Origin of the sequence: Stenotrophomonas rhizophila (genome assembly GCF_020857975.1) — a bacterium.
GTDB classification, from domain to species: Bacteria; Pseudomonadota; Gammaproteobacteria; order Xanthomonadales; family Xanthomonadaceae; genus Stenotrophomonas; species Stenotrophomonas rhizophila_C.
This window is the reverse complement of record NZ_JACWUO010000020.1, coordinates 1-56,680: the sequence shown is the minus strand read 5'-3', so window position 1 is coordinate 56,680 and position 56,680 is coordinate 1. Positions and strand designations below refer to the sequence as shown.

53 protein-coding genes (1 of these 53 cut by a window edge) are annotated in these 56,680 nt (G+C 67.5%); 31 read left to right on the top strand and 22 right to left on the bottom strand.

The window, feature by feature from the left end:
* The 4 genes in view from ctaD to IC535_RS16025 are tightly spaced (at most 21 nt apart) and all read left to right on the top strand, a layout consistent with a single transcriptional unit that may run on beyond the window.
* On the top strand, positions 1-786 hold the 3' portion of the coding sequence (gene ctaD, locus IC535_RS16040; RefSeq protein WP_228887338.1) for a cytochrome c oxidase subunit I. It extends 825 nt beyond the left edge of the window; only the last 786 of its 1,611 coding nucleotides appear in the window; its start codon lies off the left edge, out of view; its stop codon occupies positions 784-786.
* Positions 787-793: 7 nt separating this feature from the next.
* The gene (locus IC535_RS16035) at positions 794-928 is read left to right on the top strand and encodes a DUF485 domain-containing protein (RefSeq protein ID WP_228887339.1); all 135 of its coding nucleotides are present in this window, start codon (positions 794-796) and stop codon (positions 926-928) included.
* Positions 925-1,518 (top strand): cytochrome c oxidase assembly protein, encoded by a 594-nt coding sequence (locus IC535_RS16030; RefSeq protein ID WP_228887340.1) that lies wholly within the window; start codon positions 925-927, stop codon positions 1,516-1,518. The genes IC535_RS16035 and IC535_RS16030 overlap by 4 nt, the downstream gene beginning before the upstream one ends.
* Positions 1,519-1,539: 21 nt before the next feature.
* Complete coding sequence (locus IC535_RS16025; protein ID WP_228887341.1) at positions 1,540-2,415, top strand: cytochrome c oxidase subunit 3; 876 nt, start codon at positions 1,540-1,542, stop codon at positions 2,413-2,415.
* 50 nt (positions 2,416-2,465) lie between these two features.
* Here the strand turns inward: IC535_RS16025 and IC535_RS16020 are convergent, their stop codons facing one another.
* Positions 2,466-2,684, bottom strand: a complete 219-nt coding sequence (locus IC535_RS16020; RefSeq protein WP_228887342.1) for a twin transmembrane helix small protein — start codon at positions 2,682-2,684, stop codon at positions 2,466-2,468.
* Positions 2,685-2,741: 57 nt separating this feature from the next.
* Here IC535_RS16020 and IC535_RS16015 point away from each other — a divergent pair, with 57 nt between their 5' ends.
* Genes IC535_RS16015 through cyoE form a run of 4 tightly spaced genes read left to right on the top strand, consistent with a single transcriptional unit; the run spans position 2,742 to position 6,194 of the window.
* Positions 2,742-3,476: an SURF1 family protein gene (locus IC535_RS16015; protein ID WP_228887343.1), complete on the top strand. Its 735-nt coding sequence runs from the start codon at positions 2,742-2,744 to the stop codon at positions 3,474-3,476.
* Between the two features lie 27 nt (positions 3,477-3,503).
* Positions 3,504-4,079: a hypothetical protein gene (locus IC535_RS16010; RefSeq protein WP_228887344.1), complete on the top strand. Its 576-nt coding sequence runs from the start codon at positions 3,504-3,506 to the stop codon at positions 4,077-4,079.
* Between the two features lie 11 nt (positions 4,080-4,090).
* The gene (locus tag IC535_RS16005) at positions 4,091-5,296 is read left to right on the top strand and encodes a COX15/CtaA family protein (RefSeq protein WP_228887345.1); all 1,206 of its coding nucleotides are present in this window, start codon (positions 4,091-4,093) and stop codon (positions 5,294-5,296) included.
* A gap of 4 nt (positions 5,297-5,300) precedes the next feature.
* Positions 5,301-6,194: a heme o synthase gene (cyoE, locus tag IC535_RS16000; RefSeq protein WP_228887346.1), complete on the top strand. Its 894-nt coding sequence runs from the start codon at positions 5,301-5,303 to the stop codon at positions 6,192-6,194.
* Between the two features lie 521 nt (positions 6,195-6,715).
* Here cyoE and IC535_RS15995 read toward each other — a convergent pair.
* From IC535_RS15995 to rpsU, 6 genes are all read right to left on the bottom strand, one after another.
* Positions 6,716-7,723 carry a bile acid:sodium symporter family protein gene (locus IC535_RS15995; protein WP_228887347.1) on the bottom strand — a complete coding sequence of 336 codons (1,008 nt, stop codon included), beginning with the start codon at positions 7,721-7,723 and terminating at the stop codon, positions 6,716-6,718.
* A gap of 8 nt (positions 7,724-7,731) precedes the next feature.
* Positions 7,732-8,253, bottom strand: coding sequence for a beta-lactamase hydrolase domain-containing protein (locus tag IC535_RS15990; RefSeq protein ID WP_228887348.1), 522 nt, complete (start codon positions 8,251-8,253; stop codon positions 7,732-7,734).
* A 20-nt stretch (positions 8,254-8,273) separates the two neighbouring features.
* Positions 8,274-10,016 carry a DNA primase gene (gene dnaG / locus IC535_RS15985; RefSeq protein WP_228887349.1) on the bottom strand — a complete coding sequence of 581 codons (1,743 nt, stop codon included), beginning with the start codon at positions 10,014-10,016 and terminating at the stop codon, positions 8,274-8,276.
* 64 nt (positions 10,017-10,080) lie between these two features.
* Positions 10,081-11,019, bottom strand: a complete 939-nt coding sequence (locus IC535_RS15980; protein WP_228887350.1) for a YihY/virulence factor BrkB family protein — start codon at positions 11,017-11,019, stop codon at positions 10,081-10,083.
* Positions 11,020-11,155: 136 nt separating this feature from the next.
* Positions 11,156-11,602 carry a GatB/YqeY domain-containing protein gene (locus IC535_RS15975; protein WP_228887351.1) on the bottom strand — a complete coding sequence of 149 codons (447 nt, stop codon included), beginning with the start codon at positions 11,600-11,602 and terminating at the stop codon, positions 11,156-11,158.
* 139 nt (positions 11,603-11,741) lie between these two features.
* Positions 11,742-11,957, bottom strand: coding sequence for a 30S ribosomal protein S21 (gene rpsU / locus IC535_RS15970; RefSeq protein WP_002808376.1), 216 nt, complete (start codon positions 11,955-11,957; stop codon positions 11,742-11,744).
* 166 nt (positions 11,958-12,123) lie between these two features.
* Between rpsU and tsaD the strand changes: the two genes are divergently transcribed.
* The 5 genes from tsaD to IC535_RS15945 all read left to right on the top strand — a co-directional run bounded on the left by tsaD (position 12,124) and on the right by IC535_RS15945 (position 18,172).
* Positions 12,124-13,149, top strand: a complete 1,026-nt coding sequence (tsaD, locus tag IC535_RS15965; RefSeq protein WP_228887352.1) for a tRNA (adenosine(37)-N6)-threonylcarbamoyltransferase complex transferase subunit TsaD — start codon at positions 12,124-12,126, stop codon at positions 13,147-13,149.
* A gap of 299 nt (positions 13,150-13,448) precedes the next feature.
* Entirely contained in the window at positions 13,449-13,823 is a 375-nt protein-coding gene (folB, locus tag IC535_RS15960) for a dihydroneopterin aldolase (RefSeq protein WP_228887353.1), read from the top strand.
* Positions 13,824-13,840: 17 nt separating this feature from the next.
* A complete protein-coding gene (locus IC535_RS15955; RefSeq protein WP_228887354.1) occupies positions 13,841-15,118 on the top strand; it encodes a mechanosensitive ion channel family protein in 1,278 nt (425 codons plus the stop codon).
* Between the two features lie 138 nt (positions 15,119-15,256).
* A complete protein-coding gene (gene bglX, locus IC535_RS15950) occupies positions 15,257-17,431 on the top strand; it encodes a beta-glucosidase BglX (RefSeq protein WP_228887355.1) in 2,175 nt (724 codons plus the stop codon).
* A gap of 105 nt (positions 17,432-17,536) precedes the next feature.
* Positions 17,537-18,172 (top strand): hypothetical protein, encoded by a 636-nt coding sequence (locus tag IC535_RS15945; protein WP_228887356.1) that lies wholly within the window; start codon positions 17,537-17,539, stop codon positions 18,170-18,172.
* 123 nt (positions 18,173-18,295) lie between these two features.
* Here the strand turns inward: IC535_RS15945 and IC535_RS15940 are convergent, their stop codons facing one another.
* Entirely contained in the window at positions 18,296-19,444 is a 1,149-nt protein-coding gene (locus IC535_RS15940; protein ID WP_228887357.1) for a PQQ-dependent sugar dehydrogenase, read from the bottom strand.
* A gap of 175 nt (positions 19,445-19,619) precedes the next feature.
* On the opposite strand from IC535_RS15940, the gene yiaA reads away from it, so the two are divergent.
* Positions 19,620-20,057 carry an inner membrane protein YiaA gene (gene yiaA, locus IC535_RS15935; RefSeq protein WP_228887358.1) on the top strand — a complete coding sequence of 146 codons (438 nt, stop codon included), beginning with the start codon at positions 19,620-19,622 and terminating at the stop codon, positions 20,055-20,057.
* Positions 20,058-20,081: 24 nt separating this feature from the next.
* Here the strand turns inward: yiaA and IC535_RS15930 are convergent, their stop codons facing one another.
* The 6 genes from IC535_RS15930 to IC535_RS15905 form a co-directional block, all read right to left on the bottom strand.
* On the bottom strand, positions 20,082-20,429 hold the full coding sequence (locus IC535_RS15930; RefSeq protein WP_228887359.1) for a hypothetical protein: 348 nt from the start codon (positions 20,427-20,429) through the stop codon (positions 20,082-20,084).
* Between the two features lie 104 nt (positions 20,430-20,533).
* A complete protein-coding gene (locus IC535_RS15925; protein WP_228887360.1) occupies positions 20,534-21,832 on the bottom strand; it encodes an APC family permease in 1,299 nt (432 codons plus the stop codon).
* A complete protein-coding gene (locus tag IC535_RS15920; protein WP_228887361.1) occupies positions 21,829-22,605 on the bottom strand; it encodes a L,D-transpeptidase family protein in 777 nt (258 codons plus the stop codon). Before IC535_RS15920 ends, IC535_RS15925 begins: the two co-directional genes overlap by 4 nt.
* Before the next feature lie 15 nt (positions 22,606-22,620).
* A complete protein-coding gene (locus IC535_RS15915; protein ID WP_228887362.1) occupies positions 22,621-23,469 on the bottom strand; it encodes a MurR/RpiR family transcriptional regulator in 849 nt (282 codons plus the stop codon).
* A 121-nt stretch (positions 23,470-23,590) separates the two neighbouring features.
* The gene (locus IC535_RS15910; protein WP_228887363.1) at positions 23,591-24,697 is read right to left on the bottom strand and encodes a dipeptide epimerase; all 1,107 of its coding nucleotides are present in this window, start codon (positions 24,695-24,697) and stop codon (positions 23,591-23,593) included.
* Positions 24,694-26,142 carry an SH3 domain-containing protein gene (locus tag IC535_RS15905; RefSeq protein WP_228887364.1) on the bottom strand — a complete coding sequence of 483 codons (1,449 nt, stop codon included), beginning with the start codon at positions 26,140-26,142 and terminating at the stop codon, positions 24,694-24,696. The genes IC535_RS15910 and IC535_RS15905 overlap by 4 nt, the downstream gene beginning before the upstream one ends.
* A 202-nt stretch (positions 26,143-26,344) precedes the next feature.
* Between IC535_RS15905 and IC535_RS15900 the strand changes: the two genes are divergently transcribed.
* From IC535_RS15900 to hglS, 10 genes are all read left to right on the top strand, one after another.
* Complete coding sequence (locus IC535_RS15900) at positions 26,345-27,763, top strand: transglutaminase-like domain-containing protein (RefSeq protein WP_429000404.1); 1,419 nt, start codon at positions 26,345-26,347, stop codon at positions 27,761-27,763.
* Between the two features lie 43 nt (positions 27,764-27,806).
* Positions 27,807-30,833 (top strand): TonB-dependent receptor, encoded by a 3,027-nt coding sequence (locus IC535_RS15895; RefSeq protein ID WP_228887366.1) that lies wholly within the window; start codon positions 27,807-27,809, stop codon positions 30,831-30,833.
* A gap of 88 nt (positions 30,834-30,921) precedes the next feature.
* Entirely contained in the window at positions 30,922-32,511 is a 1,590-nt protein-coding gene (locus IC535_RS15890) for a serine hydrolase (protein ID WP_228887367.1), read from the top strand.
* Complete coding sequence (locus tag IC535_RS15885; RefSeq protein WP_228887368.1) at positions 32,465-33,193, top strand: M15 family metallopeptidase; 729 nt, start codon at positions 32,465-32,467, stop codon at positions 33,191-33,193. Before IC535_RS15890 ends, IC535_RS15885 begins: the two co-directional genes overlap by 47 nt.
* 62 nt (positions 33,194-33,255) lie before the next feature.
* Positions 33,256-33,636 carry a hypothetical protein gene (locus IC535_RS15880; protein ID WP_228887369.1) on the top strand — a complete coding sequence of 127 codons (381 nt, stop codon included), beginning with the start codon at positions 33,256-33,258 and terminating at the stop codon, positions 33,634-33,636.
* Between the two features lie 217 nt (positions 33,637-33,853).
* Positions 33,854-34,276: an EF-hand domain-containing protein gene (locus IC535_RS15875; RefSeq protein ID WP_228887370.1), complete on the top strand. Its 423-nt coding sequence runs from the start codon at positions 33,854-33,856 to the stop codon at positions 34,274-34,276.
* A 159-nt stretch (positions 34,277-34,435) separates the two neighbouring features.
* Entirely contained in the window at positions 34,436-34,849 is a 414-nt protein-coding gene (locus IC535_RS15870) for a hypothetical protein (RefSeq protein ID WP_228887371.1), read from the top strand.
* A gap of 48 nt (positions 34,850-34,897) precedes the next feature.
* On the top strand, positions 34,898-35,647 hold the full coding sequence (locus IC535_RS15865) for an HAD family hydrolase (protein ID WP_228887372.1): 750 nt from the start codon (positions 34,898-34,900) through the stop codon (positions 35,645-35,647).
* 6 nt (positions 35,648-35,653) lie between these two features.
* A complete protein-coding gene (locus IC535_RS15860) occupies positions 35,654-36,196 on the top strand; it encodes a hypothetical protein (RefSeq protein ID WP_429000405.1) in 543 nt (180 codons plus the stop codon).
* Positions 36,197-36,465: 269 nt separating this feature from the next.
* Positions 36,466-37,839 carry a 2-oxoadipate dioxygenase/decarboxylase HglS gene (gene hglS, locus IC535_RS15855; protein ID WP_228887374.1) on the top strand — a complete coding sequence of 458 codons (1,374 nt, stop codon included), beginning with the start codon at positions 36,466-36,468 and terminating at the stop codon, positions 37,837-37,839.
* Between the two features lie 251 nt (positions 37,840-38,090).
* On the opposite strand, the gene IC535_RS15850 is transcribed toward hglS, so the two are convergent.
* Positions 38,091-39,605, bottom strand: coding sequence for an acetyl-CoA hydrolase/transferase family protein (locus IC535_RS15850; protein ID WP_228887375.1), 1,515 nt, complete (start codon positions 39,603-39,605; stop codon positions 38,091-38,093).
* Positions 39,606-39,977: 372 nt separating this feature from the next.
* Here IC535_RS15850 and glnE point away from each other — a divergent pair, with 372 nt between their 5' ends.
* Complete coding sequence (gene glnE, locus IC535_RS15845; RefSeq protein ID WP_228887376.1) at positions 39,978-42,803, top strand: bifunctional [glutamate--ammonia ligase]-adenylyl-L-tyrosine phosphorylase/[glutamate--ammonia-ligase] adenylyltransferase; 2,826 nt, start codon at positions 39,978-39,980, stop codon at positions 42,801-42,803.
* Positions 42,804-43,010: 207 nt separating this feature from the next.
* Here glnE and IC535_RS15840 read toward each other — a convergent pair whose 3' ends face one another.
* The 4 genes from IC535_RS15840 to IC535_RS15825 form a co-directional block, all read right to left on the bottom strand.
* Entirely contained in the window at positions 43,011-43,565 is a 555-nt protein-coding gene (locus tag IC535_RS15840; protein WP_228887377.1) for a queuosine precursor transporter, read from the bottom strand.
* Between the two features lie 74 nt (positions 43,566-43,639).
* Positions 43,640-44,155 (bottom strand): hypothetical protein, encoded by a 516-nt coding sequence (locus tag IC535_RS15835; protein ID WP_228887378.1) that lies wholly within the window; start codon positions 44,153-44,155, stop codon positions 43,640-43,642.
* 139 nt (positions 44,156-44,294) lie between these two features.
* On the bottom strand, positions 44,295-45,161 hold the full coding sequence (locus IC535_RS15830) for a DUF2145 domain-containing protein (protein WP_228887379.1): 867 nt from the start codon (positions 45,159-45,161) through the stop codon (positions 44,295-44,297).
* Between the two features lie 36 nt (positions 45,162-45,197).
* On the bottom strand, positions 45,198-46,166 hold the full coding sequence (locus IC535_RS15825) for a mitochondrial fission ELM1 family protein (RefSeq protein ID WP_228887380.1): 969 nt from the start codon (positions 46,164-46,166) through the stop codon (positions 45,198-45,200).
* Between the two features lie 130 nt (positions 46,167-46,296).
* Between IC535_RS15825 and IC535_RS15820 the strand changes: the two genes are divergently transcribed.
* The 3 genes from IC535_RS15820 to IC535_RS15810 all read left to right on the top strand — a co-directional run bounded on the left by IC535_RS15820 (position 46,297) and on the right by IC535_RS15810 (position 48,755).
* Complete coding sequence (locus IC535_RS15820) at positions 46,297-46,887, top strand: malonic semialdehyde reductase (RefSeq protein WP_228887381.1); 591 nt, start codon at positions 46,297-46,299, stop codon at positions 46,885-46,887.
* Between the two features lie 132 nt (positions 46,888-47,019).
* Entirely contained in the window at positions 47,020-47,724 is a 705-nt protein-coding gene (locus IC535_RS15815) for a YceI family protein (RefSeq protein WP_228887382.1), read from the top strand.
* Between the two features lie 221 nt (positions 47,725-47,945).
* Positions 47,946-48,755: a hypothetical protein gene (locus IC535_RS15810; protein ID WP_228887383.1), complete on the top strand. Its 810-nt coding sequence runs from the start codon at positions 47,946-47,948 to the stop codon at positions 48,753-48,755.
* A gap of 234 nt (positions 48,756-48,989) precedes the next feature.
* Here the strand turns inward: IC535_RS15810 and IC535_RS15805 are convergent, their stop codons facing one another.
* From IC535_RS15805 to IC535_RS15795, 3 genes are all read right to left on the bottom strand, one after another.
* Positions 48,990-49,427: a hypothetical protein gene (locus tag IC535_RS15805; protein WP_228887384.1), complete on the bottom strand. Its 438-nt coding sequence runs from the start codon at positions 49,425-49,427 to the stop codon at positions 48,990-48,992.
* Positions 49,428-49,599: 172 nt separating this feature from the next.
* Positions 49,600-50,397: a siderophore-interacting protein gene (locus tag IC535_RS15800; RefSeq protein ID WP_228887385.1), complete on the bottom strand. Its 798-nt coding sequence runs from the start codon at positions 50,395-50,397 to the stop codon at positions 49,600-49,602.
* Between the two features lie 105 nt (positions 50,398-50,502).
* The gene (locus IC535_RS15795; protein ID WP_228887386.1) at positions 50,503-51,006 is read right to left on the bottom strand and encodes a PadR family transcriptional regulator; all 504 of its coding nucleotides are present in this window, start codon (positions 51,004-51,006) and stop codon (positions 50,503-50,505) included.
* Positions 51,007-51,466: 460 nt separating this feature from the next.
* Here IC535_RS15795 and aceE point away from each other — a divergent pair, with 460 nt between their 5' ends.
* The 3 genes from aceE (at position 51,467) to IC535_RS15780 (ending at position 56,511) form a co-directional block, all read left to right on the top strand.
* On the top strand, positions 51,467-54,154 hold the full coding sequence (gene aceE / locus IC535_RS15790; RefSeq protein ID WP_228887387.1) for a pyruvate dehydrogenase (acetyl-transferring), homodimeric type: 2,688 nt from the start codon (positions 51,467-51,469) through the stop codon (positions 54,152-54,154).
* A gap of 287 nt (positions 54,155-54,441) precedes the next feature.
* A complete protein-coding gene (locus IC535_RS15785; RefSeq protein WP_228887388.1) occupies positions 54,442-55,635 on the top strand; it encodes a DNA cytosine methyltransferase in 1,194 nt (397 codons plus the stop codon).
* 9 nt (positions 55,636-55,644) lie between these two features.
* Positions 55,645-56,511 (top strand): Bpu10I family restriction endonuclease, encoded by an 867-nt coding sequence (locus IC535_RS15780; protein WP_228887389.1) that lies wholly within the window; start codon positions 55,645-55,647, stop codon positions 56,509-56,511.
* Positions 56,512-56,680 lie beyond the last annotated feature (169 nt).

Below are 56,680 nucleotides of genomic sequence, written 5' to 3'. Positions count from 1 at the left end.
CGCAAGCCGCTGTTCGGCTACCAGGCGATGGTGTACGCGGTGGCGGCGATCGCCTTCCTGTCGTTCATCGTCTGGGCCCACCACATGTTCACCGTGGGCATGCCGCTGGGCGGGGAAATCTACTTCATGTTCGCCACCATGCTGATCTCCATCCCGACCGGGGTGAAGGTGTTCAACTGGGTCAGCACCATGTGGCGCGGCTCGCTCACTTTCGAAGCGCCGATGCTGTGGGCGGTGGCCTTCGTGATCCTGTTCACCATCGGCGGTTTCTCCGGGCTGATGCTGGCCATCGTGGTCGCCGACTTCCAGTACCACGACACCTACTTCGTGGTCGCCCACTTCCACTACGTGCTGGTTACCGGTGCGGTGTTCGGGCTGATCGCCGCGGTGTACTACTGGTGGCCCAAATGGACCGGGCGCATGTACAGCGAAACCTGGGCCAAGGTGCACTTCTGGTGGTCGATCGTATTCGTCAACCTGCTGTTCTTCCCGCAGCACTTCCTCGGCCTGGCCGGCATGCCGCGGCGCATCCCCGATTACAGCGTGGCGTTCGCCGACTGGAACCTGATCAGTTCGATCGGCGCGTTCGGCATGTTCGTCACCCCGTTCATGATGGCCGCGATCCTGTGGTCCTCGCTGCGCAATGGCGAGAAGGCCACCGACCGGGTATGGGAGGGCGCGCGCGGGCTGGAGTGGACGATTCCGTCGCCGGCACCGGCGCATACCTTCACCACGCCGCCGACGATCCGCCCGGGCGACCTGGCCCACGACGATGTCACTCATTGAGGCCGGCATGAATTCTCCCGCGCACACGCCCGACACCCAGGCCCTGCAGCGCCGCCGCGCCCACCGCACCGCGTGGAAGGTGGGGCTGGTGGCGCTGGCCGTCTATGCCGGTTTCATCCTCAGCGGGGTGATCGGGCGATGAGCCAGGCACGTCCCACCGGTGCCGCCCGCAACGCGGGCCTGCCGCGCCTGATCGGGGTGGCGGTGGCGGTGTTCGTGCTGACCTTCTCGCTGGTGCCGCTGTACCGGATCGCCTGCGAGAAGGTGTTCGGCGTGCGCCTGGAGCGCGGCCCGGGCGCGGCCGCAACCGGCGCGGTCGGCAACGGCAAGCGCACCGTGCGGGTGGAGTTCGATGGCGGGGTCAATTCCAAGCTGCCATGGGCCTTCCACCCCGAGCAGCTGACCATGGACGTGGTGCCCGGCGAGCTCAACGAGGCGCTGTACTACGCGCGCAACGACAGCGACCGTGCCCTGGTCGGCAGCGCGGTGCCGTCGGTGGCCCCGGCCAAGGCATCGGGATACTTCAGCAAGACCGAGTGCTTCTGCTTCACCGCCCAGACCCTGCAGGCCGGCGAGAAGCGCGACATGCCGGTGCGCTTCATCGTCGACCCGGACCTGCCGGCCAACATCAAGACCATCACCCTGTCCTACACCTTCTACAAGAACGACGCGCTGTCGGCGCAGTTGCCTGCCGCCGCGGCGGTACCGGCCGGCGCACACGCCGCCCCCTGATACGCACCGGATCCCAAGACCATGGCCCAGCAAAGCCCCGATGCCAATGTGTACTTCGTGCCCACGCACAGCAAATGGCCGTTCATCGGTTCCATTGCGATGATGGTGACCATGGTCGGCGTGGCCAGTTGGCTCAACGATTCCGGTTGGGGCAAGTGGACCTTCTATGCCGGCATCGCGATGCTGGTGCTGACCCTGTTCTGGTGGTTCAGCGACGTGGTGCGCGAATCGCAGGCCGGCCATTACAACCACCAGGTCGACGGTTCGTTCCGGATGGGCATGGTGTGGTTCATCTTCTCCGAGGTGATGTTCTTCGGTGCGTTCTTCGGCGCGCTGTTCTACACCCGCAACCTGGGCCTGCCGTGGCTGGGCGGCGAGGGCGACCGGGTGATGACCAATGAACTGCTGTGGAGCGGCTATTCGGCGGCGTGGCCGACCAACGGCCCGGGCGCGATCGGTGGGCACTTCCAGACCATCCCGGCCTGGGGCCTGCCGCTGATCAACACCCTGATCCTGCTGACCTCGGGGGTGACCCTGACCATCGCCCACCATGCGCTCAAGGCCGGCCACCGCCGCCAGCTGCTGGTGTGGCTGGGCCTGACCGTGCTGCTGGGCATCGGCTTCCTGATCCTGCAGGCCGAGGAGTACATCCACGCCTACAAGGAACTCAACCTCACCATGGGCTCGGGCATCTACGGCTCGACGTTCTTCATGCTCACCGGCTTCCACGGCGCGCACGTGCTGCTGGGCACGATCATGCTGCTGGTGATGTGGCTGCGCTCGGCCAAGGGCCACTTCACCCGCGACAACCACTTCGGCTTCGAAGCGGCCGCGTGGTACTGGCACTTCGTCGATGTGGTGTGGCTGATGCTGTTCCTGTTCGTCTACGTGCTGTAGCGTCGGGACCGGGCCGCACCGTCGATGGTGCGGCTCCTGGCCACGCTGCTTCAGCCGCCGATGCCGTGCGGTTTGATCCAGCCGCTGTAGATGCCGACCACGACCAGCACGATCAGCGCCACCGACACCGCGATGCGGCGGGTGAGCGCATTGACGGTGCGCTTGGTCTGCCCGCGGTCAACCAGCAGGTAGTACAGCCCGGCGCCCAGATTCCAGACGATGACGATCAGAAACGCGATTACCAGCAGGGTCTTCAACGAATCATTCATGCGCGGCTCGATGGCGGGGCGGGTATGCCTATCTGACCGCGTTTTGCCGGCGTTGTCATGATGCGCAAGCACACGCGCCTGATCGGCTGGGTGGCCGCGCTGCTGGTGATCGCCGGGTTCTGCCAGCTGGGCCGCTGGCAGCTGCAGCGCATGCATGAGAAACAGGCGCTGCTGGCGCAGCAGGCGCCGGCGCGCGCGCAATCGCTGCGCCTGGACCAGGCCCTGGCCGTGCCGCCGCGCCTGCGCTGGGTCGACGACCACGGCCGGTTCCTGCCCGGCACCATCGCGCTGGACAACCAGACCCGCGGCGGCCGTGCCGGAATCAAGCTCTACCAGCCGTTCCGCAGCGACGCCGGCGCGCTGGTGCTGGTCGACCTGGGCTGGCTGCCGATGCCGGCCGACCGCACCTTGCCTGCGCTGCACGCGCGCACCGGCGCGGCCCGCATCGCCGGCCTGCTGGCGCCGCCGCCGGCGGCCGGCCTGGCACTGGGGCCGGCGTTGTCGGCCACCACCCAGCCGGGGCTCTGGCTGGCCAGCCGGATGGACCCCGAACAGCTCGCCGGCACGCTGTCGCTGCCGCCGCGCAGCCTGCCCGGCCGCGTGCTGCGGCTGGATCCGGCCCTGCCCGGTGGCTATGCGCGCGATCTGGACCTGCTGCCCAACACCCTGCCGCCCAGCCGCCACCTGGGCTATGCGGTGCAATGGTTCGGGCTGGCGTTGACCGTGCTGGTGGTCGCGCTGGTGCTGGAACTGCGTTCACGCCGCCGCCCTGTGGTTACTTCCCGGCGCTGACCGGCCCAACATGAGAAAATACCGCCCATGAATGCCACCTCTTCGGATCGGCTGCCGTCGCGTTCACGCGGCCGCTGGACCCTGATCGCCCTGTTCGGCGTGTTCTTCGGCGCCATGGCGCTGGCTGGCGTGCTGCGTTTTTCCGGCTGGCAGCCGGCCGCGCACCGCAACAGCGGGCAGTTGCTGCAACCACCGCTGGATCTGCGCACGCAGCCGCCAACCCTGGCCGATGGCCAAGTGTATGCATGGAACCCCAAGGCGCGCACGTGGCGCATCCTGGTGGCCCCGGCACCGGGTTGTACGCGCGAGTGCGTCACTTTGTCGCAGGGATTGGGCAAGGTGTGGCAGCTGTTCGGGCATAACGCCGATAATGTCGAGATCCTGTGGCTGGGCACGCCGCCGGCCGAGGTCCAGGGCATGCCCGCACTGCGCGCGCTGCGCGCCCAACCGGACCTGCGTGCCGCTTTGCCCGCTGTGGATGACGCCGCCGGAACGCCGGTGTATGTGATCGATCCCAACGGTTTCGTGATCATGCGCTATGCGCCGGGATTCGATATGGCCGGTCTGCGCAAAGACCTGGCAACGCTGCTGAAACTGAAGTGAGTTCCGTTTAGATGAGCCCCTCCGCACGCCCGGCGCTGCACCGCAATTTCCACCGTCTGGCGTGGTTTGCGCTGATCATGACCGCCAGTACGATCATGTTCGGTTCGTTCGTGCGCCTGTCCGATGCCGGCCTGAGCTGCCCGGACTGGCCGACCTGCTATGGCCGGGTTACCTGGCCGCAGCACGCTGCCGAGGTGGTCGGCCATGAGGCGACCGCGATTCGCCCACTGGAAACCCACAAGGCGTGGCGCGAGCAGGTGCACCGTTTCCTGGCCGGCGCGCTCGGCATCGAAATCCTGACCCTGGCCCTGCTGGCCACCCGCCGCCGCCGCTGGGGCAGCACCGCAGTGGTCGCCGCCTGTGTGCTGGTGGCCACCGGCATCCCGTTGTACATGATGGGCATGCACGTGCCGGCCAGCGTCCTGGCGATCATCGGCGAGGTGATCCTGCTGGTCGCCGCGCTGCGCTGGAACAACATCGACCTGGCGCGCGCTGCCCTGCTGACCCTGGCGGTGGTGATCTTCCAGGCCTTGCTGGGCATGTGGACGGTGACCTTGCTGCTCAAGCCGATCGTGGTGATGGGCCATCTGCTCGGCGGCATGCTGATGTTCGGCCTGCTGGTATGGATGGCGTGGCGCGCCACGCACATGCCGATCACCCTGGCCGAAGCGCCGAAGCTGGCCTGGCTGATCCGCGCCGGCGTGGCGGTGCTGGTGCTGCAGATCGCCCTGGGCGGCTGGGTCAGCGCCAACTATGCCGCGCTGGCCTGCGGCGGCGGCAGCGCCTCGCTGGACAACTTCCCGCGCTGCGTCAGCCAGTGGTGGCCGCCGCACGACTTCAGGGAAGGCTTCACCCTGTGGCGCGGTATCGGCGTGGATTACGAAGGCGGCGTGCTCGATGGCGCCTCGCGCATTGCCATCCAGATGGCGCACCGCATGATGGCGATCGTGGTCGCCGTGTACCTGCTGTGGCTGTCGGTGCGCCTGTTCAAGCTGCCCAGCATGCGCGGCTGGGCCAGTGCGCTGGGCCTGCTGGTGGTGGCGCAGATCACCCTGGGCATCCTCAACGTGAAGCTGGCGGTGCCGCTGGAAGTGGCCGTGGCCCACAGCGGTGGGGCAGTGGCGCTGTTGTTCGTGCTGGTCACGCTGCTGGCGCGCCTGCGCGCGCCGGATGCCGATCTGCGGCCAGTGGCCGACGGCACCGGCGTGGTGGGCTGAGGACATGTTCAACAACTATCGTCAGTACTGGGACCTGACCAAGCCCAAGGTCGTGGCCCTGATCGTGTTCACCGCATTGGTGGGCATGTTCCTGGCCATCCCGGGCATGCCTACCGCGCAGCAGGCCATCGACGGCGCGCTCGGTTTCTTTGGCATCTGGCTGGCCGCCTCGGCGGCGGCGGCGATCAACCAGCTGCTGGACGCGCGCATCGATGCGCAGATGGCGCGCACCTCGTGGCGCCCGCTGGTGGTAGGCAAGGTCAAGCCGTGGCAGGTGCTGGTGTTTGCCGGGATCCTGATCGCGTTGTCGATGACCATCCTGATCGTCTGGGTCAACACTATCACCGCGGTGCTGACCTTCGCCTCGCTGATCGGCTATGCGGTGATCTACACCGTGTACCTCAAGCGCGCGACCTCGCAGAACATCGTGATCGGCGGCCTGGCCGGCGCCACCCCGCCGATGCTGGGCTGGGCGGCGATCACCGGTATGCAGGGCCCATCGGACTGGGCGTACGCCTCGCTGCTGGTGCTGATCATCTTCATCTGGACCCCGCCGCATTTCTGGGCGCTGGCGATCTTCCGCCGCGAGGATTACGCCAAGGCCGACATCCCGATGCTGCCGGTCACCCACGGCGTGGTGTACACCCGCAAGTCGATCCTGGTCTATTCGATCGTGCTGGCGATCGTGAGCCTCCTGCCGGTGCTGGTGGGCATGAGCGGGATGTTCTACCTGGGCGGGGCGGTGGTGCTCAACGCGGTGTTCCTCTGGTACGCCTGGCGCATGTTGAACCCACCCGATGAGCTGTTCTCGATGAAGATGTTCGGCTGGTCCATCGTCTACCTGATGGCGCTGTTCGCCTTCCTGATGGTGGACCACTGGATGCTGCCCTGGTTGTAGGCCACAGGCGGATTCGGGGCCGGTGCCTGCCAGGCCGGTGGATCACGATGGTTGATCGTGGTGCCGCACATCGTGCCTGGCGTGCTGGTAGGGTCGCTCGCCAGACGACTGCCGATGGTGTGTCAGCGGCCGGTGGTGGCATGACCTTCGGCGGCGGACTGCTTCGCCATGACATCTGCACGGCCTTCCGCGTTACGGGTCATGCCGACATCGCGCCGATCACTGTTATCGGCAGTCGTTTGGGAAACGACCCTACCGGGATCGCCCGCCGATGGTGTGTCTGCGGTCGGTGGTGGCATGACCTTCGGCGGACTGCTTTTGCCATGACATCTGCACGGCCTTCCGCGTTGCGGGTCACGCCGACATCGCGCCGATCATCGTTATCGGCAGTCGTTTGGGAAACGACCCTACCAGAGCGGTGGGCACGCGCTGCCGGGGGCGCATCATGCCGGGACCGCCTTCCGATGCCGTGTCCGCGGCCGGTGGTGGGCATGACCGTGCTGGCGCAATGCTTCTGCCGTTCAGTCCTGCCGGATGACCGGCGCAGGCTCCACCGGATCGCGCGCATACCGCTGGGCGATCATCGCGCAGACGATCAGCTGGATCTGGTGGTAGATCATGATCGGCAGCACGATCGCGCCCAGGCTGCCGCCGGCGAACAGCACCTTGGCGATCGGTACGCCGGTGGCCAGGCTCTTCTTGGAGCCGCAGAACAGGATGGTGATGCGGTCCGCGCGGTTGAAGCCCAACCGCCGCGCGATGAAGCCGATGGTCGGCATGGCGATGCCCAGCAGCACCGCCGCCACCACCGCCACGGTCAGCAGCGACAGCACCGGCGTCTTGCTCCACAGCCCCTCACTGACCGCCTCGCCGAACGCCGAATACACCACCAGCAGGATCGTGCCCTGGTCGGTGTAGCGCAGCAGCGCGCGTTGTTTCTCCACCCAGCCGGCGATCCACGGGCGCAGCAGGTGGCCGGCCATGAACGGCACCAGCAGCTGCAGCATGATGCTGGCGATGGCCTGCAGCGGGTTGTGCATGCCGCCGGCGGTACCGGCCAGCAGGGCCAGCAGCAGGGGAGTCAGGAACACGCCCAGGATGCTCGACAGCGAGGCGCTGCACACCGCCGCCGGTACGTTGCCGCGCGCCATCGAAGTGAACGCGATCGAGGACTGCACGGTGGACGGCAGCGCGCATAGGAACAGCACGCCGATATACAGCTCCGGGGTGAGCAGCCCGCCGTCCAGCGGCTTGAACAACAGCCCCAGCAGCGGGAACAGCACGAAGGTGCAGGCCAGGATGGTCAGGTGCAGGCGCCAGTGCAGCACGCCGGCCACGATCGATTCGCGCGGCAGGCGCGCGCCATGCAGGAAGAACAGCGCGGCGATGGCCACGTCGGTGACATCGTCGAGCACCATTGCCGCCGCGCCATGCATCGGCAGCACGGAGGCCAGCAGCACGGTGCACAGCAGGGCGAGGGTGAAGTTGTCCGGCCGCAGCCGCGACCACCAGGGGGTGACCGGCGGCATGCCCGTGCTCACCGCTCGTCCTGCTGTTCGAGCAGGGCGCGGGTGGGCGCTTCCAGCGAGCTCATGCCGGCGTCGCGGCCGAACTGCAGGGCCTGGTCGATCGAGGCACCGTCGCGCGCCTGCAGCAGGGCCAGCAGCGCGCCGGCACGGTTGCCCGAGGCGCAGTGCACCAGCACCGGGCCCTGGCTCTGCGCCAGCGCGGCGTGAAGGGCGCGCGCATTGGCATCGGTCAGCCCGGCGGCGCCGGCCACCGGAATGCGCACATAGCGCAGGCCCAGGCGCTCGGCGGCACGGGTTTCATCGAAGCCACGGTCTTCATCGGGCTGGCGCAGGTCGATCACGGTGGTGATGCCGGCGGCGGCGGCCTGCTGCAGCTGGGCGGCGCTGGGCTGGCCGGCGCTGTACAGCTGCGGGCGCGGCTGTGCGAACGGAAGCTCCCCGGCGCTGGCGGCCAGCGGCAGCAGCGACAGCGCCGCCAGGAGCAGGCCGACCAACAGGGGAGCGCTAGGCTGGAGGGTGGCGGTGGTCATGTCAGCGGGCTCCTCGGGGCTCAGCGCAGGGTGGCGCGGGCCTTGAGCAGCTCGCGCAGTTCGTACTTGTCAGTATCGTCCAGGCCCTGCTGCCGATGCTTTGCCTGAAGCTCGTCCAGACGTTGCATCAGCAGCTGTTTTTCCAGCTGGGCCACCGCATCGTGCAGTTCCTGGGTCCACATCGCCTGCTCGCCGGGCAGGGTCTGCGCGGCCAGCTTGTGCAGCGACTCCTGTTCCTCGCGGCCTTCGAAATGCTCCAGCAGTGCGCCGGTGCTGATGTCCGGGCGCTGTTCGACCAGGCTCAGCAGTTCCAGCAGCAAGTCGATGCCGGGCAGGCGCAGGCCGTTGAAGTGATGGCCTTCCAGGGTCATCGCCAGCGACGGCTGCTGCAGCAGGATGGCGATCGCCGCGCGCACCAGGCTGCGCCGCTGGGTGGGCGCCACCGCACGCGAGGGCGCGCGCGTGGGCTGCGCAGACGCGGCAGGCTTGGCACCCAGCCCGGTCAACGTGGCCAGCTGCTGCTTCATCAGGTCGCCGAAGGCGCCGTCGGGAATCTGCGCCAGCATCGGCCTGGCCCGTTCGGCCAGGCGCGCCTTGCCGTCCAGCGTGGCCATGTTGACCTCGCGGGTGAGCTCGTCGAAGAAGAACTGCGACAGCGGCGTGGCCTGTTTCAGGCGGGTATCGAAGCCCTCGCGGCCTTCCTTGCGCACGATGGTGTCGGGGTCTTCGCCGTCGGGCAGGAACAGGAAGAACGCCTGGCGCCCGTCCTTCATGCGCGGCAGCACCGATTCCAGCGCGCGCCAGCCGGCACGGCGGCCGGCGGCGTCGCCGTCGAAGCAGAAGAACACGTCCGGCGCGTTGCGGAACAGCAGCTCGGCATGGTCCGGGGTGGTCGCCGTGCCCAGCGTGGCCACTGCCTGGGTGACCCCGAACTGGAACAGCGAGACCACGTCCATGTAGCCCTCCACCACGATCAACCGTTCGATCTTCTGGTTGGCCTGGCGCACCTGCCACAGGCCGTACAGCTCGCGGCCCTTGTGGAACAGCGCGGTTTCGGGCGAGTTCAAGTATTTCGGCCCGGCGTCGCGGCCGTCGTCGGGAGGGCCCATGATCCGGCCGCCGTACGCGATCACCCGGCCACGGCGGTCGAAGATCGGGAACATCACCCGGTCGCGGAACTTGTCGTAGACGTGGCCGCGGTCGTTCTTGGAGAACAGCCCGGCGCGGTCGAGCAGCTTCATCCGCCGCTCGTCCTTGCCCAGGGCATCCTTCAGCGCGCTGTAGCCGTCCGGTGCATAGCCGATCGCAAAGCGCGCGCGGTTTTCCTCGTCCACGCCGCGCTGGTCCAGGTAGGCGCGGGCCTTGTCGCTGTCCTCCAGCGATTTCTGGAAGAAGCGCGTGGCCGCATCCAGCGCCGAGTACAGTTCGCGGCTGTCGTCCTGCTGCTGGGCGCTGCGCGGCTGGGTGTCGCGCGGCACTTCCATGCCCACCCGCTTGGCCAGTTCATCGACCGCGTCGAGGAACTCCAGGCGGTCGTAGTTCATCAGGAAGCTGATCGCCGTACCGTGCGCGCCGCAGCCAAAGCAGTGGTAGAACTGCTTGGTCGGCGACACCGTGAACGAGGCCGAGCGTTCGTCATGGAACGGGCAGCGTGCGGCGTACTCCTTGCCCTGGCGCTTGAGCGGCACGCGGCTGCCCACCACCTCGACGATGTCGGAGCGGGCCAGCAGGTCGTCGATGAATGCGTCGGGGATACGGGCCATGGCAGCGGGCGCGCGCGCGTGGTGCGTGCGCGGCCAAGGATTCTCGGGAACGGTGCTGAGTGTACTAGAGCGTGCCCGCCGGGGCGGAGTCGGGGGCCAGCCCGGCCCGGGCCAGCTGCAGCCGGGCACGCTGGCGCTCATCGATCACCGCGGTCATCAGCGCGCCCACGAAGAAGGTCACCGTGGCGTAGTAGATCCAGACCAGCAGGATCACCAGCGCGCCCATCGACCCATATGCGCTGCCCGGGGCCACCGTGGCGATATACAGCCCGATCGCATAGCGGCCCAGCGCGAACAGCGCCGAGGTGATGGCCCCGCCGATGAAGGCCTGGCGCCAGGCCACGCGGCGGTCGGGCAGGTAGTGGTAGAGGAAGGCGAAGGCCACCGCGTACAGCAGCAGGGTGGTCAGGTAGCCGATCGCCGGCAGCACCGAGGGCAGCCGCGCGAAGGCGACCTGCAGCGCGGTGGTGGCGGTCATCGACAGCAGCAGCACAAAGCCCAGCGCCAGCACCACCCCGAACGAGAACACCCGCTTGCGCAGCCAGGCGGCCAGGCCGTCCAGGCGCTGGGCGTCGGTGTGGAAGATGCGGTTCAGCGCATTCTGCAGCTGGGCGAACACCGCCGTGGCGCCGATGAACAGCAGCAGCGTGCTCCATACCCCGGCCAGCGAACCGATGTCGGGCTGGGTGTTGGCATTGCTGAGTACGGTCTGCGCCACGCTGGCCGCGCTGGCGCCGGCCACATCGCCGATCTGCCCGATCAGCGCTTGTTGCGCCGGCGGGTACAGCGAGGCGGTCAGCCACAGCAGCAGCACCAGCAATGGCGCCATCGACAGCAGGGCATAGAAGGATACCGACGCGGCCTGGGTGAGCACGTCGATGTCGATGAAACGCTTGCCCACCGCCGCCGGCAGGCTGCGCTGCAGGCGCCGCGCGTATTTGCGCAGGGGAGCGGGGACGCCGTCGAGGCGGTCGTCGGCGGGGGAGGCGGTGGGTTCGACCATGGGCCTTTTCTAGCAGGCGGTGGACGAAGAAACGGTGAAGCGTGTGCGCGCCGGTGCATGCCGGAACATCGGCGTCACCGGCACGTCGGGCATCCGGCCGGGCAGGTAGCGACCAACGGTCGCTACCTGGGCCCGATCAGCCGGCCAGCTGCTGCTTGACCAGCTTGGACACCAGGCCCATGTCGGCCTGGCCGGCGAGCTTGGGCTTGAGCGCGCCCATCAGCTTGCCGATGTCGGCCGGGCTGGTGGCGCCGGTTTCGGCGATGGCGGCCTGGATGGCGGCCACGATCTCCGCTTCGCCCAGCTTGGCCGGCAGGTACTGGTCGATCACCAGGATTTCCTCGCGCTCGATCACCGCCAGGTCTTCGCGGTTGGCCGCTTCGAACTGGCTGACCGAATCCTTGCGCTGCTTGACCATCTTTTCCAGCACGGCCAGCACTGCGGCGTCGTCCAGCTCGATGCGCTCGTCCACTTCGCGCTGCTTGATGGCGGCCAGCATCAAGCGGATCACGCCCAGGCGGTGCTTTTCGCCGCTCTTCATGGCGGTCTTCATGTCATCGGTGAGCTGCAGCTTCAGGCTCATGGAACACCTCGTATTCGGTCGGAAAGGGCGGGTTGGGACGCCAGTCGGCTGGAACGCAAAAAGCCGGCAACGCTCGCGCGTTCCGGCTTCGGCTCCGCCACGACAGGCCGAAGCCTGTCGCATCGAAGTTGCGTCCGACTCAGTACAGGCGCTGACGCTTGGTAACGTCGCGCGACGAGCGGCGCAGCTGACGCTTCACAGCAGCGGCAGCTTTGCGCTTGCGCTCCTGGGTCGGCTTTTCGTAGAACTCGCGCTTGCGGGTTTCGGCCAGCACGCCGGCCTTTTCGCAGGTGCGCTTGAAGCGACGGAGCGCAAACTCGAAGGGCTCGTTCTCGCGGACTTTAACGCTGGGCATGGAATCTCCGGGACACAGTAGAACCGGGTCACGCCCGGTGAGAGCCGCACATTATAGCGGCGACAAAAGAAGTTGCAACCCACCCCGGCGAACTTCTTGGCCACGGGTGGTGTCGGATGGGCTGGCGGTACCTCTGCCGGGCCTCAAGCGGTCCATAATACGCGTTATGCGAGTCCTTGGTATCGAATCTTCCTGCGATGAGACCGGCGTGGCGGTGTACGACACCGCCCTGTCCGGCGTTGCCGCGCTGCGCGCCCATGCGGTCTATAGCCAGATCGCCCTTCACGCCGAGTACGGTGGGGTGGTGCCTGAACTGGCCAGCCGCGATCACGTGCGCAAGCTGCTGCCGCTGATCCGGCAGACCCTGGCCGAGGCCGGCATGACCGTGGCCGACATCGACGGGGTGGCCTATACCGCCGGCCCGGGCCTGGTCGGGGCGCTGCTGGTGGGCGCCGGCGTGGCCCGTTCGCTGGCCTGGGCGCTGGAGGTGCCGGCGGTGGGGGTCCACCATATGGAAGGCCACCTGCTGGCCCCGCTGATGGAGGACGACCCGCCGCAGGCGCCGTTCGTGGCCCTGCTGGTATCCGGCGGGCATACCCAGCTGGTGGCGGTGGACCGGATCGGCCAGTACCGCCTGCTCGGGCAGACCCTGGACGATGCGGCTGGCGAGGCCTTCGACAAGACCGCCAAGCTGATGGGCCTGCCTTATCCGGGCGGCCCGCAGCTGGCCGCGCTGGCCGAGCGCGGCACCCCGGGCAAGTACCGGTTCACCCGCCCGATGACCGACCGTCCGGGGCTGGACTTCAGCTTCTCCGGGCTGAAGACCCAGGTGCTGCTGGCCTGGCGCGACAGCGACCAGAGCGAGCAGACCCGCGCCGACATCGCCCGTGGCTTTGAAGATGCGGTGGTCGACACCCTGGCCATCAAGTGCGAGCGCGCGCTGGATGCGGCCGGCACCGAGGTGATCGTGGTGGCCGGCGGGGTGGGCGCCAACAAGCGCCTGCGCGCCAAGCTGCAGCAGATGGCCGCCCGCCGCGGCGGCCGCGCCTGCTTCCCGCGCCCGGCGCTGTGCACCGACAACGGCGCGATGATCGCCTTCGCCGGCGCACTGCGGCTGCAGGCCGGCCAGCACAACCCGCCGCAGGTGCAGGTCACCCCGCGCTGGGACATGGCTACGCTGCCGGCGGTGTAATGCTGGCCGGGCCCGGATCGGGCAATCGCGCAGCAGCGGAGTGACCGCTTCATGGCCGGACATCCAGCCGGCGGTGAGCGTGCAGCGCAACCGTACGACGCGGTGGATGGCGGCGAAGCGACGCCCAGGGCGCGGGCGCAGCGACGGCAAAGAACGAAGCATGCCGAGGGCTGCGCGGCGACACAGGGGCGCGTGGCGACGCGCTGGAACAAACGGCGCCCGCTGGTCCGGGGGCGCGGTTCCCGGCACGTTCCGGAGCGTCCCGTTACCATGGTCGCCATCTTCCACGTGGCATTCCTATGGACAAGGTATTCATCGAAGGGCTGGAGATCGATGCCCTGATCGGGATCTACGACTGGGAACGGCGGATCCGCCAGACCCTGCGCTTCGACCTGGAAATGGGCTTCGACAACCGCCGGCCTGCGGCCAGCGACGACATCGCCGATACCCTCAACTACAAGGCGGTGAGCAAGCGCATCGAGCAGTTCGTGCGCGACTCGGACTTCGGCCTGGTCGAAACCCTGGCCGAACGCATTGCCGAGATCGTGCTGGCCGAGTTCAACGTGCAATGGCTGCGCCTGAAACTCAGCAAGCCCGGCGCCGTGCGCGGCGCGCGCGCGGTCGGGGTGATCATCGAGCGCAGCAGTGCCGGGCACGGCCCGGCAACCCCCTGAACGGAGATCGATACACGATGTTGGATGCAGTTGTGGCAACCCGCTGGCTGGACGGCCTGCAGAACACCCTGGAACTTTGGCCCTGGGCCTACACCCTGCTGGTGCTGGCCGCCCTGGGCCTGGCCGCCTGGCTGGCCAACTTCATCACCAAGAAGGTCCTGCTGCGCGGCCTGCGCGGGCTGATCAACCGCCTGCCCGGCGGCAGCGCCAATGGCGGGCGCGGCAGCAACGTGATGCGGGTGGTCTCGCGCCTGTCCAACGTGGTGCCCAGCCAGGTCATCGCCGCAGGCATCGGCATCGTGCCCGACCTGCCGCCGGCGCTGGTCGCCTCCGTCATCGGTGCCTGCCAGGCCTGGGCCATCCTGACCGTGGCGCTGGCGATCGCGCATGCGCTGGATGCCGCCAACGACATCTACGAGCGCCGCCCGGACGCGCGCAACAAGCCGATCAAGGGCTACCTGCAGGTTGGCAAGATCGTCATCTTCGTCATTGCCGGGCTGTTGATCGTGGCCACCCTGGCCGGCGTGGACCTGCGCTACCTGGTCACCGGCCTGGGCGCGGCCACTGCGGTGCTGATGCTGGTTTTCCAGGACACCATCCTGTCGCTGGTGGCCAGCGTGCAGATCAGCGGCGATGGCCGGGTGCGGCTGGGCGACTGGATCGAAATGCCCAGCCAGAACGCCGACGGCGATGTCATCGACATCGCCCTGCACACCATCACCGTACAGAACTTCGACAAGACCATCACCACCATCCCGACCAAGAAGCTGGTCACCGAGTCGTTCAAGAACTGGCGCGGCATGCAGGAGGCCGGTGGGCGCAGGATCAAGCGCGCGCTGTACCTGGACCAGCACAGCGTCGGCTTCGTCGATGCGGCGATGCTGGCCGAGCTGCAGCAGTTCGCGCTGCTGGGCGATTACCTGCGCGACAAGCAGGCCGAACTGCAGCAGTGGAACCAGGGCCTGCTGGCCAGGGGCGCCGCGCCGGTCAACGCGCGCCGGGTCACCAACCTGGGCACCTTCCGCGCCTACGTGGAGCGCTACCTGCAGCAGCATCCGGGCATCCATACCGGCATGACCCTGCTGGTACGGCAGCTGGAGCCCACCACCCAGGGCCTGCCGCTGGAGGTCTACTGTTTCACCCGCACCACCGCCTGGGGCGAGTACGAGGGCATCCAGTCCGATGTGTTCGACCACCTGCTGGCGATCCTGCCGGCGTTCGGGCTGCGCGTGTTCCAGGCCTCCAGCGATGCGATGTTGATGGCCGGACGGCAACGCCTGGCCGCCGCGGAGTAAGCTCGCCTGCGCCCGCCGCCATGCTCGTGGCGGCGGGGTTCTTTCCCCCGGGGAAGAAAAATGAACGCAAAAACCATTCACAACGGGCCCGGGAACGCTAGAATCTCGGCCTTGTAAACGTTTTCATAAGGACAGCCGGTGGCCGCCGATCGCATCGAAACCCTCATTGCCCAGATGACCGTCGAAGAAAAAGTCGGCCAGCTGGGTGTGTTCGCCGACATGGTCCGGCCGTTCGCCCCGGACGTGAACCCCGAGGCCAATGTCAGCAATGCCGACCAGGTGCTGCAGCAGATCCGCGAGGGCAAGGTGGGGTCGCTGTTCAACGGCGTCGGCGTGGAAGCCGGCCGCCGTATCCAGCAGGTTGCCCTGGAAGAGAGCCGGCTGGGCATCCCGGTGATCCTGGCCGCCGATGTCATCCATGGCATGCGCACCGTGTTCCCGATCCCGCTGGGCGAGGCCGCCAGCTTCGAGCCGGACCTGGCCGAGCGCACCGCGCGCGCCACCGCGGTGGAAGCCACCGCCGCCGGCCTGCACTGGACCTATGCGCCGGCGGTGGACATCGCCCGCGACCAGCGTTGGGGCCGGGGCGCCGAGGGCGCCGGTGAAGACGTGGTGCTGGGCTGCGCGTTCGCCGCCGCCCGCGTGCGCGGCTTCCAGGGCCCGGACCTGCGTGCGGCCGATGCACTGCTGGCCACCCCCAAGCACTTTGCCGCCTACGGTGCGGTGATGGCCGGGATGGAATACAACATGGTCGACATCTCCCCGCAGACCCTGCGCGATGTGCACCTGCCGCCGTTCAAGGCGGCGTTCGAAGCCGGCGCGCTGACCGTGATGTCGTCCTTCAACGACATCAACGGCGTGCCCGCCAGCGCCAATGCCGAACTGCTCACCGACATCCTGCGCGGTGAATGGAACTTCCCCGGCGTGGTGATCTCCGACTACACCGCCGACATGGAACTGGTCGCGCACGGCTACGCCGCCGACGACCGCGATGCCACCGCCAAGGCGTTCACCGCCGGGCTGGACCTGAGCATGCAGAGCGGCTTCTATGCCGAACACCTGCCGGGCCTGGTGGAAAGCGGCGAAGTGCCGATGGCCACCCTGGACGAATCGGTGCGCCGCATCCTGCGCCTGAAGGAGGCCATCGGCCTGTTCGAGGACCCCTACCGTTCGCTGGACCTGGCCCGCGAAGCCGACACTTCGTACCTGGCCGCGCACGATGCGCTGTCGCGCGATGCGGCGCGGCGCTCGATCGTGCTGCTCAAGAACGACGATGCGGTACTGCCGCTGCGCAAGACCGGGCAGAAGATCGCGCTGATCGGCCCGTTCGTGCAGGACCGCGACAACATCGAAGGCTGCTGGACGCTGTTTGGCGACAAGTCGCGCTACGTCACCCTCGAGGATGGCGTGACGGCGGCGATCGGCGACAGGTCGCTGCTGGAAATCGTGCCCGGCTGCGCGCTGGAAGCGCCGCTGCAGGACGGCATCGAGCAGGCCGTGGCGGCTGCCTTGCGCGCCGACGTGGTGGTGCTGGCGCTGGGCGAGCCGCAGCGTTACAGCGGCGAAGCGCAGTCGCGGGTGGAAATCACCCTGCCGGCCGCACAGCAGGCGCTGGCCGAAGCGGTGGCGATGACCGGCAAGCCGCTGGTGGTGCTGCTGCGCAATGGCCGCGCGCTGGCGCTGCAGGGCGCGGTGCGCAACGCGCAGGCGATCGCGGTGACCTGGTACCTGGGCACCCAGACCGGGCCGGCGGTGGCTGATGTGCTGTTCGGCGATTACAACCCCTCCGGCCGCCTGCCGGTGAGCTTCCCGCAGGTATCCGGCCAGCAGCCGTTCTTCTACAACCACCCGCGCACCGGCCGCCCGGAGCTGCCGACCATGTCCGAGTTCAAGGCGCGCTGGCGCGAGATTCCGAACGCGGCGCTGTATCCGTTCGGCCATGGCCTGGGCTACACCACCTTCAGCTATGGCGTGCCGCAGCTGAGCAGCGCCACGCTGGGCTGGGACGACACCTTGTCCATCACCACCACGCTGACCAATACCGGCGCGGTGGCCGGCGAGGAAGTGGTGCAGTTGTATATCCACGACCGCGTCGCCAGCCGCGTGCGGCCGGTGCGCGAGCTCAAGGATTTCCGCAAGGTCGCGCTGCAGCCCGGTGAAAGCACCCAGGTGCAGTTCCACCTGGACCGCCATGCACTGGGCTTCACCGGCCGCGATGGCGTGTTCGGCGCCGAGCCGGGCCAGTTCGAGCTGTGGGTCTGCGCTTCTTCGGCCAGCGGCGAGCCGGTGAGCTTCGAGCTGCTGGCCGGCTGACAGGGCGGCCGCGTGGTTGGGCCGGCTTGGCGCCGGCCCGGCCGTCATCGCCGGGTGACGCCGGGGCGGTTACGCTGTCGCCCCTGCGAAACTCTGGAGCTGCACATGCGCCTGACCCGGATCCTGCTTCCCACCCTGATGCTGGCGGCGTGCTCGCAGCCGGCGCCCCCGCCAGCCGATTCGAACGCCGCGCCGGCTACCGCGCCGCCGGCCACCACCGCCACCCCCGGCGACGCCGTGCCGACGGCCGGGCTGTCCCCCGATGCCGTGAATGCCGGCGCCGAACCGGCCCCCGACGCCGCCCCGCCGGCACCGGTCAACGGCAGCCCCGACGCATCCGATGCCATCGATACCCAGGCCGAAGAAGGCCAGGGCGATGCGCGCCAGCGCATTGAAAGCCTGCTCGGCGACGCCGACGCGTACCAGGCCGTGTTCAACGACCTGCAGCGCAGCGTGGCCGCCAAGGACGTCGACGCCGTCGCCGCGCTGATGCGCTACCCGCTGCTGGTGCACGTGGGCGGCAAGAAGCGTCAGGTCACCGACGCGGCCACCTTCAAGCGCGAATACCAGCAGATCATCACCCCGGACATCGCCAAGGCGATCGCCGCGCAGACCTTCGACGGGCTGTTCGTGAACTGGGAAGGGGCGATGATCGGCAAGGGCCAGGTCTGGATCGGCGGCAAATGCCTGGACAAGGCCTGCACGCGTTCGGACGTCAAGGTCATCACCGTGCAGGATTGATGGTCGCCGCCAAGGCGGCCATCAATCCGGTAGGTACCGACCGTTGGTCGGTACGCGGCCGGCACCGACCGTCAGCCGGCATGCGGTAGGTACCGACCGTTGGTCGGTACGCCCCGGCACCCATCACCCCTTCGGAGTGAGCTTCAACAACCGCCCGTTGCTGCCGTCTTCCAGCAGCCAGATCGCACCATCCGGGCCCTGTTCCACTTCACGGATGCGCTCGCCCATGTCGAAGCGTTCGGCTTCGCGCGCGCTGTCGCCATCGAAGGCCACCCGTACCAGCGCCTTGGACGACAGCCCGCCGATGAAGCCGCTGCCCTGCCACTGCGGGAACTGCGTGCCGTTGTAGATGATGAAACCGGCCGGGGAAATCACCGGGGTCCAGCTCACCTTGGGCGCGGCGAATTCCGGGCGGGTGGCATGGTCGGGAATGTCGCGGCCATCGTAATGGTTGCCGTTGGACACCACCGGGTAGCCGTAATTGGCGCCGCGCTCGATCAGGTTCAGCTCATCGCCGCCGGCCGGGCCCATCTCGTGCACCCACAGCTTGCCGCGCGCATCGAAGGCGATGCCCAGCGCATTGCGATGGCCCAGCGACCACACCTGCGCGGCCACGCCGCCCTGCGAGGCGAACGGATTGTCGGCCGGCACGCTGCCGTCGTCGTTGAGGCGGATGATCTTGCCCAGGTTGCCGCCCATGTCCTGGGCCGGGTCGAACTTCTGCCGTTCGCTGGAGGTGATCCACAGCTTGCCGTCCGGGCCGAACGCCAGCCGGTGGCCGTAGTGGCCGCCGCCTTCCACCTTGGGGCTCTGCCGCCAGATGACCTTGAAGTCCTGCAGGGTGCCGCTGCCATCGGCGGCCAGCACCAGGCGGGCGCGGCCCACGGCGGCGCCGCGGGTATCGCCTTCGCCGGCTTCGGCGTAGCTCACGTACAGCAGCTGGTTCTTCGCAAAGCCGGGGTGCGGCAGCACGTCGCCAAAGCCGCCCTGGCCGCCATAGGCCACCTTGGGCAGGCCGCCGATGGCGGCGCGTTTGCCGGTTTTCAGGTCCACATGCAGGAGGGCGCCGGCCTTTTCACTGACCAGCAGGCTGCCATCGGGCAGGAAGCTCATCGCCCACGGTTCCTTGAAGGTTCCGGCCTCGGTGGCGGCAAATGGCCACTGGGCTTTCTTCACCACCGGGGCGGCGGCCTTGTCGGCCGCCACGCAGGCGGTGGCGAACAGGGGCAGGGTAAGGGTGACGGCGAGTGAGAGCAGCAGCTTGCGGGTCATGGGATATCTCCGGGTGGGGATGCGATGGCCAGCCATGAGTTTTACACCATGCCCGCCGCGGCAGTGTGGACCTTACGTCACCCACGGTAGGCGCGCCTGCCCGGATCGGCTAACGTTGGCGCCGCCGCCTGCGCGCGGCCTGCATGGACTGCCGCCCTCAACTGGAGATTGAACAATGAAGCAACAGGTGCACAAACCGTCCCCCGCCTTCATCGCCGCCTCGTGGACGGCATTGCTGCTGGGCGCGGTGGCCTACCTGGTCGGCCTGTTCAACGCCGAGATGGCGCTCAACGAGAAGGGCTATTACCTGACCCTGCTGCTGTTTGGGCTGTTTGCCGCGGTGTCGCTGCAGAAGAGCGTGCGCGACCGGGTCGAGGCCATCCCGGTCAGCGGCCTGTACTACGCGCTGTGCTGGTTTGCGCTGCTGGCCGCACTGTTGCTGCTGCTGGTGGGCCTGTGGAACGCCACCCTGCTGCTCAGCGAGAAGGGCTTCTACGGCATGGCCTTCGCCCTGAGCCTGTTCGGCGCGGTGGCCGTACAGAAGAACACCCGCGACCTGTTGGCCGCGGGCGCCGATGAGCGTGAAATCCCGCCGCTGCCCAGCGGCGAGTAAGCGCGCCGCCGGCCGCGCGGTGCCTCAGGTACCGCGCGGCACGCCTTTGTCCAGGTGCGCCTGGCGCAGCGCGGTGGATTCCTCCCAGCCGCGGCGCACCGCATTGCGTGCCTGTTCCCACTCCAGCCGGCTGTTGCCGCGCTCGCTGGCCCAGCGGGTCTGCAACTCGGCTTCCACCTCTTCATAGGCGCGGATCATCTCGGCGGCGCGAGAGTTGTGGCCCAGCTGGTAGGCCGGCTCGTAGTCATCGAAGAACTGGCTGTTGTCGTAGTAGGGTTCGCTGGGGAAGCGCTCGCGCCAATAGTCCGATACCGCCTGGCGCGGTACGCCGTCTTCCGGCACCCGGCCGGGAATCTGGTAGTCAGGGCTCATGTGCTGGCTCCGGTGGGGTGAGGCTTCACCGTAATCAGGCACCGGTTAACGTGGCGGGCCGACCGGGTGAATGACACATCAAGTGCCATCCACCCGCGCGCCGGTCAGCGCACTTGGTCCTTGCGCGGCAGCAGGTAGATCACCGCGCCCACCGCGAAGGCAATGCCGGCGGCGGCGATGTTCTGCCAGCTGGCACTGGCGAACAACGCCAGGCACAGCAGCAGCGCCAGTACCGGAATCACCGGCCCGCCCGGCAGTTTCAGCGCACCGGGCCGGTTGGCGAAGCGACGCGCCAGCACGATCACCGCCGCGGCGGTGCCGATATAGGCGAACAGGCGCGTGGTCATCGACAGCAGCGCCAGCTGCACGAACGAGCCCGACAGCGCCAGCGCCAGCGCGATCAGGCCCTGGGTGACGATCGCCGCCGCCGGCGTGCGGAAGCGCGGATGCACGTGCGCCAGAATCTTCGGCCCGTAGCCATCGCGGGCCAACGCAAACAGGAAGCGCGGGCCCATCATCATGGTGTTGCTGTTGGTGCCCAGGATGGAGATGGTGGCGCCCACGGTGAGGATCAGCGCCAGGGCGACCCCGCCGAAACTGGCGGCCGCGTCGGCCAGCGGCGTGGGCGAGCTGGCCAACCCGGCCAGCGTGCCCTGCGCGATGAACTGCACCGCGCCGTAGATCACGGTGACGGTGATGATCATGGTGATCAGCGCGAAGGGAATATCGCGGCGCGGGTTCTTGTACTCGCCGGCGGCGGCGGGAATGTTCTCGAAGCCGGCGTAGGCGTACAGCAGCAGTAGGGCCGCCTCGCCCATGCGCTGCAGGTCGTGCGGGTCCGGGCGCACCCCGGAGAAGGCCAGGTCCAGGTCCACGTAGAACGCGCCGATCGCCACGAACAGCAGCAGCGGCAGCAGCTTGCCGATCACCAGGATCACCCCGGTGCGTGCAGCCGAGCGCACCCCGGCCACGTTCACCGCGGTAAGGAAGCCCAGCGATACCACGATGATCGCGACCCGGCCGATGTCGTGCCCGGCCCATGGCCAGAACCGCGCCACCGCATCGGCCAGCGCATTGCTGAGTGCGGCCGCCGAGCTGATCCGGGTCAGCCAGATCATCCAGCCGATCTCGAAGCCGGCGAACCGCCCGAACGCCTCGCGCGCATACAGGTAACTGCCGCCGGGCTCGTCGAAGTAGCTGGCCGCCTGTGCGTAGCACAGCACCAGCAGCGCCACCACGAAGCCGGCGGCGACCACGCCCCACAGGCTGAAAGGCCCGAGCAGGGCGACCGTGGCCGCCGGCAGCAGGTAGATGCCGCTGCCGATCACATCGTTGATCGACAACCCGACGATCTGCCAGCGGCTGACTGCGCGTTCCAGTTGCGGTTCGGGCGGGGCGCTCAACGCTTCGCTCCGGTCAGGGCCGGCAACTGCCATGCGAACTGCAGGTGCTCGTACTCGTCCTTCGGCAGCAGGACGAATGCCGGGCGCGTATCCGGCTTCAGCCAGGCCAGCAGGGCCTTCATGTGCCGGGGCTGCATGGCCGTGCAGCCGGCAGTGGCCTCGCCCGGCGTGCGCCAGAGGTGGGCGAAGATGCAGCTGCCGGCGCCAGGGGTGTGGCTGCTGTTGTGCTCGATCACAAAGCCCTCGCGATAGCGCACATCGCCCTTGTTGTGCAGGTCCAGCCGCATCGGTTCGGTGGAGCCTTTCACTGCGGCGGCGCCGACATCCTGGGCATCGACGATGCGGTTGTAGTAGCGCGAACCGGGTACATCCATGCAGTAGTGGGAGGCCGTCATCGGCTGGTAGGGCATGGCACTGGCGATCTTTGGTGCGTACCCGAACGCCGGACCGATCTCGAAGATACCGGCGGGGCTGCGCCCGTCGCCTTCCTTCTTCTGTGGCCCCTGGTTGCGCAGCGACGCACGGCCGATGCCCCAGGCACTGCCGTTGCGCCCAACGGCTACGGTGAAGGCGGGGCCGTGCGGGCGCCAGGCTCCGTCGCTGCCCTTGCGCTCATAGGCCTGCAGCCGGCCCTGGGTGGCATCCCAGCTGTCGGTGACCACCACGATGGCCTGCTGGCTGATTGCCATCGGTGGCAGGGGAGTGAGCGCAGCGGCGGGCAGCGCGGCAGCGAATGCGGTGACAGCGAGGGCGGTACGCAGCGACGGCAGCATCGTTTACTCCGGCAATCAGGTATCGATCAGGTGTTCGATCCGTTCCAGGTTCACCCCGAGCTGGCGGTGGCGGTCCGGGTTGGCGTGGCACAGCAGCACGAACACGAAGTCCAGCAGGGACTGCAATGAAGAACGGTACAGCAGTTGCGCCACGTGCGGCGCCGGGTCGTGCGCGCACAGCACCAGGCTGGCATCGGCATGGGCGCGCAGCGGGTTGGCGCTGTGCCGGGTGATCGACACCACCTTGCCGCCCATGTCCTGGAACTGGCGGGAGAGCTGGAACAGCTGCGGCAGCTTGCCGAACTCGGAGAACACCAGCATCGCATCCCCGGGGCGCGCCGCCGAGAGGTTGGCCATCATCAGGATCGGGTCGGCGTGGTGCACGGTGAGCATGCCCAGCAGGGACAGGCGCATGGCGAATTCGCGGGCATACAGGCCGTCATCGCCGAGCCCGTAGACGAACAGTTTGGGCGCGCTGTCGATGAGTTGGACGATGGCTTCGACGTCGGCCTGCGGGTTGGCCAGGCGGGTTTCTTCCTCGGCGGCGGCCTTGCTCAGGCGCAGCCGCTCGGCGGTCTGGGCGTAGTCGTCGGTCGCGGCCGGAGTGGGCGGGCGCGTGGCGGGGTCGTTGCCGGCGCGGGCGACCGCTTCGCCGATGGAATACTTGAGGTCCGGGTAGCCCTTGAAGCCGAGCTTCTGGCTGAACTTGACCACGCTGGACTGGCTGATGCCCAGCGCGCTGGCCAGTTGCTGGGACGAGTAGTCGCGCAGCAGGTGGGCGTTGTCGAGGATGAAGTCGGCGATGCGGCGTTCGATCGCCGACATGTGGTCACGCTCGGAGCGGATTTTCACCAGGGGCGGCATGGGGGGGGCATCAGGTCCGGTAGAGCCACCCCATCGGTGGCTGCGGCAGGTGGGATTGCGCGAACGGCAGCCACGCATGGCGTGGCGCTACCGTAGGCGACCGGCGAGGCAGATACAACGCTCACCACCGCTGCGGCTTGATCATCTCCAACCCGCGTACCTCGGTGATGCCCAGCCCCGGCGCATCGCTGATGGTGATTTCCGACTCGTTGAAGTTCACGCCCCCGGTGACCGGGTTGAACTGCCCCAGCGACGGGCCGTCCAGGTCCACCTTGGTGATCACATCGCTCTTGGCCACCGCCAGATGCACGGCGGCGGCCACGCTGATGCTCGATTCGATCATGCAGCCGATCATGCACGGCACCCCGTAGATGGCGGCGATGTCGGCGATGCGGATGGCGTTGGACAGCCCGCCGGTCTTCATCAGCTTGATGTTGATGATGTCCGCGGCGCGCTGCTGGATCAGGTCGAACACCTGGCCGGGGTTGAACACGCTTTCATCGGCCATCACCGGGGTGTTGACCCGGTCGGTGACGTACTTCAGGCCGCTGATGTCGGCGGCCTTGACCGGCTGCTCCAGCAGTTCCAGCACTACCCCGGCTTCCTCCAGCGCGCGCATGGCATGCACGGCCTGCTTGGCGGTCCAGCCCTGGTTGGCGTCCAGGCGCAGCAGGGCGCGGCCCTGTACGGCGGCGTGGATGGCCTTGACCCGCTCGATGTCCAGCCCGATGTCCTTGCCCACCTTGATCTTCAGCGACTCGAAGCCGCGGTCGATCGCCGACAGCGAGTCGGCCACCATCTTGTCGATGTAGTCCACGCTGATGGTGATGTCGGTGGTGATCACCGGGTCGCCACCGCCGAGCATGCGGTACAGCGGGGCGTTGTGCAGCTGCGCCCACAGGTCGTAGACGGCGATCTCCACCGCCGCCTTGGCGCTGGTATTGCGCTCCAGCGAGCCCTGGATCAGCGCGCAGAGGTGGTTGAGGTTGGCCACGTCCTGGCCGATCAGGCGGGGTTTGATGAAGCCGTCGATGGCTTCGATGATCGAGCCGTGGGTGTCGCCGGTGATCACCGCGGTGGCCGCGGCCTCGCCGTAACCGGTGTGGCCGCTGTCGGTGCGTACCAGCACCACCACGTCCTCGACGGTGTCCACGGTGCGCAGCGCGGTCTTGAACGGGGTTTTCAGCGGCACGCGCAGCATGCCGAGTTCGATGTCGGTGATCTTCATTCAGGGGTCTGTGGCCGGATGCGCTGGATGTTGGTGATGCGGTCGATGTAGCTGACGGTGTCGCTGGCCATCATCGGCTCCAGCGGGGTCACCGACACGCCGTTGAGGTGGGCCTGGACGCGCTTGCCGCCGGCGCCGGACCAGCTGCCGCCGGCGGTGTCGTGGATCAGCCAGGTGCGGCCGTCCAGATGGCCGATGGCCACCATCACATGGCCGGGGATATAGACCAGGTCGCCGACCTGCAGTTGCCCGACCGCGCTGTCGCGCCGGGCCTTGCCGTCTTCCGGCGCGAAGGCGATCCGGTCCAGTGCCGGGCTGACCGCCTGCGCGCTGGTATTGCGCGGCATCAGCACGCCGAAGCTGCGGTAGATCTCCGAGACGAAGCCGCTGCAGTCGCGGGTGTCGTAGTCGTGGCCCCAGCCATAGCGTTCGCCGAGGAACTTGAAGGCCTGGGCGAGCAGGTTGCGCGGGGTCAACGGCAGGTAGTCGGCCGCGCTGTCCTGCGAACGCGGCAGCAGCGCCGGGACCAGCGCCAGGCTGCCGTCGTCGTTGCGTACCGGCAGCTGCAGCACGTAGCCGGCGTGCGCCTGCTGGCCGTTGACGGTCTGCTCCACCGGCCAGTCGGCCAGCACCGGCAGGCGCACGCCCATGTCCAGTTGCAGCCGCGACACGCGCGGTTGCTCGGGGGTGTAGGCGGTGTGCGCGGTGGCGCCGGTGATCACCCGGTACGGCCCGCGCTGGCCATAGCCCAGCACGGTGGCGGCATCGCCGATGCCGACGAAGCGTTTCTCGATCCAGGCCGAATAGCGCTCGCTGGTAATGAACCACCATTGCCCATCCGCGCTTTCATGCAGCACCGCCACCGCATCGCCGGGGAACAGTGCCGATTCCTGGAAGCGGTCGATATCGGTGTCGCCGCGGCTGGTGAACACCCGCAGCGCGGTGGGGAAGGTGCGCAGCGCGGCGCGGTGGGTGACCAGGCCGTACTGCAATGGCCGCTGCGCGGGGACGGCGCCGAGGGCAAGGTTGGCGATGGCCGCGCTGCGTTGCGCCGGGGCGATCGGCGCACCGTCCTGGCCGAACGTGGCCTTGTCCGGCCATGTCGACAGCGCCTGGATCTGCGCCAGCACCTGCGCACGCGGCAGCTGTGCGGGCAGGGCGCGCAGGTCGTGGATGGAGCGGTCCTCGGCGCGCATCCGCGCGTTCTGCGCGGCGATGCCGGCGCGGTCGAGGATCACCCGGTCCGGCTCGGGCAGCCGCGCGGCCCAGAACGCCGGGTCCAGGTAGGCCTCGCGCAGGCCGATCACCCCGCCGACATCGGCGTTGCCAGGCGCCGGCGGCGTCCGTGCCCAGCTGCCTGCCATGGTGGCGGCCAGCAGCGCGCCCAGCAGCGCACGTGCCAGCCACGGGGACCGCGCACGGCGGTGGGGGGAAGCCAGGATCATCAAGCGGTCACCCTCCTCGGGAAGCGTCAGGAATATTTATTCCTTTTTTCAGCGAAAGCAAGAATAAATTATTGACCGGCTCTCAGGCCCGTGTTACACAGCGATTACCACCCGCACCTTGGGAAGTGTCGCCGTGGATCCTGCTGCACGCAAACCACGTTCCTTGCCTACCGCCCATCGGCGCGCCGCAGCCTGCCTGCTGCTGGCGTTGGCGCCGCTGTGCGCCGCTGCGGCCACGCCGTTGCCGGCGCTGGTCGCGCAGATCGACCGCGGTGACTTCGCCGTCGCCGACGCGCAGATCGCCGTGGCATTGCAGGACCCCACGCTGGATGACGCCGCGCGGCGCGATTACGCCTTCCAGCGCGAGCGCATGCGGCGCATGCGGCTGGACTTCAGCCTGGATGCCGAGGCGGCCAAGGCGCAGCTGCGCCGGCAGATTCCGGACCTGCGCGAGGACGAATTCGCGCGCTGGGATGCCGCCGGCCTGATCGAACGCCTGGATATCGATGGCCAGCGCCGCTACTTCAAGCGCGCCCCGTCCAATCTGTTCCGGGTCAGCGCCCAGGCCCGCGCGCGGCGCGCGCCCGATGCCCCGCTGCCGAAGGACGGCCCCTACGAACATCTTGGCCCGCACCACGAAGAAATCGTCGCGGCCGCGCGCGCCAGTGGTGGCAGCAGCGTGGCGCCGCGCCGGGTCGAAGTGACCCAGTCGCTGGTGGTCAAGGCCGACGCGGTACCGGCCGGTGAAACCATCCGCGCCTGGATTCCGTACCCGCGCGCCATCCCCGGCCAGCAGCAGGATATCCGGTGGATCGCCAGCACCCCGGCCGGCGCACGCATCGCCCCGGACGCCACCCTGCAGCGCACCGCCTACCTGGAGCGCAAGGCGGTGGCCGGCACGCCGACCCAGTTCCAGGTCCGCTACCAGCTCACCGTGTACGCGCGGCACATCCCGATCGACCCGGCCAAGGTGCTGCCCACCCCGAACGACCCGGCGCTGCAGTCCTATCTGGCCGAGCGCGCCCCGCACATTCAGTTCACCCCGGCGCTGCGCGCGTTCTCGCAGCGCGTGGTGGGCAATGAAACCCACCCCTACCGAATCGTGGCCAAGCTGTTCGACGCGGTGGACCAGATTCCCTGGGGCGGCGCGCGCGAGTACTCCACTATCTCCAACATCAGCGATTACGCGCTGCACGCCGGCCATGCCGACTGCGGCCAGCAGACGCTGCTGCTGATGGCCCTGCTGCGCCTGAACGGCATTCCGGCGCGCTGGCAGTCGGGCATGGTCTATTCCGATGATGCGGTGGGCTACAACAACCTGCACGACTGGGGCGCGGTGTACCTGGCGCCGTACGGCTGGGTGCCGATGGATGTGACCACCGGCCGCCTGGACAGCGCGCAGCCGGCGCTGCGCGATTTCTACCTGGGCGGGCTGGATGCCTACCGCATCGCCTTCAACGACGACTACGCCCAGCCGCTGGTGCCGGCCAAGCGGCACGACCGTTCGGACACGGTGGATTCGCAGCGGGGCGAGGCCGAATGGTCCGGCGGCAACCTGTACTTCGACCAATGGAACTACGACTTCCAGTCGCGCATCGTGCCACTGGCGGCCACGCGGTAAACGGCGGTATCCACGATTCCATATCTGCAGGAGAGAGCAGGGAATGAATGCACATCGTATGAAGCGGGCGGCGCTGTATGCCGCACTGGGTGTCTGTCTGGGCAGCCTGCTGCCCACCCTGGCCTCGGCACAGAATGTCAGCGGCGCGGTGGCCGGCCGGGCCACGGCCGGTGACCAGGTCACCGTGATCAGCACCGGCACCGGCCTGACCCGCACAGTGACGGTCAACGCCGACGGCAGCTATCGCCTTGGCCAGCTGCCGATCGGCGACTATCGCCTGCAGCTCAGCCGCGACGGGCAGGCGCTCGGCGAACCGGTCGCGGTCAGCGTGGCGGTCGGCGGCACCACCACGGTCAACCTGGCCGGCGGCGGCGGGGTGGTCAACCTGGATGCACTTCAGGTGGTGGGCACCCGTGTCATCAACCGGGTCGATGTGTACTCGACCGAGACCTCGTTCAACGTCAACCGGCAGGAGATCTCGCGCCTGCCGGTGGCCCAGGACCTGTCGGCGGTGGCACTGCTGGCTCCGGGCGTGGTCGGCGGCAATTCGTCGTTCGGTGGGCTGTCCTTCGCCGGTTCGTCGGTGGCCGAGAACGCGGTCTTCATCAACGGCCTGAACGTCACCGACATGTATACCCGGCGCGGCTTTTCCAGCGCACCGTTCGCCTTCTTCAACGAGTTCCAGGTCAAGACCGGCGGCTATTCGGTGGAGTTCGGCCGCTCCACCGGTGGGGTGATCAACGCGGTGACCCGCTCGGGCAGCAACGAACTGCAGGGCGGCATCGAAGTCACCGCCGAACCCAGCGCCTGGCGTTCCAGCGGGCGCGACCATTTCCACCGCGACGGCACCGCCCATTCCTATGCCAGCCGCGACGACAACTCCTTCTTCAAGACCAACGTGTGGGGTTCCGGCGCGCTGGTGCAGGACAAGCTGTTTCTGTTTGCGATGTACGAAGACCGCAGCGACAAGGGCCACAACACCTCCTCCGATGCGCTGACCTGGTTCGACAACAAGGCCGACAACGGTTTCTGGGGCGCCAAGCTGGACTGGAACATCACCGACAACCACAGCCTGGCCCTGCTGGCGTTCTCCGACGAGGGCGAGGTCACCAACGCGTCCTACAACTACGACTGGGACGATGCCCAGATCGGTGCCTACGGTGGCGATTCGGTCACCGAGAGCGGTGGCAGGAACTGGTCGGCCGCCTACACCGGCCACTTCGGCGAAACCTTCACCGCGCGCGCCATGGTCGGCGAGAACAACCAGCGCGCCTTCACCCGCTCCTCGCTGGACGAAGCCTGCAGCCCGGTGTTCACCGACAGCACCTACGCCTCGCGGCTGTACAAGCTCAACGGCCTGCGCCCGGGCTGCCATCCCACCGGCGCGGCCGTGGCCGAGCGCGATGACACCCGCGAAGTGGCCCGGCTGGATTTCGAATGGCAACTCGGCCAGCACCTGCTGCGCTTCGGCGTGGACCGCGAGCTGATGACCACCCAGCAGTCCACCCGCTACCCCGGGCCCACCCAGCTCAGCTACACCGCCTATGTCGCCCGCCCCGGCGATGAAGTCTGGGACGGCGCCGGTGCCTACGTACCGGCCGGCGTCACCGAGATGCTGCGTGGGCGCAACCGGGTTTCCGGCGGCACCTTCGAGACCGAAGCCAATGCCTTCTACCTGGAAGACATCTGGAACATCACCCCCAACCTGATGCTCAACCTGGGCGTGCGCTGGGACCGCTTCGAGAACCGCACCGCCGACGGCGATGCCTTCATCAAGATGGACGACCTGATCGCCCCGCGCTTCGGTTTCTCCTGGGACATGAAGGGCGACGGCAGTGCCAAGCTGTTCGGCAATGCCGGCCGCTACTACCTGCCGGTCACCAACAACATCAACGTCAACTTCGCCGGCGGCCTCACCGACGAATACTCCTACTACGTGCTCGATGGCTGGCAGCAGCAGGCCAATCCGATCACCGGCGCGGCGTACATGGCGCCGGTCATCGGCCAGCAGATCGGTCCGGTCGACACCCGCATGAATACCGGGGCGGCCGATCTGCGCCAGAGCGTGGACCGGGACCTCAAGGCGGTCTACCAGGACGAGTACATCCTCGGCTTCCAGTCCATGCTCAACCAGGCCTGGTCGTGGGGCGTCAACGCGACCTACCGCAGCATGACCCGCGCGCTGGATGACATGCGCATCAACTACACCCCGTGCGGGCCGACCCCGAGCACGCTGTGGCCGATCGCCAACCCGGGCGAAAGCCTGACTATCTGGGGCGACTCCAGCATAGGCTGCGCCGAGGAAGGCTGGATCACCATCGATACCGCCAACAGCGGCTACCGCAAGGGCGGCAGCGGCGAGGTGGTCGGCTACTCCAAGCCCAAGCGCACCTACAAGGCACTGGAGCTGCAGATCGACCGCGCCTGGGACGAGAAGTGGATGTTCAATGCGTCCTACCTGTGGTCGCGCAGCGATGGCAACTTCGAGGGCCCGGTCAACTCCGATACCAACTACGGCGATACCGGCATGGTCCAGCACTGGGACCATCCTTCCAACAACCAGCGCTACGGCGTGCTGTTCAACGACTTCCGCCACCAGTTCAAGTTCCGCGCCGCCTATGCGCTGAACGAACAGTGGTCGTTCGGCACCACCCTGCAGGTGCAGTCCGGTGGCCCGATCACCGCCTTCGGCGTGATGTGGCCCAACGACACCGTCGCCGGTGGCAGTACCTCCAGCGAAGGCAGCGGCGGCGGCACCGGCTGGTTGTGCGTGGCCAACTGTTCGGGCCCCTACAGCCAACGCCAGTTCGAGTACTCGCCGCGCGGCGCGTTCGGGCGCCTGCCCTGGACCTGGACCATGGGCGCCAATGTGACCTGGCGGTTGCCGGTGGAGGGCGTGGACCTGAGCGTGCGCCTGTCGGTGTACAACCTGTTCAACAACCAGACCGTGGTCAACGTGCACCAGCGCTATGAGAGCCAGCCCGGCCAGGTACGCGAGAACACCTTCAATACCGGCACCCGCTGGCAGGCGCCGCGTTACACCCAGCTGATGGCGACCTGGAACTTCTGATCCAGCGCAGCGCCCGGCCGCCGGCCGGCGCGCTGCATCACGGCAGGCGCCCTGTCATGGCAGGGCGCCTGCGCTGAAGAGACCCGACATGCCCGCTGCATCGCCAGCCCACGCTTACCGCCGTCGCATCGCCTGCGCGCTGGCCTGCACGCTGGCGGTGCTGCCGGCCTTCGCCGCCGTGCCGGCCACCGCCGAGCGCACGGTGCTGTTCAACCGCATGCTCGATGAGACCGTCGCGCACGCGCAGCTGCCCGGTATCGCCATGGCCGTGGTCGAAGACGGCAAGCCGGTGTTCGCGGCCACCCGGGGTGAGCGCATCGCCGGCAGCGGTGAGGCCATCGACGCCGATACCCTGTTCAAGATCGCCTCCAACAGCAAGGCAATGACCGCCGCCGTGCTGGCGCGCCTGGTCGACCGCGGCGTGCTGGACTGGAACGACCCGGTGGTCAAACACCTGCCGCAGTTCCGCATGCACGACCCGTGGGTGACCACGCAGATGCAGGTGCGCGACCTGCTCATCCACAACAGCGGCCTGGGCCTGGGCGCCGGCGACCTGATGCTGTGGCCCGAACCCAATGCCTTCACCCGCCAGGACATCATCGCCGGGCTGGCCCATCTCAAGCCCGTCACCAGCTTCCGCAGCGGCTATGCCTACGACAACCTGATGTATGTGGTGGCCGGTGAAGTCGCCGCCGCCGCCGCGGGCAAGCCCTACGACCAGCTGCTGCGCGAGGAACTCTTCATCCCGTTGGGCATGACCCGCTGCCAGGCCGGCCGCTGGTCGGTGCGCGCGGTGGGCAATGTGGCCCAGCCGCATACCCGGCGCCAGGGCCGCAACGTGGTCACCGCCGCCGACGCGGCGATCAGCCCGGACCTGGCCTCGATGGCCGCCGGCGGCATCCGCTGCAGCCTCAACGACATGACCCGCTGGATGCAGGTGTTGCTGGACCCGGCGCTGGTGCCCGGCTGGCTCGGCGACACCCAGCGCCGCGCTCTGTGGACCGCGCACATGCCGATGCCGATCGGCGAGCGGCAACGGCGGTGGGACAACGCGCACTTCTCCGCCTACGGCTACGGCTGGCGCCTGTCGGACATGGACGGGCAGTGGAAAGTGGCCCATACCGGCACGCTGTCGGGCATGTACTCCTCGCTGGCGCTGCTGCCCGACCGCCGCACCGGGGTGGTGATCCTGATCAACGGCGATGCCGAGCAGGCGCGCACCGCGCTGATGCAGGCCGCGCTGAAGCACTACACCGCGCCGGGCGCGGCCGCCGGCGTGCTCGACTATGCCGCCCAGCTGGCGGCCGAACGCGACCAGCGCCACGCGGCCGGCGAGGTACGGCCGGACACCCGCGCGCGGCAACCGGCCACCGCCGCGGCCACTGCCGCCTGGCAGGGGCGCTATGTCGATCCCTGGCTGGGGCCGGCCAGCGTCTGCATGGACGGGGCGCGGCTGCGCCTGAGCGTGGACAAATCCCCGGCCCTGCGCGGCACGGTGATGCAGCTCGGTTCGCGCTGGCTGGTGCAGTGGGATACCCTCGGGGCGGATGCAGAACCCTGGCTGCAGGTGCAGCCGGGCAACCCGACCACCCTCGCGCTTGCCGCGATCGATCCGGATATCGACTTCAGCTATGACTACCAGGACCTGCACTTCACCCGTAGTGGCGATTGTCCTTAGCACCCTGCTGTGGTCGGCCGCCGGCATCGCCGCGGCACAGCCGGTGCAGATCGCGCTGGTGCGCACCACCGCCCAGGCCGGCATGGTCGACATCCGCAGCCTGGCCCCGGACATCGACCTGGACATGCGCTACGCCGGCAGCAACAACTTCACCGGCCGCCCGGTACCCGGCTACGAGGCGCCCAAGTGCTTCCTGCTGGCCTCGGCCGCCAAGGCGCTGGCCGCCGTGGATGCCGACCTGCGTGCCAACGGCTATGGCCTGCGCCTGTTCGACTGCTACCGCCCGGCGCAATCGGTGCAGGCCTTCGTCGACTGGGCGCACGATCCGCTGGAGCAGTCGCGCAAGGCACGGCAGTACCCCGGGCTGGAAAAAACCGCGCTGCTGGGCGGCTACATCGCCGAAAGCTCCGGCCACAGCCGCGGCGCCACCGTCGACCTGACCCTGCTGGACTGCCGCAGCGGCAGCTGCACCGCACTGGACATGGGCACCGATTTCGATTTCTTCGGCCCGCGCGCGCATACCGACGCGCCGGACATCACCCCGGACCAGTACAACAACCGCCAGCGGCTGCGCCAGGCGATGGCCCGGCAGGGCTTCAAGAACTACCCGCTGGAGTGGTGGCACTACACCCTCAGCCCGGAGCCGTCGCCGCACACCGCCTACGACGTCCCGGTGCGTTGAGCGCGCCGCGGCCCGGCGCGGTGCACCGCTACAATGCGGCCTGACCGCCTGATCGGACCACGATGAACCTGCCGCTGCATTTTGGATTGCTGGGAACGCTGGAAGCGGGGCTGATCGCGTTGCTGCTCGGGCTGCTGGTGTATGCGCTGTGGCACCGGGTATGCCGCTGGGCCGGTTGGTCGGCCGGCCATGCGATCGGCTGGGCCTGCGTTATCGCGGTGATCGGCGCGGCCGGCATCGACAGCTGGAAACTGTTCTACATGGGCATCATGCGGCTGGAGTCGCCGCTGTATGCGCGGCTGTTCCTGGCCGGCATCCACGATCCGAACGAACTGGGCTCGCGGGTGGTGCTGGAAGTGGCCGGTGCGCTGGCCGGCGTGTCGCTGGGCTGGCTGTTGTTCAGTTCGCGCTCAGGCGAAAAAAACGCCAGCGACGACGCCTAGGACGTTTGCATCCGGTTAAATCCGCGCCGGTTGAATGGCCGTATTACGTTGCACTCACTTCGTCCTAACCAGGGCGGTAATGCACGGCCGCGCCCAGGTGGTTAAGGCTGCGTGGGCAGGCCGATCGCGGCGCAATGTCGATTCACAAACGGGCTGGCAGGGTGGAGGCCGTGCGGAAACAACGAACCGTGCGACACCATCATCCAGGAGACCACCCATGACTATTCGCAACCGCAAGCCCCTGATCGCCCTGATCGTCGCCGCAGGCAGCGTGCTGGCCGTTCCGGCGATGGCGCAGACGGCCCAGCAGAGCGCCGCGCAGGCACAGCAGCAGGCCGCGCAGGCCGAACAGTCCGCCGCCCAGGCTGGCGATGCCGCCGATTCGGCCGCCGGTGCCGCCGCGCAGGCCTCGGCCCAGGCCAGCGGCGGTGGCGGTGGCGGCCAGACCTGGGCCAGCGTGGATACCGACGGCAACGGCAACATCAGCAAGCCCGAAGCGCAGGTCAACGCCGGCCTGACCCAGGTGTTCGACCAGGCCGACAAGGACAAGGACGGCCAGCTCACCCCGGACGAATACAAGGCCTACGTGGCCGCCCAGCAGGGCGCCGCGTCCGGCAGTGGCGCACAGCCGGGCAAGTAAGCCAACAACCCGGAGCAAGGCAGAAGGGCCGGCCATCGCTGGACACCGGCGGCCGGCAAGGAGGGGGAGGGCGGCTTCGGCCGCCCTTCTTTTTTTAACGGGGACGGGTGTAATTAAGCGCGCTTAATTACACCCGTCCCCGTTTTACTATGATGCGGCATGGAACATCCTGGCCGCCGCCCTCCCTTCGATGTGTATTTCCCCGCGCCCGGCCAGGCGGCACCGCAGCGGGTGTCCCATCTGCGACCGGGCCAGGTAGTGCTGGCTGCCGGCGCGCAGGCCGACACCGCCTACGATACGTTGGCCTTCGACGACCACGGCCCGCGCTGGGCCAACCTGGCGCTGCGCCGGATGCTGGCCGACCTCAATGCCCGCGGCCTGCCGTTCCAGTACCAACCTGCCGATCTTGAATCCCCGGCCGCGCTGATGGCGTGGTGGCAGGAAAACGGCCTGCTGGACTGCAGCTATCGCGAACTCAGCTGGCGCGGTCCGGGCGACTGGCTGCTGACCCGCATCGATCTGCCGCAACCGGGCGTGCTGGGCTGGGATGGCCCGCGCCCGTTTGGGCATTGAGCTGGGGCTGTGATTGGGCGGGCGGGCCGCTGTTGCTATCCTTGCCGCATGATGACCTCCACACCTGCGCCCACCGGCGCCATCGGTCTGGTCGGTTTTGACGGTGACGACACGCTGTGGAAAAGCGAGGATTACTACCGCCAGGCCGAGCAGGATTACCTCGACATCCTGTCGCGCTACATCGACGTGCACGACACCCAGACCGCGCGCCACCTGCTGGAAGTGCAGCAGCGCAACCTGGGCGTGTTCGGCTATGGCGTCAAGGGCATGACCCTGTCGATGGTCGAGGCGGCCATCGAGATCACCCAGCAGATGATCAACGCGCGCGACCTCCAGCAGATCCTGGACATCGGCCACGCCACCCTGCGCCACCCGGTGGAGCTGATCGACGGCGTGCGCGAGTCGGTCACCGAGATCGCCGGCGAGTATCCGGTAGTGCTGATCACCAAGGGCGATCTGTTCCACCAGGAAGCCAAGATCAAACTGGCCAACCTGCGCGACCTGTTCCCGCGCATCGAAATCGTGTCCGAAAAGGACCCGGAAACCTACGCGCGCGTGCTGGAAGAATTCGACCTGCCGATCCAGCGTTTCTGCATGGTCGGCAATTCGCTGCGCTCGGATATCGAGCCGGTGGTCACCCTCGGCGGTTGGGGCATCCATACCCCGTATGCGGTGACCTGGGCGCACGAAACCCAGCACGGCGTGGCCGATGACGAGCCGCGCATGGTCGATGCGCCCACCGCCTTCGACTGGCCGCAGGCACTGCGCGCGATCGAAGCCAAGGCCGCGCAGGGCTGACCGGTGATCCTGCGCCTGGGCCTGCTGGTATTGCTGCTGGTGTTGCCGGCACTGGCGGCTGCGCAGCAGACCGCCGAAAAATCCGAGGCCTACCAGGTCCACACCGGCGATGCCTGGGTCGACGCCCAGCTGCAGGACATCAACCACTACGCCGAACGCTACCCGGACAGTTTCCTGGACGAGGTGGCGCGCTATGCCGGCGTGTCGCGCGGCTATATCGCCGCGTTGATGTACACCCATGGCTGGCAGGCCGGGGATATCTACTTCGCCTGCTTCTGGGCCCATGTAATCGAGCGTTCCTGCCGCGACAGCGTCCAGGCGTGGAGCCGCGCGGTACCGGAGGAAGGCCAGCCCAGGCGCTGGCAGGCGGTGGTCGAGGAGCTGCCGGTCGCGCCCAGCAACCTGCACTGGCGCGCGCTGCGCCACGCCATCGTGGCCAGCCACGACCACTGGGACCGCCCGGTGAAACTGGACGCCACCCTGCAGCGCCAGCTCGGCGACCGCGCCCAGCGCCAGCGCGCGGCGGCCGAGGCGCCTGCCGGGCGGTGAGAGAGCGTATCCACGCATGGCGTGGATCTACGGGAATCCCGGCGTAGATCCACGCCATGCGTGGATGCTGTTCTTGAACGCGTCGCCACGCGCCCATGTGCCCATGCGCCCCGTCGGCAGGATTGTCGGCGTGGATGCCGTTCGCGCCAACCCCAAGGCGTCCACGAACCGGCTTGTGCCTTTGCTGCTATGCAGATGGCCGTAACCGACCGCCTCGGCGACAATGCGCGATTGCCGCACCTCCCCCGTGATCCGTTGCCGAGTACGTGATGAGCACCGACCGTTTCGTTTCACCCGACGATATCCGCAGCCTGTTCGCCCAGGCGATGTCCACCATGTACCGCACCGAAGTGCCGCTGTACGGCACCCTGGTCGACCTGGTGGCCGAGATCAACGACGCGGTGCTCACCGCCGACCCCTCGTTGGCCGAACAGCTGGACCGCACCGACGAGCGCGCCCGCCTGGGCCAGGAGCGCCACGGGGCCATCCGTGTCGGTACCGCTGAAGAACTGGCCACGCTCGGCCGCCTGTTCGCGGTGATGGGCATGCACCCGGTCGGCTATTACGACCTCTCGGTGGCCGGCGTGCCGGTGCATTCCACCGCGTTCCGCCCGCGCACCGCCACGGCGCTGGCGCACAACCCGTTCCGGGTGTTCACCTCGCTGCTGCGGCTGGAACTGATCGAGGACGCCGCCCTGCGCGACACCGCCGCGCAGATTCTGGCCCGGCGCCGGATCTTCACCGACACCGCGCTGGCACTGATCGCACAGGCCGAGCGCGACGGTGGCCTGAGCGACGCCGACGCCCGCCGCTTCGTCATCGAAGCGCTGGAAACCTTCCGCTGGCACGGCGATGCCACCGTGTCGCTGGATACCTACCACGCCCTGCACGACGCGCACCGGCTGATCGCCGACGTGGTCTGCTTCCGCGGCCCGCACATCAACCACCTCACCCCGCGCACCCTGGACATCGACGCCGCCCAGGCCGCCATGCTCGCCCGCGGCATCGACGCCAAAGCCGTGGTCGAAGGCCCCCCGCCGCGGCGCTGCCCGATCCTGCTGCGCCAGACCAGTTTCAAGGCGCTGCAGGAGACCGTGCATTTCCCCTCCGGCGCGGCGCCGTCGGGCGACGCCGGCACCCATACCGCGCGCTTCGGCGAGATCGAGCAGCGCGGCCTGGCGCTGACCCGCAAGGGCCGCGCGCTGTACGACCGGTTGCTGGCGCAGGCGCGCGACAGCGGCGGCGCCGGCAGCACCGGCCAGGATTACCCGACCCGCCTGGCGGCGGCCTTCCAGGTCTTCCCGGATGACCATGCCACCCTGCGCCGCGAAGGTCTCGGGTATTACCGCTACGCGCTTACCGCCGCCGGCCGCGCCGATCCGGCCGCGGTCGGCGAACTGCCGGCCGAGGCGCTGATCGCCGCCGGCCTGGCCAGCGCCGACCCGATCGTCTACGAGGATTTCCTGCCGGTCAGCGCGGCGGGCATCTTCCAGTCCAACCTCGGCGGCGAAGAACAGCGCGCCTATGCCGCCCACGCCAACCGCGACGCGTTTGAACAGGCGCTGGGCATGCAGGTGGAAGACGAGTTCGCCATTTACGAGCGGCTGCAGGCCGAATCGCTGGCTACGCTGCGGGCCGCGTAATCGCCTGCGCTGGGGGTGGTCACCCGCCCTGGTAGGGTCGCATCCCGATCGACTGCCGTGGCACTGCCCGCGTCCGGTGCTGGCATGAACCTGGGCGGGGAGGGCATCTGCTTCGCTACCGGTCCTGCGTTACCGGCCGTTGCACCGTTCACGGCAGTCGTTTGGGAACCGACCCTACCGGTGCGTCGCGCATCGGGAAAATTGCGCCACGCATCGACAAAACGGCCGGGCATCTGCCCGGCCGTCTCGCATCACGCCTTCATCGTGCCGGTATCCAGCCACCGCTGGTGCCACGACAGCGCCTCGGGCAACAGGTGCGGGGTGTGCTTGCCGTAACTGTCGCGGCTGGCGCGCTCGAAATAATCGTTGAGCTGGTCGCGGAAATCCGGATGCGCGCAGTTGTCGATCACCACCCGCGCACGCTTGCGCGGGGTCAGCCCGCGCAGATCGGCCAGGCCCTGCTCGGTGACGATCACCGACACATCGTGCTCGGTGTGGTCCACATGGCTGACCATCGGCACGATCGCCGAGATGCTGCCGTTCTTGGCCGTGGACGGGCTCAGGAACGCCGACAGGAATCCGTTGCGGGCGAAATCGCCCGAGCCGCCGATACCGTTCATGATCCGGCTGCCCATCACATGGGTCGAATTGACGTTGCCGTACAGGTCGGCCTCGATCATGCCGTTCATGCCGATGCAGCCCAGCCGGCGCACCAGCTCGGGGTGGTTGGAAATCTCCTGGGTGCGCATGATGATGCGTTCGCGGTAGAAATCGATGTTCTGCTTGAACGTTTCATTGGCCTGCGGGCTCAGTGCAAAGCCGGTGCACGAGGCGTAGCTGAGCACGCCGTCGCGCAGCAGGTCGAGCATGCCGTCCTGGATCACCTCGGTGAACGCGGCCAGGTCGCGGAAGCCGCTTTTGGCCAATCCGGCCAGCACCGCGTTGGGAATATTGCCCACCCCGCTCTGCAGCGGCAGCAGGTTGGCCGGCAGGCGGCCCTTGGCCACTTCATGCTTGAGGAAGGCGATCAGGTGCTCGGCGATCTGTTCGCTGGTGGCATCGATCGGGCTGAACGGGCTGTTGCGGTCCGGGCCGTTGGTGCGCACCACCGCCACGATCTTGTCCGGGTCGCAGCGCAGCGAGGTCTCGCCGATGCGGTCGTTGGCCTGCACCAGCGGAATCGGCTTGCGGTGCGGCGGCAGCGCGGTGCCGTAGTAGATGTCGTGCATGCCGTCCACGCCGGCCGGCTGCCACTCGTTGACCTCGATGATCACCTTGCTGGCCAGGTCCAGCCAGGTCTTGTTGTTGCCCACCGAGGTGGACGGCACCAGCGAGCCGTCTTCACGGATCGCCGAAACCTCCACCACCGCCGTGTCGATCTGCCCATAGAAGCCGAACCACACGTGCTGGGCCACATGGCTCAGATGGATATCGATGTAATCCAGCTTGCCTTCGTTGATGCGGTTGCGCGCATCCGGGTCGCTCTGGAACGGCATGCGCATGGCGATGCCATCGGCCTTGGCCAGCGCGCCGTCCAGTTCCGGCGCGGTGGACGCGCCGGTCATCAGGCTGATCTGGAAGGGCAGGTCGCGGGCGTGGAAGGCCTCGATGCGCTGGGCCAGCGCCACCGGTACCGCCTTGGGGTAGCCCGAGCCGGTGAAGCCGCTCATGGCCACGGTTTCACCCGGCTGGATCAGGGCGGCGGCCGCTTCGGCGGTTACGACGCGGTCGCGCAGACGCGCGTTGGCAATGCGATCGACAGACATGGCAACAACGTTGGAGGGGGAACGGCATTATCGGCGATCCTCGGCGGGCGCAGGGTGCGACCAAGGTGGGATGGCAATCGCGGCCGGGGCCGTCCCTGTTCAGCTTTGACCGCACTGCTGTACCCACAAGTGTTGTTTTGCAGTGCAGCGTGCAAGTTCCCCGCCGACGCTAGAAGATCGACCTGCATCCCGACGTGGGGGAGGGAGCAGAGCCCGCTGACAGTTCGCTGTTGGCGGGCTTTTTTATGCGCGCCGTTCGGGGGGTGTGGCGCCGGTCCGGTTGGCGCCTTGCCACGCGCCGGTGGGTTCCCCGCACTACAGGGACGCGCTTCCGGCTGCGGAACCCTCCCCGCGATGCCACATAATCCCCGCATGCCGATCCCCGCCGACGCTGTTCCCGCCGCCCTCGTTCCTTTGGTTGACCGCGCCCTGGCGCGTCTGGCCGTGTCGCTGGCCGATGGCGGGCACTGGCCGCCCCCGGCCGAAACGCTGGACCGCCTGCGCCGGCTGGCCATCACCAGCGACTTCGCCATCGACACCCTGTGCCGGCAACCGGCGCTGCTGTCGCAGCTGCTCCAGCCCGGCTGCCCGCCGCTGCCGCTGCCGGTGCTGGACCCACAGCAGCCGGCCGACTGGCCGCAGCGCCTGCGCCGCTACCGCGGCGCCGCCTCCACCCGCCTGATCTGGCGCGACCTGGAGGGCCTGGACGACGTCCCGGCCACTCTGGCCGGCGCCACCGCCCTGGCCGAACACTGCCTGGGCCTGGCCCTGGCCGCACTGGAGCAGGAATTCGCCGGCCGCCACGGCGTGGTCCGCGCCAGCGATGGCAGCGCCCAGCAGTTGGTGGTGTTCGGGCTGGGCAAGCTGGGCGGCGGCGAACTGAACTTCAGTTCCGACGTCGACCTGGTCTATGCCTACCCGCAGGGCGGTGAATCGGACGGCACGCGCCCGCTGGCCGCCGAGGAATATTTCGCCCGGCTCGGCCAGCGCCTGGCCCGGCTGCTGGATGAAACCACCGTGGACGGCTTCAGCCACCGCGTCGACCTGCGCCTGCGCCCGTTCGGCAGTGCCGGGCGGGTGGCGCTGTCGTTTGCCGGCATGGACCAGTACTTCCAGCGCGAAGGCCGCGACTGGGAACGCTACGCCTGGTTGAAGGCGCGCGCGGTGGCCGGCGATATCGCCGCCGGCGAAGCCTGGCTGCAGACCCTGCGCCCGTTCGTCTACCGCCGCTACCTGGATTTCACCGCGCTGGACGGCCTGCGCGACATGAAGGCGGCGATCACCGCCGAAGTGTCGCGGCGCGAAATGTTCGATGACATCAAGCGCGGCCCCGGTGGCATCCGCGAAATCGAATTCCTGGCCCAGGCCCTGCAGCTGATCCGCGGCGGCCGCGAAGCCAGCCTGCGCGAGCGCCGCCTGCTGCACGCGCTGCCGGCGCTGGTGGCGTGCGGGCAGATGGCCGCGCAGGACGGCCAGGACCTGCTGCAGGCCTATGCCTTCCTGCGCCGCCTGGAAAACCGCCTGCAGATGCTGCGCGATGCGCAGACCCACGCGCTGCCGGCCGACCCGATCGACCGGCTGCGCATCGCCGTCGGCCTGGGCTATCCCGACGCGGACGCGCTGCTGGCCGCGCTGGACGTGCAGCGCCAGCGGGTCAGCACCGAATTCGGCGCGCTGCTGGCCCCGCGCAAGGGCCAGGCCGCACCGGATGCGCTGTCCAGTTACTGGCGCGGATTGCCCGAGGGCGGCAGCGCGCAGATCCTGGCCGATGCCGGTTTCCACGACCCGGCCAGCGCCGACCAGTCGCTGCGCGAATTCGCCCAGTCCTCGGGGGTGAAGTCGCTGTCCGACAGCGCGCGGGCGCGGCTGGACCGGGTGCTGCCGGCGCTGCTGCATGCCGCCACCGGCTCGCCACGGCCGGACGCGGCGCTCAAGCGCGTGCTTGGCCTGTTGCAGGCGATCCTGCGCCGCACCAGTTACCTGGCCCTGCTCGACGAACAACCCAGTGCGCTGGCCCGGCTGGTCGACGTACTGGCGCGCAGCGCGCTGCTGGCCGAACGCCTGGCCGCCTATCCACTGCTGCTGGACGAACTGCTGGACGTGCGCGTGTCCGGGCCCATCCCCGACGCGGCCGCGCTGCAGGCCGAGTGCGATACCGCCCTGGCCGTGGACGACCCCGAAGCGGCATTGCGCCTGCTCAATGAAGTGCGCCTGGCGCTGAGTTTCCGCATGGCCCTGGCCACCCTGGACGGCCGCCAGCGCGCGGTGGACAGCACCCGCCAGCTGGCCGAGCTGGCCCAGGCGGTGGTGGTCACCGTGCTGGCCATGGCCGAGGCCGACATGGGCCATGCACACGGCCGCATTCCCGGCGGGCGCTTTGCCATCATCGGCTACGGCAGCCTGGGCGGCCTGGAACTGGGCTTCGGCTCGGACCTGGACCTGGTGTTCCTGCACGACCACCCGGCCGACCAGGACAGCAGCGACGGCAAGCGCCCGCTCGACCCGGGCCGCTGGTATGCGCGCCTGGCGCAGAAGGTGATGGCGTTGCTGGGCGCGGTCACCGCCGCCGGGCGCCTGTACGACATCGACGTGCGGCTGCGCCCGGACGGCGGCAAGGGCGCGCTGGTGTCCTCGCTGGCCAGCTACACCGAGTACCAGCGCGAACGCGCCTGGACCTGGGAACACCAGGCCCTGGTGCGCGCGCGCGGGATCGCCGGCGATGCCAGTCTGCTGGCCGATTTCGAGCAGGTACGCGCGCAGACCCTGGCCCGCCCGCGCGACCCTGCCGTGCTGTATGCCGACGTGCTGAAGATGCGCGCGCGGATGCGCGCCGAACTGGACCGCAGCGATGCGGCGCGGCTGGACCTCAAGCAGGGCGCCGGCGGCATCGTCGACCTGGAATTCCTGCTGCAGACCGGGGTGCTCGACAGCGCCGGCGGCCACCCGCAGGTACTGCAGCCGCGCGATACGCCGCAGCTGATCGATGCGCTGGCCGACATCGCCTGGCTGCCCGGCGGCACCCGCGCCGGCCTGCATGAAGCGCACGCGGCGCTGCTGGACGTCGGCCTGGCCTGCACGCTGGACCGCCGCCCGCGCCTGGCTGCGCCCACCCCGGCGTTGGAAGAAGCATGCGCGGTGATCAGCGCCGCCTGCGAGGCCGCCGGCCTTCCGTTCCAGGCGCCGGCAGAAACAACGTGATCGAACGCGGATAGACCCAACGTAGATCCACGCCATGCGTGGATGCTTCCCGGTCCGTGTGCGCGGTCCGTGGTACGTGCGTGGCGGGCACCGCGCCATCCACGCATGAATCGTGCTGCGTGCCCGGCGGCGGCCGCTCTGCGCATGGCGATGCGTTCATTGGATGGGCGCGCCTTGGTCATCGGGCGTGGCGTGGATCCATCCGGGCTACGCGGTGCGGGGCGCCATGCGCCACAACAGTGCGCGGAACGGCACCAGCAGGAACACGCCGATCGCCAGCTTGACCGCCAGGTCGCCGGCGGCCCAGCTCACCCACGGCAGGCTGGAGCCGGCAAAGGCGATGCTCCAGAAGATCGTGGTATCCAGCGTGGCGCTGCAGGTGGTGGCCACCATCGGCGCGCGCCACCAACGCCCGCGGCGCAGCCGGTCGAACACGGTGATGTCCAGCAGCTGGGCGGCGATGAAGGCCAGGCACGAGGCCACCGCGATGCGCGGGGTGGCGATCCAGATCGACAGCAGCACCGCCAGCGCGAAGCCGGCCCAGGCCACCTTGCGCGCCGCCTGCGGCCCGAAACGGCGGTTGATCAGGTTGCTCACCAGGAACGCCACCGGATAGCTGAACGCCCCCCAGGTCAACCAGTCGTTGATCGGGTACTGCACCAGCACGTTGCTGCCCAGCACCACCACGCCCATCGCCAGCACCGCCAACAGCAGCGACGGTACGGTCAACGGGGCAAAGGCAATGGCAGGACGCACAGGCATGGCGCACCGGGAAGTCGGGGAAGCCGCGGATTATCCGGGCTTGGCCCAGCCGGGGCCAGCCCCGGCCCGTTCACTTAGAAGCGTTCGCTCAGGTTGTCGGCGGCCGCGTCGGCGGTGGGCAGGAACGCCAGCGCGGTGCCATCGGCGGCGGCCACGGTCCAGCCGGCGCCGGCCGGGGTCGGCTCGAAGGCCAGCACATCGCCCACCTTGACCTCGGCGGCCGGGTTGTCCGGGCGTGCCGGCCACTGCAGCACCGCCAGGTCATCGGGGGCCTGCGGGTTCTGCAGGGCCACCTGGAACCCCCCATCGGCCTGCTGCTCCACCCGTTCCACCGTCAGCGGCGGCAACGGGCCGGCCTTGGTCCGCGCGGCATGGGCAATGCGGCTGCGGCGGGCCGAACCATCGTGCAGCTTGCCCAGCCCGGCCGAGGTCAACCAGACCGGCGCGGTCACCACCGCCAGGCTGGCCACCGAGGTGATCAGCACGCTGCTGGCCACCGGATGCTTGCTGTAATACTGCGCCTGGGCCGGTGCGACGCCCACGGCCAACGCAAGCAATGGCGCAGCGGCAAGCAGGGAGATCGGTTTCATGCAGTGGTTTCCTGTGTAGGGGGCCAGCAGCGGCCAGTATCGCTTACCAGCGTTGACCGGAGGGTTGCGCCGCGATCCCCAGAACGTTGTTGCTCATCGCTGTCACGGCACACGCCAAGGGGAGCAGGGCACTTTGGGATCACGGCTTGGGCGCGGTAACTCCCGCCACCGGAACATGCGGCACCGACAGCTCCTGCTGCAGCCCCTTCTGCTGCTGCACGAAGTCGAACACCGATTCGACCGTCACCACAGAATAGTTGCCCGAGATCCGTTCGCTGGCAGGATGGTCAGTTACTGCCGCATTGGGCACGAAAAAGCGCGCGCCCAGCCGTTTGGCCACGCCGATATGCAGCGTGCTGGGTTGGTAGTCGTGCTGCTTCAGCCAGCCCTGCACCTGGGTGCGGTTGACGATCAGGGTGTTGTCTTCGAGCTGTGCCAGCGCGGCGGCCAGCACTTCCAGCACCCACTGGTTGGAGTTCTGGTACTCGGCGCGGAACGGGTAGGCCACCACGCTGTAGCGCGCCTCGTGCAGCGCCCGTGCCTGGATCGCCGGCTGGGCCAGCATCGCCTTGAGTGCGGCGCGCACCGCAGGCGTGGGCACGCCGATGCGCAGGTCGGTGTGGCTGGAGGTTTCGCCGATGAAGGTGGCCACGCCCTCGCGGAACAACTGCGATTCGGCGGTCTTGCACGGATTGAGCAGATGCGCCGCGCGCCACTGGCCATCGTCTTCGCGCAGCAGGAAGGCCACATGGCTGTGGCGCAGCCCGTACCTGCTCAGGTCCTGGCCGCCACGCGCGATCAACACCACGTCCACGCCATCGAGCGCATCCAGCGTTTCGGTGGTGGCCAGCGCCACGTCGAACATCGAGGCCAGCGCGGCCGGGGTCGGGTAGCGTTCCACGCACTGCGGCTCGGCCTGCGCGCCGGGCGCGGCCAGGGCCAGCGCAATGCACAGTGCGGCAGGAAGGTATAGGCGCTTCAACAGCGCAGGGCGGGGTGCGTCCATGTCACAGCTTCTCCAGCGGCAACGGCCGCAGCGGCATCATACCGACAGCAATCGCGCCCGCACCTGTGCGGCAATCCGCGCCGTCTCGCGCAGCGGTTCAATCCGCGCATCGCAGTGCCAGTCCAGCCAGCGCGGCTGCAACCGGCCGCGGTCGCGCAAGGCGTGCTGGAACTGCGCCAACCGGCCCTGTGCCTGCCCGGCCAGCGCCACCGCCACCGGCAGGCGCGTGGCGCAAGCTTCGGACAGCAGGTTCACCGAATCGGGCGAGACCACGACCCGATCGGCCCAGCCGAGCAGCCCGGCATACGGGTTGACGCCATCGCCGCCGTCGCCCCAGATCACCTGCGGCAGCTCGGCGAACGCGCTGCGCAGCGCGCCCACCAGTGCCGGCGGGGTGCGCCGCGACGTAGTGGCCAGCAGGCTGCCGCCTTCGGCCTGCAGCTGCGCGGCCAACTGCTGGAACACCCGCACCATGTCCGGCTCATGCCAGGGCGCGTGCGGGGTGGGCCCGCCCACCAGCAGCGCGGTGCGCGGGCCGGGCAGTTCATCGAACGTGGGAAACGCCGCCCGCCCGCAGGCCAGCCAATCGTCGTTGACCGGGTTCAGGCTGCCCAGCAGGGTGAGCACGTTGGCGCCGCGCAGGCGGTCGTGTTCGGGCACCACCAGCAGGTCCCAGTGGCGGGGCGGCAGGCGCGGGTCGAGGATCTGCACGACCCGGGTACCGCGCCGGCGCAACACCCGCAGCGCCCCGGCGGCCTGGCGGCCACAGCCGATCGCCAGCGCCGGCGGCTCGGCGGCCAGTTCGCTGAAGGCCTGTCCATAGCCGGCGGCGGCGCCGGGCAGCCAGCGCGGCGCCAGCCAGCGCCACGGTGCGCGCGGGCTCAGCACCAGCGGACGATGCGCCCCCAGTTTCAGCGCCGAGGCCAGCGCCACCGCCTGCCGCACGTTGCCGGCACGGCCGTCGGTGATCGTCCAGGGGGGACTCCATCGTTTCACGTATGGCATTAATTCGTTTCAGTCAGGCTGGGTGTTGCAACTGTCGCGACACTCTACACTGCCAGCCTTCACCGACGGCGCGCTCGCCCTGCCACGGTAGCCGATTCCGCCACGGTTTCCCCTTTCTTCTGGAGGCTTCATGTCCCACGTACTCGACGCTGCTGCGCTTGACCAGTTGTTCCGTACCGCTCGTACCCAGAACGCCTTCCTCGACAAGCCGGTCGAAGACAGCCAGCTGCAGGCCCTGTACGAACTGCTGAAGTGGGGCCCCACCGCGGCCAACTCCAGCCCGGCGCGCCTAGTGTTCGTGAAGTCGGCCGAAGCCAAGGCCAAGCTGGCCCCGGCCCTGTCCGAAGGCAATCACGGCAAGACCCTGGCCGCCCCGGTCACGGTGATCGTGGCCTTCGATGAAGACTTCCACGAAAAGCTGCCCTACCTGTTCCCGCACGCCGACGCCAAGGCCTGGTTCGACGGCCCGCGCGAAGGCCGCACCGAATCGGCGTTCCGCAACGGCAGCCTGCAGGGCGCCTACCTGATCCTGGCCGCGCGTGCGCTGGGCCTGGATGCCGGCCCGATGTCCGGCTTTGACAACGCCAAGGTCGACGAGGCCTTCTTCAAGGGCACCGCCATCAAGTCGAATTTCCTGGTCAATCTGGGGTACGGTGACCCGTCGGGCCTGTTCCCGCGGTTGCCGCGCCTGGCCTTCGACGAAGCGGCCCGCATCGAGTAAGCGTTCCTGCCAGAGGCTAATGGCAGGTGCCGTTGGTAGCGTCGCGCAGCGACGGCCATGCGTTCTGGCCCGCCTGTGCCGACGGGCTGTTGCATCACCCTTCTTTTTCCCTTGATTTCGACGAGACCTGACATGACCGTGACCCGCAAACTGCTGTTGCCGCTGGCCCTGACCCTGGCCATTGCCGCCTGCTCCAAGCCGGCCGAACAGGCCGCCGCCCCGGCCGCCGATGCCCCGGCCGCCGCCGCCGAAACCGCCCCGGTTGCCGACGCTGCCCCGGCTGCGGCCCCGGCCGCTGCCGCCGTGCAGATCGCCTCGGGCACCTACAAGCTCGACCCGACCCACACCGACGTGCTGGTGCAGTGGAGCCACTTCGGCTTCTCCAACCCCTCGGCCCACTTCGGCAACGCCGACGGCACCCTGGTGTACGACGCCGCTGACGTGACCAAGTCCACCGTGGAAGTGACCCTGCCGCTGAGCGGCCTGAACACCTTCACCGCCAAGTTCGACGAGCACATCAAGAGCGCCGATTTCTTCGACGCGGCCAAGTTCCCGTCGGCCACCTTCAAGAGCACCAAGGTTGAAGCGGCCGGCACCAACAAGCTGACCGTCACCGGCGACCTGACCATCAAGGGCATCACCAAGCCGGTGACCCTGGATGTCACCGTCAACGGCGGCGGCGAGCACCCGATGGCCAAGGTGCCGGCCGCCGGCTTCGACGCCACCACCACCGTCAAGCGCAGCGATTTCGGCGTGGGCGCCTACGCCCCGAACGTCAGCGATGAAGTGAAGATCCGCATCACCACCGAAGCCACCGGCGAAAAGCCGGCTGCCTGATCGGCCACTGATGCAGTAGCAGCACAAAGCCCGCCGCAAGGCGGGCTTTTTGTTGGTGCCCCGGCGCAGCGACAGGTCGTCAACACCCACCCCGGTAGCGCCACGCCATGCGTGGCTGCACTCGGCGCACAACCTTCCCCACCGCGCCAGCCACGCATGGCGTGGCGCTACCCGCGCATCCCCATCCCGTAAACTCCCCGCTTCGCGCAATGGAGCACCCCGTGCAAGAAGCACAGTTCTGGATGAAGGAATTCTGGACCGGCCTGAGCCTGCTCGACCTGGTCGGCGGCAGCATCCTGGGCACCCTGGCCGGCCTGCTGGCCGGCATCGCCTGCTGGTACGCCCTGCGCCGCCGCGGCTGGCTGGCCCGGCGCAACCGCTGGCACCATGCGGGCATCGCCACCTACGCGCTCGTGCTGCCGCTGCTGTTCGCCTTCACCGGCCTGCAGCTCGGCTTTGCCGCCGGCGCGCAGCGCGCGCTGTACAAACAGATCGACCACTTCCAGCCGCACCTGCAGACCCTGGTCGCCGGGTGGATGGTGGATGTTGAAGACAGCCTGGACGACCCGGCCCTGGCCACGCTGCTGCGCAGCGACGCCAGCGTGCACGAGGTGACCACCCAGGTAGTGGACACCTACCTGGCCGAACACCCGCTGCCCGGTGCCACCTACCTGCAGGGCCAGGGCGCGTTCACGCGCTGGACCCGCAAGGGGATCGAACACGTGCGCAGCGCGCTGATGTCGCAATGGGTGGAAGACAGTTTGTCGAAGGAAGTGGCCGGCTACAGCGGCGTGGACAAGCAGGTCTTCCGCCAAGCGCTGGGCATGCGCATGAACGAGTTGCTGCACACCAAGGGCGCCATCCGCCTGCTCAAGGCCCAGCTCACCAGCATGATGCCCGGCATCTACCTCGGCCTGCTGCTGCCGCTGCTGATCGTCATGGCCCTGGTGCTGCTGGAGATCGCCCTGGCCAGGCACTATGGCTGGCAGCGCCCGCCGTCAGCAGCCGTCCCGGCAACCCCCGATCGGTAATGCCGGCCGCCGACCGGCTCCTCGCAATCCCCAACCCGATAATGCCGGCCGCCGGCCAGCTCCTCGCGATCCCAATCTGGTAGTGCCGGCCGCCGGCCGGCTCCCCAAGATCCCCACCCGGTAGTGCCGGCCGCTGGCCGGCTCCTCACGATGCCGGTTCGCCCAGGAGCCGGCCAGCGGCCGGCACTACCCGCTTTGGTCGTCCGGCGGAATACCGCGTCACCCAGACGCGTCTCAGCCCGCAGCCATCGCCGCTGCCACCTTCGCCAGCCACGCGGTGGTGAAATCGGTCGGCACCCGCCGCGCCGGCGCGCTCAAGCCGCTGTCGCGCAAAAACGCGTGGGTGGCCTGGGCAAAGCCCTGGCGGGCGATCAACGCAGCCTGCTTCACCGACGCCTGCTGCTTGCGCAGCTGCACGATCTGCAGGCTCGGCTTACCCGGCATCGCGTACTTCTGGTAACGGCGCAGTTCATCGGCCACCAGGCCGATATCGGCCGTGGCCTGGGCCAGCGCGATCTGCGCCTGCGCCAGCGGCACCAGCGCCGCGCGCAGCGGCGCGATATTGCCCGCCACCGACGGCGCCAGCGCGACCAACACCGCATCCAGGGCGGCATCGCCGCGCCCGGCGCGGTCGATCAGGTCGGTCAGTGCCGAAGAAGAGACTGCTTGCATGGAAAGGCACCGGCACAAAACGAGATTATCGCATGGGTGCGTGCCATCGCATGCGCGCTGACGCCCCACGCTTTGCTGCGCAAACCGCGGGCCCCTCTTACCACCACCCACACCCCGCCGCTGCGCTGCCGCCCCCTGACTCAGGGGGCTTGCCTCCAGTCGTTACTCCTACTCAGTCACCGTCGTGCTCGTCGGCGTGGGCCTTCCAGTAGCCGGTCGAGCGGATCCAGTCCTTGGGCACGCCCAGGTGGCCTTCGATGTACTTGCGCATCATCCGCGCCCGCCGCGATTCGGTGGCGATCCAGTAGAAGGTATCGCCGTCGGGCGCCTCGAAATCGGTCAGCACGTCCTCCAGCAGCGTGCTGCTGGCCGCATCGAAGCCGTTGCGCTCCAGCCACGACACCCGGATGCGGTCATCCTCGGGCAGCGCCTGGCGGTCGCCGGCTTCGGGAATCTCGATATACACCTCGGCCTGGGCACCGGCCGGCAGCGTCTCCAGCCAGCGGCCGATCGCCGGCAGCGCGGTCTCATCGCCGATCAGCACATAGGTATCGAAATCGGCTGCGGTCATATGCGAGCCGCGCGGGCCGCCCACCGCGATGGCATCGCCCGGCTGGGCATTGGCCGCCCAGCTGGACGCCACGCCATGGCCGTGCATGACGAAATCCAGCGCCAGCTCCCCGGTGTCCAGGTTCCACCAGCGCGGGGTGTAGTCGCGTGCCGGCGACGGTGCCTGGCCTTCGGGGTAACGCGGGCCTTCGGCGGTCAGCGTCGGCAGCACGAACTGGCCGTCCGCATTGGGGAAGAACAGCTTGACGTGGTCGTCCGGCGAGGGCGACATAAAGCCCTCCAGCGCCGGCCCGCCCACGATCACCCGGCGCATGCACGGGCTGATCTCCTCGGTGCGCAGCACCTGCAGCGGGCGGAAGGTCACGGTATGACGCAGCAGTTTGTTTTCATGCAAAGCCATGGGGAATGCCTGTATGCAGTGCGCCGCAGCGCGGCGTAGGGGGAAGGACCTGGCTGGCCAAGGCTGGCTGGGTCGAACAATTCAAAACAAGGGCGCAGCGCATGCTCAACGCCCGTGTGCGCGGATCCGCGCGGCCGCCTCGCGCAGCGCCTGCGCCGCGCTGGCGGCGCTGTCGTCCTGCCAGCGCCCGTGGCACGACGCCAGCGCATGCTTGACCTCGCGCAACGCCTCGCGCACGCCCGGCGGCAGGTTGGCCTTGGTGATCGTGCGCGCGCTGTCGCGCACCCGGCGCAGGGCGGCATCCACGGCCTCGCGCTGCGCGGCCAGCTCGGCCTGGCCCAGCGCGCTCAACCGGTAGCGCTTGCGCCCGCCGTCCTCCACCGCGTCCACCCAGCCGGCCGCCTCGAACTGCGCCAGCACCGGGTAGATCGAGCCCGCGCTGGGCGTATAGACCCGCACGAACATCTCGCTGATCAGCTGGATCAGCTCGTAGCCGTGGCGCGGCTGCTCGGACAGCAGCGACAGCACCAGCAGGCGCAGGTCGCCACGGCTGAGCGGCCGGGTGGTGAGCGGGCGGGCAGGGCGGTCGAGGTCGCGCGGGGTGGTCATTTCGATATATCGAATGCGATTGCGGAACGATATATCGAAAACTACCCGCGCCACCAGCCCCCGCACATGCCCGGCAGGGAAGCGTTCAGCTGACCGTTCGCCGCGATGGTGCGTGCCCGTGGTGGAACAATCCCTAGCCCGGACCGCGCGCGTGGAACCTCGTCGCTCGCGCGCACCCACCGCCGCAGGCCCCGTCATTACGGCACCCGGGCCCGTCAGCACCGCGTCGGCCCACGCCGCACTGTCCCGCTGACCTGCCCATGTCATCGCCGCGCGCGATGCTGGCGCGCGCCGTGGAACCGCACACAGCGCCCTGTCGCTGTCGCGCGCTGTCCCGGCGGACACCGCGCGATGGTTCCATACGCAACCGTAGCCAAGTAAGCAAACCCGTTGGTGCGCTACACTTTGCGGCTAGAAATCTAAAACAGTCGCGCGCGTGCGTGCGGTCATGGGAGCGCAAATGAACTGGTTGAACGAGGTGCTGAACAACGACCCGAATCCTGTGGAAACCCAGGAATGGATCGAGTCGCTGAAGGCCGTTATTGATGTCGAGGGCCCTGAGCGCGCGCATCAACTGTTGGAAGGCATGGTGGAACTGACCCGTCGCTCGGGCGCCTACCTGCCGTTCTCTCCCACCACCGAGTACGTCAACACCATCGCGCCGACCCTGGAGGCCAAGAGCCCGGGCAACGCCGAACTGGAATGGCGCATTCGTTCCATCATCCGCTGGAACGCGATGGCCACCGTGGTCCGCGCCAACCGCAAGCCGGGCGACCTGGGCGGCCACATCGCCAGCTTCGCCTCCGGCGCCACCCTGTACGACGTGGGCTTCAACCACTTCTGGCGCGCGCCCAGCGACAACCATCCCGGCGATTTGCTGTTCATCCAGGGCCACAGCGCCCCGGGCATCTATGCGCGTTCGTTCCTGGAAGGCCGCATCGACGAACAGCAGCTGGACAAGTTCCGCATGGAAGTCGACGGTGGCGGCCTGTCCAGCTACCCGCACCCGTGGCTGATGCCCGATTACTGGCAGACCCCCACCGTGTCGATGGGCCTGGGCCCGCTGGCCGCCATCTACCAGGCGCAGTTCCTGCGCTACCTGGAAAACCGCGGCCTGATCGAAAAGAGCGACCGCAAGGTGTGGTGCTTCATCGGTGACGGCGAAAGCGATGAGCCCGAAACCCTCGGCGCCATCGCCCTGGCCGGCCGCGAAGGCCTGGACAACCTGATCTTCGTGGTCAACTGCAACCTGCAGCGCCTGGACGGCCCGGTGCGCGGCAACGGCAAGATCATCCAGGAACTGGAAGGCGTGTTCCGTGGCGGCGGCTGGAACGTGATCAAGCTGCTGTGGGGCGGTTACTGGGATGCCCTGCTGGCCAAGGACACCAACGGCGTCCTGCGCAAGCTGATGATGGAAACCGTCGACGGCGAATACCAGAACTGCAAGGCCTTCGGCGGCGCCTACACGCGCGAGCATTTCTTCGGCAAGTACCCGGAAACCGCCGCCATGGTGGCCGGCCTGAGCGACGATGACATCTGGCGCCTCAACCGTGGTGGCCACGACCCGCACAAGGTCTATGCCGCCTACCACCAGGCCGTGAACACCAAGGGCATGCCCACCGTGATCCTGGCCAAGACGGTCAAGGGCTACGGCATGGGCAGCGCCGGCGAGGCGCTCAATCCCACCCACCAGACCAAGAAGCTGGACGACGAAGCGGTCAAGCATTTCCGCGACCGTTTCAACATCCCGGTCACCGACGCGCAGCTGGCCGACGGCCAGGTGCCGTTCTACCACCCCGGCCCGGATTCGCCGGAAGTGCAGTACCTGCAGGAACGCCGCGCGGCCCTGGGCGGTTACCTGCCGCAGCGCCGCCGCAAGGCCACCAAGAGCTTCAACGCACCGAAGCTGGAAACCTACGAGCGCCTGCTCAAGAGCAGCGGCGAGCGCAGCTACTCCACCACCATGGCCTTCGTGCAGAGCCTCAACATCACCCTGCGCGACAAGGAACTGGGCCCGCACATCGTGCCGATCGTGGCCGACGAAGCCCGCACCTTCGGCATGGAAGGCCTGTTCCGCCAGATCGGCATCTACGCGCCGTTCGGCCAGAAGTACAAGCCGGTCGACGCCGACCAGCTGATGTTCTACCGCGAAGACCAGAGCGGCCAGGTGCTGCAGCAGGGCATCAGCGAGCCGGGCGCGATCAGCTCGTGGATGGCCGCCGGCACCAGCTACTCGGTCAGCAACGTGCCGATGCTGCCGTTCTACATCTACTACTCCATGTTCGGCTTCCAGCGCGTGGGCGACATCGCCTGGCAGGCCGCCGACATGCGTACCCGCGGCTTCCTGCTCGGCGGCACCGCCGGCCGCACCACGCTCAACGGCGAAGGCCTGCAGCATGAAGATGGCCACAGCCATCTGGCTGCCGGCGGCATTCCCAACGTGCGCAGCTACGACCCCACCTTCGGCTTCGAAGTGACCGTGATCCTGCAGCACGGCACCAAGGCGATGATGGAAGATCAGATTGATGAGTACTACTACATCACCCTGATGAACGAAAACTACACCCACCCGGAAATGCCCGAAGGGGCGGCCGAAGGCATCGTCAAGGGCATGTACCTGCTCACCGACGCCGGCAAGCCCAAGAAGGGCGAACTGCGCGTGCAGCTGCTGGGCTCGGGCACCATCCTGCGCGAGGCCATCGAAGCGGCCGCGCTGCTGGAGAAGGATTTCGGCGTCACCGCCGACATCTGGAGCTGCCCCAGCTTCAACGAACTGCGCCGCGACGGTTTCGATGCCGAGCGTTACAACCGCTTCCACCCGGAAGGCGAACAGCGCAAGGCCTACGTGACCGAACTGCTGGAAGGCCGCCAGGGCCCGGCCATTGCCGCCACCGACTACGTGCGTGCCTATGCCGACCAGATCCGCGCGTTCGTGCCGATGGGCTACACCGTGCTCGGCACCGACGGCTTCGGCCGCTCGGACACCCGCGCCAACCTGCGTCGCTTCTTCGAGGTGGACCGGTACTACATCGCGCATGCCGCGATCGCGGCACTGGCCAAGGAAGGGAAGATGACGGGTAAGGATGTGGCCAGGGCGATCAAGCAGTACAAGATTGATCCTGAGAAGGCTAATCCGGTTGGGGTTTGATCACCATCGCCGGTGATGGTCGATAGCAGTGGAGAGTCTTGAGTCTATAGTCGGGGGGCTTGGTTATGCCAAGCCCCCTTTCTATTTCCATGGGTCTTCGGGCGCAACGCTACATGCCGACTAGATGAGGTGCGTCCTTTCATGTCTGGGGGTGTGGATTGAAATCGAACCTGGCCAGAGGATACTCTCGGCCTCTACGCCGTCCTCTGCGTGAGAAGCGACATCAACTTTGGCGTTCTAGTTGGACTGGCAGCCGGAAGCTTGCTTTGCAATACAGAAGGTTTTAAATGAATAAGAAGGTGGTTGTAGATCTCTTTGCAGGAGCCGGAGGTTTTAGTTGTGGTTTTGAAATGGCTGGAGCAACTGCTGCTCTTGCTGTTGAATCGGACCGATGGGCCTGCGATACCTATGAGCATAATCATCCGGGTACGAAGGTGCTTTGTGAGGACGTGACCGCGCTCGAAGCATCAAAGCTGGTTCAAGCGGTGGAAGGGAAAAAGGTTGACTTGGTTATCGGTGGCCCGCCATGTCAGGGCTTTTCAATCGCCAACAGAAATGGGGGGGATCCCAAAGATCCGAGAAATTCGCTATTTATGGATTTCGTACGTCTCGGGTCTGCTCTGGATCCGTCGGTAATGATTATTGAGAATGTTCCAAACCTGGTAAAGGCAAGGACCTCTTCCGGGGAATTGGTTATTGATGTAATTAAGAAGACTATGGAGGCGTTGGGGTACTATTTCTACTCCAACATTCTTCTTGCGACTGATTACGGTGTTCCTCAAATTCGGCGACGTCTTTTTTGTGTTGCTTCGAAGAGGGAGCTTGATAATCCATTTCCAATTCCAACTCACTGCGTTGGCGTCAGCGAAAATCAGCTCTTTTCCCTTCCGGGGCAGGGTCTAAAGTTATGCCCTAATCTCTGGGATGCGATCTCAGATCTTCCAGTCTTGGCTGCCGCTGAAGGGGGCGAAGATCAGCCTTACGTTTTGCCCGCGGAGAATGCCTATCAGGAGTGGGCGCGAGACGGAAGTGAGAGAATCTATAATCACAAGGCGATGGCTCACGGCAAGCGTATGGTTGAACGTTTTGCATCGATGAAATGGGGGGACTCTGTAAATGATGTTCCTCATCATCTCAAGCCTCGGCGGAGAAATTCCAGTGAGATAAATTCGACTGCGTACGATCAAAACAATAGAAGAATGCCTCCCCACTCGCCCTGCAATACTGTCCCAGCTTCATTTTATGCGAATTTTGTGCATCCATTTCAGAATAGAAACTTCACTGCGCGAGAGGGCGCAAGAATACAGAGCTTCCCCGACACGTATCGATTTTTTGGAAAGCCGACTGTCGTGAGCCACAAGCTTCTGGGAAGAGAAGACCGCAAAGAAGACATTTTTCTCTGTCAGTATAATCAGGTGGGAAATGCTGTGCCGCCTTTGATGGCGGAGGCGGTTGCTAGAAATATCTTGAATCAAATATAGGGGGAATATATGTATATCCACGGTAACAATCTTCAGCAAAAAGAGGGTGGAGATAAGTACAGTAGTCCTAAATGCAAGGCGCTGCTTGCTGAAATAAGGCCCGTCTACGATAAGTGGCGCATGGATAATGAGGCTATTTATGGGCCTATCGGGGTTGCGAGTGATGGGGATAAAGCCACTCTGAAGAGGCGGGTCGAGCTTTTGAATGAGTACAAAAACTTCATCGAAGAACGGCGATTTGTGGAGGCGTTTGACTCTCGCTCAAATCTGCAGTCGTCTGCACTTGAGGAGTTCATGTACTACCTTTTCGCAGATTTGATTAAATCGATATCGCCGAATGCACTGGTTGGCAAGTCGCATTCGTTCAAGGATATATTTTTTAGGCCTCCCAGTTTTTCGGAAATGCTGTTGAAGCCCCATGCTTTTGTCGAAAAGAAAGATCACGACTTCGCAATCGGTGTCAGCGTGAATGCGAGTCTTGTCACGAAAGGTGCTGTTGCCAGCGAGCCTGAAAAGTGGGATTTGCCTGCTGTGGCAATTGAGTGCAAGACCTATTTAGATAAGACGATGCTGCAGGATGTATCAACGGCAGCCGAAGAGTTGAAATTGAGAAATCCAAATGCGATGTATATCGTGGTCGCAGAGTGGTTGAAGTTGACTGAGTCGGTAAATCTTAAGAAGACAAAAATCGATCAGATCTATATTCTTAGAAAGCAGAAGAATTCTGACAGGGAAGTCAGGTTGCGGCCCGAGTATGTGAAGAATCAGATATTTGACGACGTCGTGGAGCACCTCTTCACCACTGTTCGTGATCATTTAACAAAGCCCTGGGGCGGGTCGATTGCTGCGGGCTTGGCGAAGGGGGTACTTCTCTAAGGGCACTCCGAACAACTTGGTGGGGTGGCTCTCGGTAACGCCGGTCTCTGGCGCTGCACCGGAGGCGTCTACTGCCGGACCATGTTCCCGTCCCGACGTCCCCCCGAGATTGAGTAGCGAAGCGGTTTGGAGTCCAATCCTCAATGACAAGGAGATTGGACGTGAAGAA

Bases quoted from the DNA above. Each gene is read 5' to 3' on its own strand.
- IC535_RS15990 (WP_228887348.1), bottom strand. From the start codon at position 8,253: ATGACCACCGCCACCCTCCAGCCTAGCGCTCCCCTGTTGGTCGGCCTG.
- IC535_RS15975 (WP_228887351.1), bottom strand. From the start codon at position 11,602: ATGAGCCTGAAGCTGCAGCTCACCGATGACATGAAGACCGCCATGAAG.
- IC535_RS15920 (WP_228887361.1), bottom strand. From the start codon at position 22,605: ATGCTGCCGTCGCTGCGTACCGCCCTCGCTGTCACCGCATTCGCTGCC.
- IC535_RS16005 (WP_228887345.1), top strand. From the start codon at position 4,091: ATGAGCCCCTCCGCACGCCCGGCGCTGCACCGCAATTTCCACCGTCTG.
- IC535_RS15915 (WP_228887362.1), bottom strand. From the start codon at position 23,469: ATGCCGCCCCTGGTGAAAATCCGCTCCGAGCGTGACCACATGTCGGCG.
- IC535_RS15805 (WP_228887384.1), bottom strand. From the start codon at position 49,427: ATGCAAGCAGTCTCTTCTTCGGCACTGACCGACCTGATCGACCGCGCC.
- folB (WP_228887353.1), top strand. From the start codon at position 13,449: ATGGACAAGGTATTCATCGAAGGGCTGGAGATCGATGCCCTGATCGGG.
- IC535_RS15870 (WP_228887371.1), top strand. From the start codon at position 34,436: ATGGAACATCCTGGCCGCCGCCCTCCCTTCGATGTGTATTTCCCCGCG.
- IC535_RS15885 (WP_228887368.1), top strand. From the start codon at position 32,465: ATGACTACCAGGACCTGCACTTCACCCGTAGTGGCGATTGTCCTTAGC.
- IC535_RS15905 (WP_228887364.1), bottom strand. From the start codon at position 26,142: ATGATCCTGGCTTCCCCCCACCGCCGTGCGCGGTCCCCGTGGCTGGCA.
- IC535_RS15835 (WP_228887378.1), bottom strand. From the start codon at position 44,155: ATGAAACCGATCTCCCTGCTTGCCGCTGCGCCATTGCTTGCGTTGGCC.
- IC535_RS15800 (WP_228887385.1), bottom strand. From the start codon at position 50,397: ATGGCTTTGCATGAAAACAAACTGCTGCGTCATACCGTGACCTTCCGC.
- IC535_RS15895 (WP_228887366.1), top strand. From the start codon at position 27,807: ATGAATGCACATCGTATGAAGCGGGCGGCGCTGTATGCCGCACTGGGT.
- IC535_RS16015 (WP_228887343.1), top strand. From the start codon at position 2,742: ATGATGCGCAAGCACACGCGCCTGATCGGCTGGGTGGCCGCGCTGCTG.
- IC535_RS15815 (WP_228887382.1), top strand. From the start codon at position 47,020: ATGACCGTGACCCGCAAACTGCTGTTGCCGCTGGCCCTGACCCTGGCC.
- IC535_RS16035 (WP_228887339.1), top strand. From the start codon at position 794: ATGAATTCTCCCGCGCACACGCCCGACACCCAGGCCCTGCAGCGCCGC.
- IC535_RS16010 (WP_228887344.1), top strand. From the start codon at position 3,504: ATGAATGCCACCTCTTCGGATCGGCTGCCGTCGCGTTCACGCGGCCGC.
- IC535_RS15980 (WP_228887350.1), bottom strand. From the start codon at position 11,019: ATGGTCGAACCCACCGCCTCCCCCGCCGACGACCGCCTCGACGGCGTC.
- hglS (WP_228887374.1), top strand. From the start codon at position 36,466: ATGAGCACCGACCGTTTCGTTTCACCCGACGATATCCGCAGCCTGTTC.
- IC535_RS15930 (WP_228887359.1), bottom strand. From the start codon at position 20,429: ATGAGCCCTGACTACCAGATTCCCGGCCGGGTGCCGGAAGACGGCGTA.
- IC535_RS15850 (WP_228887375.1), bottom strand. From the start codon at position 39,605: ATGTCTGTCGATCGCATTGCCAACGCGCGTCTGCGCGACCGCGTCGTA.
- IC535_RS15795 (WP_228887386.1), bottom strand. From the start codon at position 51,006: ATGACCACCCCGCGCGACCTCGACCGCCCTGCCCGCCCGCTCACCACC.
- IC535_RS16030 (WP_228887340.1), top strand. From the start codon at position 925: ATGAGCCAGGCACGTCCCACCGGTGCCGCCCGCAACGCGGGCCTGCCG.
- aceE (WP_228887387.1), top strand. From the start codon at position 51,467: ATGAACTGGTTGAACGAGGTGCTGAACAACGACCCGAATCCTGTGGAA.
- rpsU (WP_002808376.1), bottom strand. From the start codon at position 11,957: ATGCCCAGCGTTAAAGTCCGCGAGAACGAGCCCTTCGAGTTTGCGCTC.
- IC535_RS15910 (WP_228887363.1), bottom strand. From the start codon at position 24,697: ATGAAGATCACCGACATCGAACTCGGCATGCTGCGCGTGCCGCTGAAA.
- IC535_RS15955 (WP_228887354.1), top strand. From the start codon at position 13,841: ATGTTGGATGCAGTTGTGGCAACCCGCTGGCTGGACGGCCTGCAGAAC.
- IC535_RS16020 (WP_228887342.1), bottom strand. From the start codon at position 2,684: ATGAATGATTCGTTGAAGACCCTGCTGGTAATCGCGTTTCTGATCGTC.
- IC535_RS15875 (WP_228887370.1), top strand. From the start codon at position 33,854: ATGACTATTCGCAACCGCAAGCCCCTGATCGCCCTGATCGTCGCCGCA.
- IC535_RS15940 (WP_228887357.1), bottom strand. From the start codon at position 19,444: ATGACCCGCAAGCTGCTGCTCTCACTCGCCGTCACCCTTACCCTGCCC.
- dnaG (WP_228887349.1), bottom strand. From the start codon at position 10,016: ATGGCCCGTATCCCCGACGCATTCATCGACGACCTGCTGGCCCGCTCC.
- IC535_RS15820 (WP_228887381.1), top strand. From the start codon at position 46,297: ATGTCCCACGTACTCGACGCTGCTGCGCTTGACCAGTTGTTCCGTACC.
- IC535_RS15780 (WP_228887389.1), top strand. From the start codon at position 55,645: ATGTATATCCACGGTAACAATCTTCAGCAAAAAGAGGGTGGAGATAAG.
- IC535_RS15890 (WP_228887367.1), top strand. From the start codon at position 30,922: ATGCCCGCTGCATCGCCAGCCCACGCTTACCGCCGTCGCATCGCCTGC.
- yiaA (WP_228887358.1), top strand. From the start codon at position 19,620: ATGAAGCAACAGGTGCACAAACCGTCCCCCGCCTTCATCGCCGCCTCG.
- IC535_RS16025 (WP_228887341.1), top strand. From the start codon at position 1,540: ATGGCCCAGCAAAGCCCCGATGCCAATGTGTACTTCGTGCCCACGCAC.
- glnE (WP_228887376.1), top strand. From the start codon at position 39,978: ATGCCGATCCCCGCCGACGCTGTTCCCGCCGCCCTCGTTCCTTTGGTT.
- IC535_RS15865 (WP_228887372.1), top strand. From the start codon at position 34,898: ATGATGACCTCCACACCTGCGCCCACCGGCGCCATCGGTCTGGTCGGT.
- cyoE (WP_228887346.1), top strand. From the start codon at position 5,301: ATGTTCAACAACTATCGTCAGTACTGGGACCTGACCAAGCCCAAGGTC.
- IC535_RS15945 (WP_228887356.1), top strand. From the start codon at position 17,537: ATGCGCCTGACCCGGATCCTGCTTCCCACCCTGATGCTGGCGGCGTGC.
- IC535_RS15880 (WP_228887369.1), top strand. From the start codon at position 33,256: ATGAACCTGCCGCTGCATTTTGGATTGCTGGGAACGCTGGAAGCGGGG.
- IC535_RS15995 (WP_228887347.1), bottom strand. From the start codon at position 7,723: ATGCCGCCGGTCACCCCCTGGTGGTCGCGGCTGCGGCCGGACAACTTC.
- IC535_RS15840 (WP_228887377.1), bottom strand. From the start codon at position 43,565: ATGCCTGTGCGTCCTGCCATTGCCTTTGCCCCGTTGACCGTACCGTCG.
- tsaD (WP_228887352.1), top strand. From the start codon at position 12,124: ATGCGAGTCCTTGGTATCGAATCTTCCTGCGATGAGACCGGCGTGGCG.
- IC535_RS15825 (WP_228887380.1), bottom strand. From the start codon at position 46,166: ATGCCATACGTGAAACGATGGAGTCCCCCCTGGACGATCACCGACGGC.
- IC535_RS15830 (WP_228887379.1), bottom strand. From the start codon at position 45,161: ATGGACGCACCCCGCCCTGCGCTGTTGAAGCGCCTATACCTTCCTGCC.
- IC535_RS15785 (WP_228887388.1), top strand. From the start codon at position 54,442: ATGAATAAGAAGGTGGTTGTAGATCTCTTTGCAGGAGCCGGAGGTTTT.